The sequence below is a fragment of the Nocardia sp. NRRL WC-3656 genome, assembly GCF_000720265.1.
GTDB classification, from domain to species: Bacteria; Actinomycetota; Actinomycetes; order Mycobacteriales; family Mycobacteriaceae; genus Nocardia; species Nocardia nova.
On record NZ_JOJF01000001.1, the window covers coordinates 1 to 56154 of the forward strand.

The following is a 56154-nucleotide window of genomic DNA, read 5'->3' on the forward strand; positions in this document are numbered from 1 at the left end:
CGGGGGTGTCGTTCGCGGAGCGGAAGCGGTTGTTCGGGTTGGCGCGGTCGTCGTGGGCGGATTACGACACCTCGCTGATCAGCGAGGGCGGCGGCGTCTGGGATCGCACCGTGAAGGCCGTACCGGTGAGCCCGCAGATCCGGCGCGCCCTCGGTCTCGACGAGGATGTCGTATACCTGTCTCCGCCGGACATGATCCGGGCCATTCTGCTGGCACCGGTGCAATTGCTGTGGAACGGCGGAATCGGTACCTACATCAAGGCGAGTACGGAATCGAACGGCGATGTCGGCGACAAGTCCAATGACGCGGTGCGCGTGAATGCGAGTGATCTGCGCGTGCGCGTCATCGGGGAGGGCGGCAATCTCGGCGTGACCGCTCTGGGGCGCATCGAATTCTGCAAACTCGGTGGCAAATGCAATACCGACGCCCTCGACAATTCCGCCGGAGTCGACTGCTCGGACCACGAGGTCAATATCAAGGTGCTGCTGGACGGGGTCGTCTCCGCCGGCGAACTGCCGGTCGGCGACCGCAACCCGCTGCTGGCCTCGATGACCGACGACGTATCGGAAATGGTGTTGCGGGACAACGTCTCCCAGAACTTCCTGATGGGGATGTCGCGCACCGAGGCGCCGCGCATGCTCAACGTGCACATGCGGGTGATCGAGGACCTGGAACAGCGGCGGGGTCTGGACCGGGAATTGGAGGCTCTGCCCTCCACGAAGGAACTCGCTCGCCGTGCCGAGGCGGGGACCGGTCTCACCTCGCCAGAACTGGCGAATCTCCTGGCGCATGTGAAGTTGTCGCTGAAGGCCGATCTGCTCGACAGCGATCTGCCCGACAGCGCGTATTTCGCCGCCCGGTTGCCGAAGTACTTCCCGGCAGCGCTGCGGCAGCGATTCGGCGGTGCCATCAAACGCCACCGGCTGCGCCGCGAGATCGTCACGACCATGGTGGTGAACGAGATGGTCGACCTCGGCGGCATCACCTACGCGCACCGGCTCAACGAGGAAATCGGCGCCAGCGCAAGCGATGTGGTGCGCGCCTTCGCGGCCACCAGCCAGATCTTCGACCTCCATTCGCTGTGGGAGCGCATTCGCGCGGCCGACGTGCCGACGGCGGTGAAGGACGAATTGGAGCTGGAAACCAAGCGGACCCTCGACCGTGCGTCGCGCTGGCTGCTGAGCAACCGCCCGCAGCCGGTCGCGGTCGGTGCGGAAATCCACCGCTACAGCGGTCCGGTGCGCGAACTCGCGCCGAAGGTTCCGGGGTGGTTGCGCGGCCATCATCTCGACACGCTGTCCGAAGCTTCGGCCAAGATCGTCTCGCGTGGCGTACCGGAGGACCTCGCCACCGAGGTCTTCGGTCTGCTCAACCTGTTCCCGCTGCTCGATGTCGTCGATATCGCAGATATCACCGACCGCAGTGGCGAGGAGGTCGGTGCCCTCTACTACGCGCTCAACGAGCACCTCAAGATCGACTGGCTGCTGCAGGCCGTCAGCCATCTCGAGCGCGGTGATCGCTGGCACGCGCTGGCCCGGCTCGCCCTGCGCGACGATATGTACGGGTCGCTGCGGTCGCTCACCCTGGATGTGCTGTCCGCCGGCGATCCCGAGGAGACCGCGGAGGAGAAGATCGCGTACTGGGAGTCGAAGAACCAATCCCGGCTCGGCCGCGCGCGAGCGGCGCTGTCGGAATTGTTCGCCTCCGGAGCGCACGACCTGGCGACCCTCTCGGTGGCGGCGCGGCAGGTCCGCAGCATGGTCAGCGGGGTGGGGGCCCAGTCGGAGGTGCCTCGCTGATCGGCGGTTGCGCCGCGAACTGCATACTTGTTAGCCGAAGCGGTCCCGGCGCGGAGCCGGACGCCGCTTCGGCTTGCTCGACCGCCCGCGCCGGCACCGCCGCACGATGCGCGCGGGGCGGTAATCCGATCGGAGGTGAACAGCGTGACCAGTGTCGGCTCGGTGAACGGAGCCCCCAGAGCGGGAGGCACCGTCGTCCTGCCCAAACGTTTTCACGCGAAGGTCGATGTCCGATGGTCGGATATGGACGTCTTCCAGCACATCAACCATGCCCGCATGGTGACGTTGCTCGAGGAGGCGCGGATTCCGTGGCTGTTCGAGGGGGAGCGGCCCACTGCCGGGCTGCGTACCGGCTGTGTGCTGGCAGATCTGCACGTCCGCTACCGCGGCCAGCTCCGGCACGAGGACACCCCGCTGGATGTGGCGATGTGGATCGAACAGCTGCGCGCGGTGGATTTCACCATCGGCTACGAGGTCCGCGCGAACGGCGTGGCATTGGATTCACCGCCGGCCGTGGTCGCCACCACGCAGATCGCGGCCTTCGATATCGACACCCAGCGGCTGCGCCGGCTCACCGACGACGAACGGGACTATCTGAGCCTGTGGCGGGCCGAATAGCGGCGACGACACTCACGGACGACATCGGTTCGATGCTGCGCATATCCGATCCCGCCGAGCGGGAGAATCTCGCAACCTTTCTCACCCACGCGATCCGCCTGGATCCGGCTGCGGTCGTGCGGCTGCATCGCCGCGGCGATCGCTACGTCACCGCCTGGACGGCCACCGGATTCGAGGTACTGGCCGCGCGCACGGTGGTCGGCGAACTGGACGTCGCGGACGTCACCGTCGCCGGCGACGCAGCGTTGTCGGGACTCGAGCGGCCCGGCGCCGACGGGCGCATCGAGGTGGGGTACTCGATGGATTCGGCCTGGCGCACCGCCCTGCCGCCTGCCGTGGGCTTCGCCCATATCGACGATGTTCCGGCCCGGAGCCTGGTCGAACTCGCCGAACGCGGCGCGCAGGTGGCCGCCGAACACAGTGGCGGGCACGGCCCGCCGGCCTCGCTGCTGGAGCAGACGGTACTGACCGTCACCGGCGGCGACGAGCGGGTCGAGGTGCCGATGCGAGTCGTCTTCGCGCTCACCGCAATGGATTTCATTCCGCACGCCGGAGGCGAAGCAGACTCTCGGCGCATCGCGCCCAGCGAGACCGTGCGGGTGCGTGCCACCCGCACCTGGCTGCGGCTGGACGCCCGGTACGGCTCGGTTGCCCGTCGTCGCAGCGGGCCGCTGCTGGCCGGGTGACCGGCGCCGCATCGTTCACTTTCCTTCCGCCACCGCGGTTTTCCACCACGCGATCGTTCCGGCCGCGACCTCCGGCAGCGGTGTCGGCGCCAGGCCGAGCAGTCGTTCACTGTGCGTGGAATCGAGCCGGAAGGGCCGCTCGAACTGGTAGTTCATTTCCGCCAGCTCCCGCATCATCGAGCTCACGACGCCGGCCGTGCGCAGCGTCCAGCCTGGCAGCGCAACAACTTTCGGCATCGGCATCCGAGCCGCCTCGGCCAGTGCGGCGACCAGTTCGCGCATCGTGACGGCCGGGGCGGTCGGCGCGTGCAGGAAGGTGTTCCACACGGCGCTGTCCGCGGCCGCCCGGATCATGGCGGCGGCGAGATCGGGCATATAGGTGAACGAATGCGGAAGATCGGCCTTGCCGAAGATCTGAACGGTCTTGCCCGCCAAGATATTCGGCACCATGCGGTCACCGGCATGCGAGGTGCGTACATGCGGCCCGATGAAATCGGAGGCCGCCACACTGACCGTCGGCGTCGGCGACGCTTCGCGGGCGCGCAGGAGTTGCACGCGGATCGCCGGCTTGCCGAACTCGGCGGTGCGCGGCATATCTTCGGTCATCGGCCGGTCGACCGGGCCGTAGGAGTACAGGCTCTCCGGGAACACCACGACCGCGCCCGCGCGTCCGGCGACGTCCAGGATCGTCTGTTCAGCGCCGGGCAGCTCCGCCCGCCAGGTCCGTGCGGAGTATCGCGAGGCGTGGATGCAGTGGTAGATCGCGGTGGCACCGTCGACCGCGGCGGCGAGCTGGTGCCGATCGTTGACGTCCACCGGGCGCCGCTCGATGAGCGGATGATCCGGACCGCTGCCCGACCGGGTCAGGATGCGGACCGTCACCCCGGTGGCGGCGAGTTGTTCGGCGATCGTGGTGCCGACGGGTCCGGCTCCGGTGACGACATGCAGATCCGACATTGTGGGCTCCAATCACTTCAGTGAGCACTGCTCTTGCGTTCATGGACGAGTCTGCCCCACGTCCGTAGAGAAATCAAGAGCGGCGCTCACTATTGTGATCGTTGCGCCGCGAAAGGGTCAGGCAGCGCCCTCGCCCAAGTACTGCAACCACACCGGATCCAGATCCGACGTGGTCGACAGCAACCGCCAATGCGGCCCGGTCGGTGAGACCAGGGGGTGCATGAGCGTCCAGCCCAACTCGCTCAGGAGTTTGTCGGCCTTGCGGTGATTACAGGGAGCGCAGGAGGCTACGCAGTTCTCCCAGGAATGCGCGCCCCCACGACTACGTGGAATGACATGGTCGATCGTTTCGGCCTTTCCGCCGCAGTAGGCGCAGCGATAACGATCCCGATGCATGAGTGCCGCCCGGGTCATCGGGACCCGGGCGCGGTAGGGCACGCGCACGTAGCTGCGCAGCCGGATGACCGACGGCAGCGCGACCGAGGCGCCGGCGGAGTGGACGACCGGGCCCTCGGGATTGTGATGAACGGTATCGGCCTTGTCACAGACCAGCAGCACGATGGCCCGCCGGGCGGGCAGTGCGGTCAGTGGCTCGTAGGTGGCATTCAGAAGCAGCACCCGGTTCTTCACCCAGGCGGTAGCTGCGGATTCGGTGTTTCGGTGCGCGATCGCACCCGGGGACGAACGTCCCGGTGACGAGGACGGATGTCCCGGAGAGGAATATGCGGAGAGGATATGCAGCGGAGTAGCCCCCGACCCACGATTGTGGACATCGGCGGGCTGGAGTTGTCGGTGCGTTCTCGCCTCGTGTGACCGGGCGCCGTGCCGCTGCTTCATTGATGGACCCCGAATTCTGCTAGGTCGGTTCGTGTGCTGATCGGCAGACACTGTCACCAAGTTGACCACGGAACGTGCCCGTGTGCACAGTGATTTCGGTGCCGAAATTCGGGCCGGGTGCGCGGATCGCCGGTGGTCGACGCGGTGCGGCTCGGTATCCGGTGCTCGGATACCGGTGTCGGAGGCGATTATCTGCCGTGTTGCCGTCCCTCCGGCGACCGTCGTCTGAACGTCGCGTGATCCGCCGGTGACCGTCGGGCGGCTCCCGCACGGGTGGGCCGTCCGTGGGCGGTGCGGGCACAATGGTGGGCGGATATGGGCAGGCGAGCAGATCGAGAGGGTCGATGACTTCCGGCGAACAGACGGCGACATCGTTCTACGAGGCGGTCGGCGGGGCGGAAACGTTCCGGCGGATCGTCGCGGCGTTCTATCGGGAGGTGGCCGCCGACGAAATCCTGCGGCCGATGTATCCGGAGCAGGACCTCGGCCCGGCCGAGCGCCGGTTGCGCATGTTCCTCGAACAGTACTGGGGCGGCCCGCGCACCTATTCCGACGAACGCGGACATCCGCGGCTGCGCATGCGGCATATGCCGTTCAGTATCGGACCACTTCAGCGTGATGCGTGGTTGCGCTGCATGCATATCGCGATTGCCGAAATCGAGCCGGACGTTCTCGACGACGAACACCGGCGTGCGCTGCTCGACTACCTGGAGATGGCCGCTAATTCGCTGATGAATTCCCCGATGTGAGCCGAGCCGGGGACACGACTGTGACACCGTCATCGGCCGGGGAGCAGGCTGAGCTCGACGCGGCGGCGGTCGCCGCCGAGCACGCGGAGGAATCGACGCCGCCGCCGTGGTGGCGTTCGGCGGTCTTCTATCAGATCTATCCGCGCTCGTTCGCCGATTCCTCCGGCGACGGGATCGGCGATCTCGCCGGCATCCGCGACCGGCTCGGCTATCTGGAACTGCTCGGCGTCGACGCACTGTGGATCTGTCCGGTGATGCGGTCGCCGATGGCCGACGGCGGGTACGACGTGAGCGATCCGCGCGATATCGACCCGCTCTTCGGTGACCTGGCGACGATGGACCGGCTGATCGCCGAGGCCCACGAACGCGGTATCCGGTTGACGATGGATCTGGTGCCCAACCACACCAGCGACCGCCACCCGTGGTTCGCCGCCGCGGTGGCGGCCGCACCCGGCAGTGCCGAGCGAGCCCGCTACATCTTCCGCGACGGTCGCGGGCCCGGCGGTGCGCAACCGCCCAACAACTGGCCCAGCATCTTCGGCGGGCCGGCGTGGACGCGCATCACCGAGCCCGACGGGACGCCGGGACAGTGGTATCTCCATCTGTTCGCATCGGAACAACCTGATCTGAACTGGGACAATCCGGAGGTGGTCGCTGACTTCGAGCAGACCATGCGGTTCTGGCTCGATCGCGGCGTCGACGGCTTCCGCATCGATGTGGCGCACGGCATGGCCAAACCGTCCGGACTGCCCGATATGGATCCGGCCGTGGTGGCCGCGGTCGGCCTCTCCGCCGACCCGTCGGCGGCCCATACGCCGGACGCCGACGCGAAACTGCTGGTGCACGACGACAGCGATCCGCGCTTCAACAATCCGGGGGTCCACGACATCCACCGTCGGCTGCGCAAGGTGGTCGACGAGTATCCGGACGCGGTGTCGATCGGCGAGGTGTGGGTCGAGGACAACGTCCGCTTCGGCGAGTACGTGCGTCCGGACGAACTGCACCTCGCCTTCAATTTCCGGCTTGCCGAGACGCCGTTCGACGCGGTGAAAATTCGTGCGGCAGTGGACAATTCGCTAAAATCGGTGGCGCAGGTCGGTGCCGTCCCGACCTGGACGCTGTCCAATCACGACATCGAGCGGGAGGTGACCCGCTACGGCGGCGGCGCGTCCGGCATCGCTCGCGCCCGGGCGATGATCATGGTCGAACTCGCGCTTCCGGGTGCGGTTTTCGTCTACAACGGCGCCGAACTGGGGCTGCCGAATGTCGACGACTTGCCCGAGGACGTGCTTGCCGACCCGGTCTGGGAACGCTCCGGGCACACCGAACGCGGGCGTGACGGCTGCCGGGTGCCGATCCCGTGGGAGGGCGTGCGTCCGCCCTTCGGATTCACCGAGGGTGCCGGCTCCTGGCTGCCCATTCCGGCGGAGTGGGCCGATCGGACCGTGGCGGCGCAACTCGAGTCGCCCACCTCGACGCTGTCGCTGTATCGGACCGCCCTCGCACTGCGCCGTACCCGAGACGAATTCGACGGCGATACCGTCGACTGGCTCGGCGGGCCGCCCGGCTGTCTCGTCTTCCGCCGGCCGGGCGGACTGATCTGTGTGCTCAACGCCGCCGCGGACCCGATCGCACTGCCTCCGGGCACGGTGCTGCTGACGAGCGTGCCGCTGCACGAGGGCCTGCTCGCACCGGAGTCGGCGGCCTGGTTGGTGTGACACGACGGCTCGGCGCGGAGCGGCAAACCACGATCGTCTACCGTTGATCCGTGAGCATTCTCGAAACAGTGCTGATCTTTCTCGGCATCCCGCTGGTGATCTACGCGGTGATCGCCGGACTGTCGTTCCTCGGCAAACCGCTGCCCGGCGAGAAGCCGGTCCACTACGACCTCGGGAAGAAGTGGACCGCGGAGCCGGTGCTGTGGAGCGCGACCGATGAGGTGACCGCATTCGGTCACGGTGTCGCTGAGTCGTCGCATGGGCACCATGCGGCCATCGAATCCACCGGGGCAGATCTGATCGGAGGCCGGGCAAGTGGCAACTTCTAATTGGCCTGTGGTGGACCCGTCCACCCTGCCGCACGGGTACGCCATCACCCCCAGCGGCCGGGTATCCGGCGTGCACGAAGCCGGTGACGTGTTCAAGGAGGCGCCGTTCAACGATCATGAGCGGCTGCTGATGGACAACACCCTCACCGAGGCGACCCGGACTACCAAGGTCCGGTTCAACATCTACATCGGCGATCTGGGCGCGGATGCCGCCGCCGGCGCCGACGCGGTGTTTCCGTCGACCCCCGAGGCGGCACGTTCGGTGCTCATCGCCGTCTCGCCCAACGACAAGGCGGTCGAGGTTCGTTCCGGTCGCGATGTCGCCGACCGCGTGAACGACCGGGTCTGCCAGCTCGGCGTCACCGCGGCGCTCGCGTCGCTGCGGCAGGGACAGCTCATCGACGGAGTCGTCTCCGCCGTCCGCGTGATGGCGTCCGCGATCGGCCGCCCGAGCTGATTCGTTCGCACTGATCGGCACGCTCGCGCCGGTTCGCATCAGGGCCACGCACCCCTTCCCGGAACAACCGGGGAGGGGTGCGGCTGTATGCGGACGACCCGAAATACGCTGTGAGCGTAAGCGAGCGGTCCCGGCCCGCCGGTGGCCGTAGGCTCACCGCATGGCCGAGTATCCGCAACTGCATTCGATCCCCGGCGGACGTGACCTCGAGTCCCCGTCCTCGACCGGTGCGGACACTGCGGCAGAGTCCGCACCGCCGGCCGAAACCGATCCTCGACCGCAGCGAGACGTGCTGCGTTCGGTGCCGTCGCGCCCCGGCCCGCCTCGGGAGTCCCGCACCGCCCGGGAACCGCTGTGGCGTGAGGTACTCGGCGAACGGTTGCGCGAACTGCGCCGCGACCACGGGGAGACGTTGACCGAAACGGCGGGCCGAGCCGGGATTTCACCGCAGTATCTGTCGGAGATCGAACGCGGTCGCAAGGAACCTTCGAGCGAGATGATCGCCGCGCTCGCCGGTGCGCTCGGCACCACATTGGGCGAACTGACCGCGGAGATCGCCGCCGACCTGCTGCGGGTCACTCGCCTCGCGCCGGTGCGCCCGCTGGCCGCCCGCCCACCGGCCGGCCCCACCATGCTCGCCCGCGCCGCCTGAGTCCGCGCCGCGCCGCACCGGGGACCGGCGAGCGCTCACCGCGATCCGGTCAGGTCCGGGCGTCGAGGATGGTGTCGGCCAACCCGTATTCCACCGCTGCCTGCGCGGTGAACACCCGGTCGCGATCGGTGTCGTGTCGTAGCGTCGCGACGTCCTGGCCCGTGTGGCGGGACAGGATCGTCTCGATTTCGGCGCGCATCCGGACGAGTTCGTCGGCCTGGATGATGAGATCGGGGATCGCTCCCTGTCCGCGGGTCGCCGGCTGATGCAGGACGGCGCGCGCATGCGGCAGCATCGCCCGCCGGCCCGCCGCGCCGCCGGCCAGCAGCACCGCGCCGACCGCGATGGCCTGGCCGACACAGGTGGTCGCCACCGGCGACGAAATGTGCTGCATGGTGTCGTAGATCGCCAGCATCGCCGACAGATCGCCGCCCTCGCAGTTGATGTAGAGGTTGATCTCCTGGCCCGCGCTCTCGGCATCCAGATGCAGCATCTGCGCGATCAGCGCATTCGCCACCCCGGAATCGATCGGCGTGCCGAGGTAGACGATGCGCTCGGTGAGCAGGTGCGAGTAGACGTCCATGATCCGCTCGCCGCGCGGATGCTGCGCGATGACATTGGGAATGGTGTAGCTGGTCATGTGGTGCCCCCTATGCTTTCCCGGCCGAGATTCCGATGCGCTGGCGTTGCGGGATGACCTGGTCGAAAGAGTCGACGATGTGGTCGATGAAGCCGTACTCCCGGGCCTCGGTCGCGGTGAACCAGCGGTCGTGCAGTGAATCCTCGTAGATGCGGTCGAACGGTTGCCCGGTGTCCTCGGCGATCAGTCCGAGCACGGTGTTCACCGTGTGGCGCAGATCGTCGGCCTGCACCTCCACCTCGCCCGCGCTGCCGCCGATACCCGCCGACCCCTGATGCATGAGGATGCGGGCGTGCGGCAGTGCGTAGCGGCGGCCGCGAGTTCCGGCCGAGAGCAGGAATTGCCCTGCGCTGCAGGCCAATCCGAGCGCCAGCGTGGACACCCGGCACGGCACCAGTCGCATCACGTCGCGAATCGCGAGCATCGACGGCACCGACCCGCCCGGCGAGTGAATCCACAGTGAGATGTCGGCGTCGGGGTCTTCGGCCGCGAGGGTGAGCATCTGGGTCGTGAGCAGCGTGCCGTTGTCGTCGTCGAGCCCGCCGTCGAGGACGAGGATGCGGCGGCTGAGCAGCTGCTCGCGCGACCGCCAACTGAACAACGGAATCTTGTTGTCGTCGTGAGCCATACGCCCACGGTGCCGCAGCGGACCCGGCACGCGCCCGTCATGCTGCTGTCAGCAGATCTGCTCACAGCAGCGGCAGTCGATGCGCGGCCGAGGCTGCGCATCCCTCAGGACTCGAGGCGAGCCGGCACGCCCCGATTCCGGGCCCGTGGTGGCGACCGCACCACCACGGGCAACCGGATCTCAGGCGATGTCGGCGGCGCGGGCGCGCAGCGAGCGTTCGATTCCCGCCTTACCCTCGATCACCAAGCGGCGCAGGGCCGGCGGATGCTCATCGGCGAGGAATTTGTCGGCCACGGCCACGGCTTCCTCGCTGATGGCCCAGTGCGGGTAGAGGCCGACCACGACGGTCTGCGCGACCTCGCTGGAGCGGCGTTCCCACACCGAGGCGATCTCGTCGAAGTAGCGCTGCACGTAGGGCGCGAGCAGTTCGCCCTGGCCGATGGGAGCGAAGCCGCCGACGATGGCGCGGGCGGTGATGTTCGGGACGGAGTCGTCGTCCATCACCGTCCGCCACGCCTTCTCCTTGACCTCGGCCTGCGGCCGGGCGGTGGCGGCCGCGGCCGCCTGGCGCCGGCCCGCGGCGGTGGGATCACGCTCGAGTTCGGCGTCGATGACCGGGGTCTCGGTGCTCTCGGCATCGAGCTGACCGGCCGCCGCCAGCGCCTGCACGATCCGCCAGCGCAGATCGGTGTCCACCGCGAGCCCGGGCAGTTCGACCGCGGCCGGATCGGAGTCCAGCAGCAGCGTGCCCAGCACTTCGCTGTGCCACGGTGACAGGCGCGCGGCGGTGAGGGCGTTGACGAAGGCCAGCTGATGATCCGAACCCGGTTCGGCCGCACGGGCCAATTCCAGGAGCCGGTCGGCGAAGGCCGGCCATCCGGTCTGATCGGCCCACTCGGGGTCGGCGTAGCTCGCCAGAGCGGTCTGTGCCTGCATCAGAAGCCGTTGCACCACACCGATTTCGGTTTCCGCGCCGATCCCGCGCTGCACCAGCGCCACGAAATCCCGTGCCCGCATCTCCGCCTGCCGCGTCATCTCCCATGCCGCCGACCAGCACAGCGTGCGCGGCAGGGATTCGGCGATATCGGCGATGCGCGCTACCACGGTGTCGAGCGATTGTGGATCCAGGCGCAGCGAGCAGTAGGTCAGGTCGTCGTCGTTCACCAGCACCAGCTGTCCGCGCTCGACGCCGACCAGCTCGGCGACCTCGGTGCGCTCGGCGGCGTCGAGATCGAGTTCGACCCGCTTGGTGCGCACCAGCTTTCCGTCGCGGTCGTCGTAGACGCCGACGGCCAGGCGGTGCACGCGGTGCTCGCCGGCGCCGGGTTCGGCACCGCCCTGCACGACGGCGAATCGGGTGAATTTCCCGTCGGCGTCGACCTCGAAGTCGGGACGCAGCGTGTTGAGGCCGGTGGTCTTGAGCCACTGCGCGCCCCAGCCGGAAAGATCACGCCCGGAAGACTTTTCGAGCGCGCCGACCAGATCGTCGAAGGTTGCGTTGCCGAAGGCATGTGCGGCGAAGTAGTCCCGCAGCCCGGCCAGGAACGGCTCCAGCCCCACGTAGGCCACCAGCTGCTTGAGTACCGAGGCGCCCTTGGCGTAGGTGATGCCGTCGAAGTTGACCTCCACGGCCGCCAGGTCCGGAATGTCGGCGGCGATGGGATGGGTGGAGGGCAGCTGATCCTGCCGGTACGCCCACGACTTCTCCACATTGGCGAAAGTCGTCCAGGCGCCGGTGTATTCGGTGGCCTCGGCCTGGCACAGGACCGAGGCGAAGGTGGCGAACGATTCGTTCAGCCACAGATCGTCCCACCACTTCATGGTGACGAGGTCGCCGAACCACATATGCGCCATCTCGTGCAGCACGGTCTCGGCGCGACGCTCGTAGGAGGCCCGGGTGACCTTGGACCGGAACACGTAGTCCTCGAGGAACGTCACCGCGCCGGCGTTCTCCATCGCGCCGGCGTTGAACTCGGGAACGAACAGCTGATCGTATTTCCCGAACACGTAGGGGACACCGAAATTGCGGTGATAGAACGCGAAGCCCTGCTTGGTTTCGGTGAAAAGCCTTTCCGCGTCCATGAATTCGGCGAGCGAGGCGCGGCAGTAGATGCCGAGCGGGATCGTGGACTGATCGTCGGTGTACACATCGATCCACTTGGCGTACGGCCCGGCGATGAGCGCGACCAGATAGGTGCTCATCCGCGGCGTCGTGGCGAAGGTGTGCTCGACCACCTCGCCGACGGTGCGGGTGGCGGTCGCGGCGCCGTTGGAGATCACCTCCCAGTCGGCGGGCGCGGTGACCGTCATGTCGTAGGTCGCCTTGAGGTCGGGCTGGTCGAAGCACGCGAACATCCGCTTGGCGTCGGCGGTTTCGAACTGCGAGTACAGATAGACCTTGTCGTCGGTCGGATCGACGAAGCGGTGCAGGCCCTCACCCGTGTGCGAGTACACGCAGTCGGCCTCGACCACCAGGACGTTGTTCTCGGCCAGATCGGTGAGGGTGAGGCCCTCGGACTCGTCGTAGCCGGAAACGTCGAGTTCGGTGCCGTTGAGTACGGCCGAACGCACACCCGCGGCGACGATGTCGATGAAGGTCTGCGCGCCCGGGGTGGCGGTGAACGTGACGGTGGAGCGCGAGAAGAACGTCTCGCCGGCGGTGGCCGCGGGACCGGTCGGTTGCCCGGTGAGGTCGAGTTCGACGCGATAGTTCTCCACACTGATCGTCGCGGCCCGCGCGATGGCTTGGTCGCGGGTGAGGTTCGGTGCAGACAAGGAGACTCCTTCGCTCGGACCGGTCGTGTGAACCACGCTGCGGATGCAGTCGCTGACGGTGCCCAGAATGCCACGTTCGCGACCGCACGGCTGGGCCGACCGTGCATCCGCACCCCGTGCGTGACGAAACGCCGCGCGCCACGCCACCGAGCGTCCGGGCCCGCCGGGGCGCTCGGTAGGCTGGGCGTTCGTGTGCGGCGGACAGCGAAGCGAGGAGGGCCGGTGAAGCACATCCACGCCGGTAAGGTGCGCGATCTCTACGAGGACGGGGAATCGCTGATTCTGGTCGCCTCCGATCGGGTCTCGGTCTACGACGTGGTGCTGCCGACGCCGATTCCGGACAAGGGCGCGCTGCTCACCCAGTTGTCGAACTGGTGGTTCGACTACTTCTCCGATGTGCCCAACCACGTGCTCTCGACCACCGACGTGCCCGATGAATTCGCCGGGCGGGCGGTGCGCGTTCGACCGCTGAAGATGGTGCAGGTGGAGTGCATCGCCCGCGGCTACCTGGTCGGCTCCGGCCTGCAGGAGTACCGCCGCACCGGCGCGGTCTCCGGGGTGGCGCTGCCCGGCGGGCTGCGTGAGGGCGACAAACTTCCCGAGCCGATCTTCACCCCCACCACCAAGGCGTCCGCGGGACACGACGAGCCGATCACCTTCGACGATGTGGTGAATCAGGAGGGTCGCGAGGTCGCCGAGAAACTCCGCGACCTGACCTTGCAGATCTACACCCGCGGCGCCGAGCACGCCGCGGGGCGCGGGGTGATCATCGCCGACACCAAGGTCGAATTCGGCTGGGACGGTGATGTTCTCACTCTCGGTGACGAGGTCCTGACCTCCGATTCGTCGCGATTCTGGCCGGCCGACGAATGGGAGCCAGGCCGGGCGCAGCGCTCGTTCGACAAGCAGTTCGTCCGCGACTGGGCGACCTCCACCGGCTGGGACAAGGAGCCGCCCGGCCCGGAGATTCCCGCCGATGTCGTGGCCGTGACCCGCGAGAAGTACATGGATGCCTATCAGCGCATCACCGGCAACACCTGGTCGTGAGATCGGTCAGCTTCGCATCCGTAACCGGTTGCGTCGCATCGGTTTTCGATGATCGGCGGGCGCCCGCCGGCTATGCTGCGCGCAGCTCGGCCGCGCGCAGCATGAGGTAGTCGCGCTCGGGCGTACTCGTGGTCAGGTGAGCCGCTGCCGTATAGGACTCGATCGCCGCCGCGCGGTCACCCGCCATCTCGTGCAGGTGTCCTCGTACCGCCTCGAGTCGATGGCTGCCTCGCAGGCGATCCGCCAGCGCGTTCGCCGATTCCAGTCCGGCAGCGGGCCCGTGCACCATGGCCACCGCCACGGCGCGGTTCAGGCTCACCATCGGATTGTCCGACAGCCGCTCGAAGACGTTGTACAGCAGCAGAATTCGCTCCCAGTCGGTCTCCTCGGCGCTCGGCGCCCGGGTATGCAGTGCGGCGATCGCGGCCTGGACACGATAGGGACCGCCCAATCCCGCCTCGACCGCCGCCGTCGCCAGCCGCATCCCCTCCCGGGCACGTTCGCGGTCCCAGCGGGTGCGGTCTTGTTCGGCCAGCGGAATCAATTCACCGCTGGGGCCCAGGCGTGCCGCGCGGCGGGCGTCGGTGAGCAACATCAGCGCGAGCAGCCCCGTGACCTCCGGATCGTCCGGGAGCAGCCGGTGGACCTTGCGGGCCAGGCGAATCGCCTCCGCGGCGAGATCGGGGCGGTACAAACGGGAGCCGCCGGTCGCGGTATGCCCCTCGGTGAACATCACGTACAGCACATGCAGGACCGGCCCGAGCCGCGGCCCCCAGTGTTCCAGGGCCCCAGCGGACTCGGCGAACGGGCGCGGCAGTGCGGCGAGCCGCTTCTTGGCGCGTGAAATACGCTGGGCCATTGTGGTTTCCGGCAGCAGGAAGGCCCGGCCTATCTCCTCGGTGGTGAGACCGCCCACCGCGCGCAGCGTCACCGCGATCGCACTGGCGGGCGACAACGCGGGGTGGCAGCACAGCAGCAGCAACGTCAATGTGTCATCGGCGGCCGGATCGGTCTCCGCGGGTGGCACGTCCCGCAGGGCGACCGTCGTCTCGCGAGTGCGGCGTGCGATCTCCGCGCGCACCGAGTCGATCAATCGCCGCTGCGCGACCTGGAGCAGCCATGCCCGCGGATTGTCCGGGTAGCCCTTGTCCGGCCACTGGGTGACCGCGGCGAGCATCGCTTCCTGCACCGCGTCCTCGGCCGCATCGAAATCGCCGTATCGGCGCACCAGAATGCCCAGCACGACCGGTGCGACCTCACGCAGAAGCAGCGCGACCTCCTGTGCGGACTCGCCGCGCTGCGTATCGCGTTCCGACGGCTGCCCGACAGGGACGGCCGGTGCCTGTGATCCGGGCATGGCTCGGCGGCTCAGGCCTCGGTCGCCGGGGCGTCCATCACCGCGCGCACCTCGATGTATTCACCGATGGGCGTGCCGCCCGGGCCCGGTGCGGCCGATGCCTGCGCGGCGATCTCCAACGCCCGATCGGCGCTGTCCACATCGACGATCCAGTAACCCGCCAGGAATTCCTTGGTCTCCGGGAACGGGCCGTCGGTGACCACCGGCGCGGACCGCCCGTCGGCGCTGACGATGCGGGCCTGATCCGGAAACGCCAGGCCCTGGGCGTCGACCAGCTCGCCCGATTCGCGCAGTGCCGCACCGAGCGCACGCTGGAATTCGATATGGGCCGCGATGTCCTCCGGCGGCCATTCGCCGATCGGAGTATCGCAGTGCGCGGCGGGGCGGTAGGTCTTGAGCAGCATGTACTTCACGATGGTCTCCTCGGCTCGCCGGCGCGCCACCGCGGCGCGCTCACGATCGGGTCGGAGCCGGCCGCGACTCCTCGACCTACCTCGGCTGTGACTGTGGTCACAATGTGGTGCTCGTGTCGGCCAGCGCCTCCGGATTCACCGGTTCGCCGCCGAGGATCAGTTCCTTGATCCGATCGGTGACGTCCCAGACGTTGACGTTCATTCCCGCCAGCACGCGATTGCCCTGATCCAGCCAGAAGGCGATGAATTCGCGGCTCGCGGTGTCGCCGCGCACCACGACGGACGTGGTCGCGCCCGGCGCGACGAAACCGGTGTACTCCATGCCGAGGTCGTACTGGTCGGTGAAGAAGTACGGCAGCCGATCGTAGGTCGCGGGCCGGTCGAGCATCGTCAGCGCCGCCACGGCCGGTTGATTGAGGGCGGTGGCCCAGTGTTCGACCCGCACCCGCTGCCCGAGCACCGGATGCTGCTGGTCGGCGATATCGCCCACCGCGACGATATCGGGATCGCTGCTGGCCAGGCTCTCGTCCACCAGCACGCCGCCCTCGACCGCGAGACCCGCGTCGGCGGCCAGTTCGATATTCGGCCGGGCGCCGACCGCGATCAGCACCGCATCGGCATCCACGACCGTGTCGTCGGCGAGCCGGACGCCGGTGGCCTTCCCGTCGGCGGTCACGATCTCGGCGGCCTTCACGCCACAGCGCAGGTCGACGCCGTGCGCGCGGTGCAACTCGCCGAAGATCGCGCCCATCTCCTCGCCGAGCGCGCCCTGCAACGGGACCGCGCCGACCTCCAGGACGGTCACCTCGAGACCTGCGGTGCGCGCGGCCGCGGTGACCTCCAGGCCGATCCAGCCCGCGCCGATGACGACCATCCGCCGCGCCGAGCCGAACAGTGAGATGAGCGCATCGGATTGCCCGATCGTGCGCAACATGTGCACGCCCTCGGCATCGGCGCCGGGAATCGGCAATCGACGCGAGCGCGAGCCGGTGGCGAGGGCGAGTTTGTCGTAGGGCCGGGTCGAACCGTCCGGCAGCGCAACCGTTTTCGACGAGCGGTCGATGGCCGTCACGGTGGTGCCGAGCAGCAGTTCGACCTCGTGATCGCGATACCACTGCTCGGTGTGCACGGTGAAATCGGCGAGCGATTTCTTGCCGAGCAGATGTTCCTTCGACAGTGGCGGCCGCTCGTAGGGTAGCTGCGCCTCCTCGCCGATCAACGTGATGGCGCCGTCGAAATCGTTGTCGCGCAACGACTCCGCCAGCTTCGCGGCGGCCAGACCGCCACCGACGATGACGAACCTGGAATCTGTGGGCATTGGGAAAACCTCCGGGCAGCGGGCAACCAGGGTCACATCCGACCCTACTGTGCGATCCCGCGGCGATCGGGAAATATCGCCAACTTCGCGGCGTTGACCAATGCTGAGGGCGGGTGGCGTGCGGCCTCCCCACTGCTTCTTCGAAGGGACGAAATGTGAGCGATCAGACGACCACCGCCGGTTCCAGGGACCGCGTCGATTTCTGGTTCGATCCGCTGTGCCCGTGGTGCTGGATCACCTCGCGCTGGATTCTGGAGGTCGGGAAGGTCCGCGATATCGACACGCACTTCCACGTCATGAGCCTGGCCGTGCTCAACGAGGGCCGTGAGGACCTTCCCGAGCGCTACGTCGAGATGATGAAATCGGCGTGGGGGCCGGTCCGGGTGGCCATCGCCGCGGCCGAGCAGCACGGCGAGAAGGTGCTCTCACCGCTGTACACCGCGATGGGCACCCGCATCCACAATCGCCGGGAGGAGTACGAGCGCGAGAACCAGGCCGACACCCTGGCCGCGGTCGTCGCCGACGCTCTCGCCGAGGTGGGGCTGCCCGCCGAACTGGCCGAGGCCGCCACGAGCACCGACTACGACGAGGCGCTGCGCAAGAGCCACCACGCCGGCATGGACAAGGTCGGGCCGGATGTCGGCACGCCGACCATCCACATCAACAACACCGCCTTCTTCGGCCCCGTGCTGTCGCGGATCCCGCGCGGCGAGGAGGCGGGGAAGGTGTGGGACGGGGCGGTCGCCCTGGCGTCCTACCCGCACTTCTTCGAGCTCAAGCGGACCCGCACCGAGGACCCGCAGTTCGACTAGTGCATCGACGGCACGGGGCGACGCGCGCCCCGTGCCGGGCGCACGGCTACCGCGGCGGCAGCCCCGGAACTTCGCCGTATCCGGGGTAGCTGCCCATCTGGACGGGCGGTCCGGCCGGTGGCATCGGCGGCGGCGGGGCCGCCGGCGGACCGCTCGGCCGCAGGAACATCCGCCCGTGCCGGCTGCGGTCGCGCAGCGCCCACATCCGCCAGGTCAGCACCGGATGCGAGGACATGGCGTTGACCATCCAGACGAAGAACCCCTTGTCCTGTGGCGCGCGGTCGGCCATCTCGTCGAAATCGACCAGCGAGTTCAGGTATTTGCCGCCCGCAAGGGTTTTCATCGCGCCCGGGGCGCCGAGATGGCGGTTGCAGAAACCGTGATTGTCGGCGGTGTACTCCTGCGCGCGAATCAGCGAGTTGCCGATGATCGGCAGGAACGGCACGAGGAACATGCCCAGCTGGCGCCAGTAGGACACATGGCCGGCCGCGATATGTCCGACCTCGTGGCCGATGATGAAGGCCAGCGCGTCGGGGTCGCGAGCCTGACCGCCGATCTCGAACAGATCGCTGTAGACGACCACGTAGCGGCGGAATCCGTGTCCCGAGGCGAAGGCGTTGATCTGCCCGTTGCCCAGCACCACGTAGGCATCCGGGACGGTCGCCATGCCGAAACGCGCGGCCGCCTCGACCACCATCCGGTATCCCTCCGGGAACTGGGTGGGCGACATCTTCACGGCATTGAGCCGCTGCATCGAATAATTGGTGCCGCGGCCGAACCACAGCAGCAGCGGCGCGAGGATCAGCAGCAGGACATAATAGTTCACCGCACCGACGAGCAGGAACAGCAGCGCGATCAGATATCCGCTGACGGTGGCCAGAATCACGACGATCAGCAGCGGGATCTCCCAGCTGTGCCGGGCCGGCATACCCCACGGGGACAATCCCCGCGTCGGTTGGTACGGAGGGATGTGCGGCGGCGAAAACGCTTGCTGCGGACCCCATCCCGGCGGTCCCAGCCGAGGATCCCACCCCGCCATACCGGTCACCGGATTCCACCCCGGTCCGCGCCCCTGCTGTGGTGACTGATCGGCCCACTGATCTTCGGACTGCATGGGCTGAACTCTATAGAGGATCGGGAAACGACCCCATGTGGAGCGAAACCACCCACCTGACAGAATCTCAGCCATGCGCGTATACCTGGGTGCCGACCATGCCGGCTTCGAATTGAAGAACCAAGTGAAGGATCATCTGACGCAGGCCGGTCACGACGTGGTCGACTGCGGAGCCCACGAGTACGACGCCGTCGACGACTACCCGGCCTTCTGCATCGACGCCGCCCGTCGCGTCGTCGCCGACCCGGGCAGCCTCGGCATCGTGTTCGGTGGCAGCGGTAACGGCGAGCAGATCGCCGCGAACAAGGTTCCCGGCGCGCGTTGTGCGCTGGCCTGGAGCGTGGAGACCGCGAAACTGGCTCGTGAGCACAACAATGCGCAGCTCATGGGCATCGGCGGCCGGATGCACAGCACCGAGGATGCCTTCGCGATCATCGATGCGTTCCTGGCGACGCCGTGGTCGGACGAGGCGCGGCATCAGCGGCGCATCGACATCATCGCCGAATACGAGAAGACCGGTCAGCCGCCGGCGGTGCAGAGCTAGCAGGTACCGAACCGGGCCGGGCGGCGCCGTCCGGCCCGTCCGGCCGCGCGCCGGTGGGAGTGGAACGGAATTCGGTCGATGCCTGAGGGGCATACGCTGCATCGCCTGGCGAAGCTGCATCAGCAGCGCTTCGCGGGCGGTGTCGTGCGGGTATCCAGTCCGCAGGGGCGCTTCGCCGACGGTGCCGCCCTGGTCGACGGAGCCACGCTGACCAAGGCCGAGGCGTGGGGTAAACACCTTCTGCACCATTACGATTCGGGCCTGGTGGTCCATGTGCACCTCGGTCTCTACGGCACCTTCACCGAAGCGCCCGCGCCCCTGAGCGACCCGGTCGGCCAGGTGCGGATGCGGATGATCGGCGCCGGGAAGTCGGCGACCACGCTGTACGGGACCGATCTGCGCGGGCCGACCGCGTGCGAGGTCCTGCACGGACCGGAAGTCGACGTCCTCACCGCCCGGCTCGGGCCGGATCCGCTGCGGCGCGATGCCGATCCCGATCGGGCGGCGCAGCGGATCCGCCGCTCGAACCGGTCGATCGCGGCGCTGCTGATGGATCAGTCGGTGGTGGCGGGCGTGGGCAATGTCTACCGCGCGGAAGTGCTCTTCCGGCACGGCATGTCACCGCAACGCCCCGGCCGCGCGATCACGGCCGGGGAGTGGGAGGCGCTGTGGGCGGACCTGGTCGCGCTGATGAAGGTCGGCGTGCGCCGGGGCGCCATTGTGGTGGTGCGCCCCGAACACGACCGCGGCGCGCCGTCCTATGCGGTCGGCAAACCCCGCACCTACGTCTATCGGCGTGCCGGCGAGCCCTGCCGGATCTGTGGAACCACCGTCGCCCATGCCGTGCTCGAGGGGCGAAACCTGTTCTGGTGCCCCACCTGTCAGCCGGACTGAGCAGCCGGTATCGCCGGGGCGCGGCGCCGGAGCAGACGCGTGAGCGCGAGTCCGAGCAGCGCGACGGCGACGAGAACGTAGGTATTGCCCAGCAGGTGCTGCCACCAATTCCAGTCGAGCTCCCGGTCGCCGCCGCCCGGCACCAGCACCTGTCCGATCAGGAACGGAGCGGTGACGGCGGCGATCGCGCCGGCCACCGCCGCCGCGGATCTGCTCGCGGACCACAGGGCGGCGGTCACCAGTGCGGGCGCCACCCAGACCCAGTGATGGGTCCACGAGACCGGCGAAACCAGTAGCAGCACTGCGGCATTCAGCAGCAGGGCCGCGACCGAGAATTTCGTGATCGCGGGGGCATTCCCGGATGCGAGCGGGCCGGTGTCGGCGGTGCGCTCGGCGCGCAGGAGCAGGTGCATCGCGACCGCGCCGGCGGCGACGACGGCGAGTCCGAGTCCGAGCCAAACCGCCACGGCCGCGGATTCAGGCAGGCCGAGTCGATAGATCATGCCCTTGAGGGACTGGTTACCGGCGTAGTAGGGCGCGCCGATGCGCCCGGTCTCGACGATCGCGTGCAGCCAGTACTGCGTGGACGTCCGCGGGAACAGCACGAATCCGGCGAGCACCACCCCCGCGGCGGTCGCCACCGCCGTTCCCGCCGCCTTCCAGTCCCGGCGGATCAGCAGATACAGCACGAAGGCCGCCGGAGTCAGTTTCGTGACGGCCGCGATGCCGATCAGCACGCCTCGGGGCCAGCGGGGTTTCACGGTCAGGCAGTCCAGCGCCACCGCGGCCATCAGGATGATGTTGATCTGCCCGAACCACAGCGTCGTGTGCACCGGTTCGAGCGCCGCCATCGCGATGACGACGGGGGTGGTCAGGGTTGCTTTCGACCGGGGGCTGAGATCGGGCCGGATCCGGGAGAGCACGAGCCAGACGGTCACCGACAGACAGGCCAGCGAACTGGCCGTCACCGCGATCTCCGCCAGCCAGAGCGGCATCACGGCCAGCGGCGCCATCAGTACCGCCGCCGACGGGGGATAGGTGAACGGCAGGTCGGTGTGGCCGGCCACCGGGAGCGGCGGACCGTACAGTGCGCCGCGGTGCAACCAGGCCAGGGTGTCGACCCGATAGACCTGCAGATCGAGGAAACCGTGCAGCGCCGAGATGAACAGGGCGGCCGACACCGAGAGCAGAATTCCGATCACGATCGGAATGCGGGGGAAATATCTCGTGTCGTTCGAATGCTGGTGGCGGAGCAGCTGGCGCCGCTCCGTCCGCACCGTGATCATGAAGCTGAGACCGACCTTTCGATGTTCGCCGTTCGGCGCTCGGGCGCGGCGAACCACGTCGTGTAGAAGAGGGAGATCACGGCGGCCAGCGCGGCCAGGACGGCGAGTCCGGACGGCAGCGGGTGGGCGGCCATGGTCTCCGCGAGGAAACGATAGGACAGCAGCAGCCCCGCGAAAACCCCGGCGCCGAGCGTCACCATCCGGATCCGGTGGCCGTCCCAGCCGCGTTCGGGTTCCCGCAGTGCGGATTCCACGGTCAGGCACAGGACCGCACCCGCCACGAGATCGCAGCCGTAGTGGTAGCCGAAGCCGAGCGTCGCCAGCAGCGTGCACACCAGCCACACCGCCCCGCCCCAGCGCAGCCACCGCGGCCCGGAGCGGGAATGAACGAACAGCGCTGTGGCCCAAGCGGTGTGCATCGACGGCATGCAGTTGCGAGCGGTGCCGGAATCGAAAAGCATCGGCGCCGGGGTGCCGGATATCACCGGCACCGCATGCGGCCAGTCGCCGATCTGCAGGCCGTGGCCCAGCGGACCGTAGGCGAAGACCGGGCCGACCACGGGAAACAGTACGTAGACGAGCGGCCCGACGATGCCCAGTGCCAGGAATGTGAGCAGCAGGTTGTGCCGCGGCCACGGCCTCGTCGTCACATGGCGCAGCTGCCAGACCGCGACCACCACGGCCGCCGCCGGCAATTGGATGTACACCGCGTGCAACACATTCGACGGAATCGGGCCCGCGGCGTCGAGCATGCTGCCCACCACCCACGCCGGATCTCCCAGTGCCCGATCGGCATATTGCACGTACTGATCCAGTACGCGGGGACCGGCGGAAATGCTCACCAGCAGCCAGGTGTCGGCGAGCTTCGAGGCCATGATCAGCAACACGCCGAAGGCGATGGCGCGCAGGGCGATCCGCCGTGGCCGGCCGTGCCACCGGGCGACGGTCAGCGCCAGCGCGGTCAAGACGAGCGTGGATCCGGTTCCGATCGAAAGGTGCCAGCCGCACAGCGCCTGCACGCCGAGTACCAGCAGGTCCAGCACCGCCGCCGAGGCGAGGCTGACGACCCGGATGCGCGCGGGCACACCGACACAGGCCAGGCCCAGCCCCGCCCAGGAGACGAACGCCGACTGCGGATCGGCCGCGTAATCGGCGAGGAGACTACGAAAGGGCCCGAGGGCGCCGTGGTCGGATGCCCACACCTGGGCGATGGTGAGCAGGGCCACAGCGGCGGCGAATGCGGCAGCGGCCCATAGTCGGGGCTTTTTCCCACCCCCGGATAACGACGACGAGGGAACTACCCTCGCCTCGTGGTCGATCAACACTGAAGATCGATAACACAACGTAAACGGAGGCGCAACTTCCGGTTACCGGAAAGCTAAAAACCTCCGTCGAATCCGCCGAAGTCGCCCCCGTCGAAGCCGCCACCGTCGTAGCCGCCGGCGTCGTACCCGCCGCCCTGGTCGTAGCCGCCGCCGTCGTATCCGGCGGTGTCGTATCCGCCCTGGTCACCGCCGTCGAAGCCTTGCCCGGGATCCTGACCGGCGTCCTGCCCCGCGTCGAATCCGGCGTCATACCCTGCGCCGTAACCGTTTTCGAAGCCGGCCGCGCCGTAACCGACGCCGTGCATACCGCCGAACAGCGCGTCGAACAGCAGCACCGAGCCCACGCCCCAGGCGCCGGCCACCAGTGCGGTCTTCCACCACGGCTCGGAGTACCAGCCGGTCGGCACCGGACGACCGGCGACCCGGCCGCCCGGGTAGTAGTTCGGAGTTTGCGGGGAGGGTGTGGGCGACGCCTCGATGCGGCGGCCGTCGAAGTCGACGGTGCGGTCCTCGGTGACCCGTCCGGCGGACCGCTGGCCGTCCAGTTCGGGGACCGGTGGGCCGGGGTCGAGATTCATCGCGGTCCGCGCCGCGCGCACGTAGTACAGGCCCTCGATCGCGGTTTCCTTGGCCAGCCGCGCCTGGGTGACGGTGGTGGCCTGATCGATCTGCGAGCCGGCGGCGTTGAGCCGTTCACCCGCATCCGCGAGCGCCTGCTTGGAGGCCTGATCGGTGCCCGTGAGGTTGTAGACCTGGCCGCCGAGGCGTTCGATCAACCGGCGGGCGTCGGCCTTCGCGTCGGCGAGTTGGTTGTTCTCCCGGCTGCGTTGGTTCGAACGCCCCGCGACTGCCATCGCGACGAACGCGATCAGCACGACGACCAGAAGAATCAGCAGGAGCCACACATCGACCAGAGTACGCGTCGACGGTTTGCGCGAGGCTTGCTCTCAGCCTGCGACGGCCGCGTCGTAGTGGAGTCGGGCGGCGCCGTAACCGCCCGGCTCGCCGTCGGAATCGCCGAGTTCGGAGAGTGCGAACTGCCGCTTGCCGGCCGTCTTGGCCGAGTACATCGCCCGGTCCGCGCTGCGCAGCAGATCGGAGAAGTCGCACGGACGTCCAGGCGGGGAGAACGCTGTGCCGACGCTCGCCGAGACCGGCACCGGCCCGGCATCGGTCGGCACCGGATCGTGCAGGGCGGTCAGCACGCGCATCGCCACCTCGGCGAGCGTATTGCGGCGGGCGGGCAGGGCGATGACGAATTCGTCGCCGCCGTAGCGGCATACGACCGTTTCGTCCGGGCAGGCCGCCCGCAGCCGCCGCGAGATCTCCACCAGCACCTCGTCGCCGACGGAATGGCCGTAGCCGTCGTTGATCTGCTTGAAGTCGTCCAGATCGATCAGCAGCAGGCCGACACCGCGGGTGTGGTCGGTGGCCATCAGCCGCACCCGCTCCTGCAGCAGGGAGCGGTTGGCGAGGTCGGTGAGCGCGTCGTGCGTCGCCTCGTGCCGCAGCCGGTCCTGCAGCGCGGCGATCTCCTGCACTCGCACCGAAACCGCCGCCGTCAGATTCCGCTCCTGCTGGGCCAGGGCGCGCTGCTGCAGGGCCTCGGCATAGCTGTCGATGGCATGGCTGGCCACGAACGGCCACCGGGTCGCGACCAGGGAGCCGGAATCACCCGGCGCGAAGCCCAGCAGCGCTCTGGTGGCTGGGGCGAGCATGCGGGTGCGGTCGAGGGGCGCCTCGGCCAGCCGTCGCCCGATCGCGCGGGCGGCGGATACCGGAAACGGTTCGGACTGTGCAAGATTCAACAATTCGTCGACGATGGCCGCGAACACCTGCTCGAGGTGTTCCGGACCGACTGTCAGCCCGCTGCCGGGATAGACGGCACGAACCCAGTCCCGTGTCGTCGCCGCGACGATGGCGGCGGTCTGCGTGTCGAGTTCGGCAGGCATCGCCGATCACCTCGCGCAGACGTCGTCGACGCCGGCGCTCCGGCCGGTCACGCCCTCCGGAACGCGCTCACTGCTTCGCGGTCGAGTACACCTTCGGCGCACGCTCACCGCCCCCTTTCCAGATACCCCCGTCCGGCAAAAAGGATCCTAGCAAGCCACTCGGCACCGAAAAACGCTGTTTTACAACCTGTTCCGATACGTCGCGAATGGCGATCGGCAGTGTGATCGACGCCGGGCCTGCGGCGTTACACCTGGCCCCAGCGTGTCGCGCCCGGTGTGTTGGCGCCGACGTTCATCCGCGGGTGGGCGGGTCTTCGCGAATCGTTCTTATCGCAGGCCAGAGGGCTCGACGTCGCCCCGGCGCGAGCGGCGGCGGCGAGTCGCTGGTGACGAGTATCACAAGGAGCTCGCGAGGTTCGGCCGTGGAGTGAACGTTCGATGTTCCGCCTGCGCGAGGGGTCGCTGCGGCACCGCGTTGTGCCCAGGTGTGGGAACATGCGGCGGCGGATGGGTGCGCCCGACCGCCGGTGGTGACCTTGCCTTCGGCCATGACGGCGGTCGTGCCGTGAACCGCGCGGAAGGCGCCACCTCGACCGATCGACGCGGTTGCTGTGCAGTCGCTGTGGGCCGGCTGCGGAGGGAGCCTAGAGCGCCGATGCGCAGTCCGGCGGACGCGCCGTGCGAAAACCGGGTGTGCGATTGGCATTCCGGAAGTGAAGTTCGGTACAGTCCTACACGCAGACGACATCGTGGCGATCCCATTGGTGTCGTATGCCTGCGGGTGTAGTTCAATGGTAGAACCTCAGCCTTCCAAGCTGATGGTGCGGGTTCGATTCCCGTCACCCGCTCCGATGAGGGGATTGTCGGCAATCCCCGGCCACCGGATCCCGTCCATCGGGAGGCGCCAGCGGAGCCGCTGGACGGAAACGGGATGTAGCGCAGCTTGGTAGCGCATCCGCTTTGGGAGCGGAGGGTCGCAGGTTCAAATCCTGTCATCCCGACCACGGACGACCGGGAATTTTCGCCCGGTCGTGGCCGCTGGAACTGTAAGGCCGCGTTCTGCGGCCGACCGGACGATCGCAACCGTACCCGGGTCCCGACAAGACGGTATTTCCGAAGGGAATGCCGGCTATGGCGTGGATCGTATTGGTGCTGTCCGGAGTCTTCGAGGCCGTCTGGGCCACCGCGCTGGGGAAATCACACGGCTTCACCCGCATCGTGCCGTCGGTCGTCTTCGCGGCTGCGCTGGTGGCCTCGATGTCGGGTCTCGCCTATGCGATGCGCACCCTGCCCGTGGGCACCTCCTACGCGGTGTGGGTAGGCATCGGGGCCGCGCTCACCGTGCTGTACGCGATGGTCACCGGGGCCGAACAGGCGTCGCTGGTGAAGATCGCTCTGCTGCTGTCGATCGTTGCGAGCGTGGTGGGATTGAAACTGGCCGGATAGCCGGTCGAGGATCACCGAACACGCCGGCGGCCCGGCCGCGAACGTTCACCCGGATGGGTGAGCGCTCGCCTGCCGGGACCGCCGGTCGGTGGAAGTTCCTTATCGATTGCCGCGCGCCGGCCGCGGTGATCCGGCCGAACGAGCATGCGCCTGAACATGTTTCGTTCCGCCGGTCGAGCGGGCAGACGAGCCGCGCTCGGTCCGGCCGGTGGCCGCCGCCGTGCGTTCACGCGCGGGTTTGCCACCTGTGCGGGCGGGCACGTCGGCGGTGCCCCGGTGTCCGCGACCCGTGCGCGCGCCCGCGCGTCCGTTGTCCGATGCGGCCGGGCGCTCGCCGGCGGTGGTGCGTCGGTTTCGCGCCGCCGTGGTTCGGCCGCCGGCCGCGGTATCCGTGGTGGCCGTCGTCATTCGGTCGCCGTCGTGCCCGGATCGGTGGCGTCCGGCTACCGTGCGGCCCGCGGATACGGTCGCGGCGCTGTGGTTCGCGGATTCGCGGCGTTCGCTCCGCGCCGCCGGGCCGCGGCTCCGCCTCGGCTTGCGAGCCGGGCTGTCGGCGCCCGAGGCGGGACGGCGTGAATTCTGTTCGGCGCGTCCGGGTTTCGAGGCGGTGGGAGCCACCGGCGCGGCGACCGTGCCGACCAGTGCGGTGACCTGGGTGGAATCCGGACGCACCTGTTGCGGGCGGACGTCGAGTCCGGCCTTGCGCAGCAGGACCGCGACGTCCTTGCGCTGTTCCGGCAGCATGATCGTCACCACGTCGCCGGTGCTGCCGGCGCGGGCGGTGCGCCCGGAGCGGTGCAGGTAGGCCTTGTGTTCGGCGGGCGGATCGACGTGCACGACGAGTTCGACGTCGTCGACGTGGACGCCGCGGGCGGCGATATCGGTCGCGACCAGCACGCGTGTGGTGCCTTCGGCGAAGGCCGCGAGATTGCGGTCGCGTGCGACCTGCGACAGATTGCCGTGCAGATCGGCGGCCGGAATTCCGGCGGTGGTGAGCTGCTTGGCCAGCCGTCGCGCGTGATGTTTGGTGCGCATGAACAGAATTCGCCGCCCGGTTCCGGAGGCGAGGGTGTGGACCAGTTCGCGCTTGGCCTCGCTGTCGCCGATCTCGAAGACGTGGTGGGTCATCGCGGGCACCGGGGAGTGGGCCTCGTCGACCGTGTGCGACAACGGGTTTCGCAGGAAGCGCTGCACCAGCTTGTTCACCCCGTTGTCCAGGGTGGCGGAGAACAGCATCCGCTGACCGTCGGCCGGGGTCGCGGCGAGGATTCGGGTGACACCGGGCAGGAAGCCGAGATCGGCCATGTGGTCGGCCTCGTCCAACACGGTGATCCGCACCTCGTCCAGGGCGACCAGGCGCTGTTTGATCAGATCCTCCAGGCGGCCCGGGCAGGCGACGACGATATCCGCGCCCGAACGCAATTCGCGGACCTGCCGGGCCTGCGGCACGCCACCGAACACCGTCACCACCCGCAAGTCGCACGCATCGGTCAGCGGTTCGAGAGTCGCCGCGATCTGAGTGGCGAGCTCGCGGGTGGGCGCCAGCACCAGACCCGCGGGGCGGCCCGGGAGGCGTCGGTGACCGAGACGGTGCAGCCGGTCGACCATGGGAATCGAGAAGGCGAGGGTCTTACCGCTGCCGGTACGCCCGCGAGCGAGCACATCGCGGCCGGCCAGCGTGTCCGGAAGCGTCGCGGCCTGAATCGGCAACGGTGCGCTGAAACCCTGCGCGGCCAGCGCGCGCAACAGGGGCGCGCCGACGCCGAGAGTGTCGAAGGTGGCGGCAGGCGTCGATGAACGAGTCGTCATGAGTAGTCGTGGTGCCTTTCGAGCAGCAGAGGTGAACCGCAGCGGCGCTGGGTTGGCAGCGGAGCTGCGGTTGCAGCGACGCTGAGCTTCGTGGCCCGCACGAAGGCTGACCGCTGGGTGGCCGACGCGAAGAGTAGACATCCACGACGGAGGGAGTACGAGTAGCGATACTCCCCGCTAAGCCTATCCCGTCGGGGTCGTTTCTCCCCCATCACGCGAGGGTGACGGTTCTCTCCTCGACAATCGGTGTGGATGACCGGGCGGCGGGGGACATCACTGGGCGGGTTCACAGGTTTCTCCCAGCGGCGTCCCAGCGCAGCGGGGGCACGGCCGACCATCATGGCAGCCATGACCGAAACTGCTATCGCGCCCGGCCGCCCCGCGGACGGGGTGGCGACGCCCGGCCGGGGCGGCACCCGGAGCCTGCCGTGGGAGTACCTGGGACTCGCCGCGCTGCTGGGCGGCACCGCGATCGCCTATTTGTGGAATCTGAGCGCGAACGGCTGGGCCAATTCCTTCTATGCCGCCGCGGTGCAGTCCGGGGCGAAATCGTGGAAGGCGTTCTTCTTCGGTTCCTCGGACTGGGGCAATTCGATCACCGTCGACAAGACGCCGGCGTCGCTGTGGCCGATGGAGATCTCGGCCCGACTCTTCGGGATGAACAGCTGGAGCATGCTGATCCCGCAGGTGGTGATCGCGGTCGCCGCGGTTGCCCTGCTCTGGTCGACGCTACGCCGGACCTTCGGCCCCGGCGCCGGGTTGCTCGGCGGGCTCGCGCTGGCGGTGACGCCGGTGTCCACGCTGATGTTCCGCTACAACAACCCGGACGCGCTGCTGGTTCTGCTGATGATCGCCGCCGTATGGGCGATGACGCGTGCGCTGGAGGACGGCCGGTGGCGCTGGCTGCTGCTGTGCGGCGGCTTCGTCGGGCTCGGCTTCCTGGCCAAGCAGTTGCAGGTGCTGCTGGTCGTGCCGGCGCTGGCGTTGACCTATCTGTTCGCCGGGCCGCCCCGGCTGGGTAAGCGCCTGCTGCAGCTGTCGGCCGCCGGAGCCGCGGTGGTGGTCGGCGCCGGCTGGTGGGTGCTGGTCGCGCAGTTGTGGCCGGCCGATTCACGGCCGTATTTCGGTGGTTCGAAACACAATTCGATCATCGAGTTGACCCTCGGCTACAACGGACTGCAGCGGCTCGGGGTGGATTCCGGCGGTGGGTTCGGCGGTCCGCCCGGACCCGGCGGCCGCGGCCACGGACCGTCGTTCGGTTCGGAGGCCGGGATCACGCGACTGTTCAGCGAGACGGTCGGCGGTCAGATCGCCTGGTTGATTCCGGCGGCGCTGATCCTGTGCGTCGCGGCTGTCGTGCTGTGCGGCAAGGCGTCCCGCACCGATACCCGGCGCGCCGCACTGCTGCTGTGGGGCGGCTGGGCGCTGGTCACCGCCCTGGTGTTCAGCTTCATGAAGGGAATCTTCCACCAGTACTACACCGTCGCCCTGGCACCCGGTATCGCCGGCGCGGCCGCGATCGGGACGGTGGTGCTTTGGCGGCAGCGCGAACGGCTCGGCGTCCGCGTCGTGCTGGCCGCGGCCACCGCGCTGACCACGGTCACCGCGGTGATCGTGCTCGATCGCACTCCGGATTTCGTGCCGTGGTTGCGGTGGATCGTCGGCGTCGCGGGCGCGGTCGCGACCGTCGCGCTGGTGATACCGCAGCCGCGCCGGACGGCGGCCTGGACGGCCGTTCTCGCGGTGCTCGTCGCGATCGCCGCACCGGTGGTCTATTCGATCCAGACCATCGCCTCGGCCCACAACGGCGGCATCGTCCTCGCCGGACCGAAGACCAGCGGTGGATTCGGATTCGGTTTCGGACCGGGCGGGCCGACGGGCGCGTGCGGTCCCGCCGGGCCGCCCGGATGTGCCCCGGCGGGGCCCAGCGGCGGGCCGGCGGACGACGGCTCGGATTCGGCCGACGCCAACCGATCTCCCGCACAACCGGGCCGGATGTCGCGGCCGGGCGACCCGGCGGCCTCCGGACCCGGCGCCACGGATCGGGGTGCCGCCGACCGTCCGGCCGGTCCCGGCATGGGGCAGCGGACGAATCAGCAGCTGATCGATCTGCTGAAGAACAACGGCGCCGGCTACACGTGGGCGGCCGCGGCCATCAGCTCGATGGGTGCCGCGGACCTGCAGCTCGATTCGGGCTACGCGGTCATGCCGATCGGCGGCTTCAGCGGCGGCGATCCGTCCCCGACCCTCGATCGGTTCCGTGCCGATGTCGCACAGGGACGGATCCACTACTTCATCGGTTCCGAGCGCCGCGGCCCCGGATCGGGTGCGACGTCGGAGGCGAGCCGGATCGCCCAGTGGGTGGAGAGTACCTACGCGGCCACCGATGTCGGCGGCACCAAGGTGTACGACCTGACGGCGCCGACCCGGTAATCAGGGCGGCGGTGGCGACCCTGTGCCGCCACCGCCCCGGTCCGGTACGGCAGACTGCGACCATGGCCACGGCGTCGAAATACAGTGCGGGCGTTCTGCTGTTCCGGCAGGCCCCGCGGTTGCAGGTCCTGCTCGGACATATGGGTGGTCCGTACTGGGCGCGCAAGGATGCCGGCGCCTGGTCGGTGCCGAAGGGGGAGTACGAACCGGAGTCCGAGGATGCCCGGACCGCCGCGGCGCGGGAGTTCACGGAGGAACTGGGCCTGCCCGTGCCCGAGGGCGAGTGGATCGCGCTGGGGGAGTCGCAGTACGGCAGCGGTCGCTCCCACAAGCAGGTCACCGTGTGGGCCGTGGCCGGCGACCTGGATCCGGAGCAGGTGGTCCCCGGCACCTTCGAGATGCAGTGGCCGCCGAGATCCGGTCGGATGCAGACGTTCCCGGAGATCGATCGGGTCGAGTGGCTCGAACCGGAACTCGCCCGCGAGAAGATCGTCGCCGGTCAGCGGCCGTTTCTGGACCGGCTCACCGAGGTACTCGCCGCCGGCTGAGGTTCAGCGGTAGGTGTCCGCGAACCGCTCGCCGCCGGCTTCGATGAGCCGTACGCCCTGGAGCTCGTGGACGGTCAGCCGATGCGCGGGGCGTCCCGTGTCCCAGGCCGGGATGAGATTGCGGCGGCGGGCGGCGTAAGCGGTCATGAGATCGCGTGCCAGCCTGGCCGGCGATACGCGGTCGACCGCGGCCCGCCGCAGAATCACCACCAGCAGATGTTGCGGAATCTCCTCGGCGTCGCCGAGCGGCCGGAAAGTTCTCGCCCGCACCGGAACCGACAGTGGCGCCGCCGTTTCCGTCTCCACGAATTCGGTGATCGCCGCCGATAATTCGGCGGCGGGCACCGGCGTCGGCACCAGTCGCGGTAACACCGCGGTGGTCGCGGACAAAACCCGGGGCGCGGCACTCGAGCCGGGCATCGGATATACCGTCCGCAACTGTTCGTGGCGTGCGATCAGATCGGCGAAGGCGTCGCGCAATCCGACGGCATAGAGATAACCCGTGAAATGCAAGGTGAACGATGCCGTGCCCGCGGGCGTCGGATCGACAGGCGGCACGGCGGGGACCACCGCGGGGGTAGAGCGCAGTTCCATGCGGTATTTCCGTTCCTCGTTCGCACCCCCGTCCCGGCGGGCACATGCGGAGCCTAACTCCGAACGGCCGCCCGCGCTGTTCGACGGGTACGACGAGGGTTATCGGCCGTACGGCCAGCGCCAGTCGGCCACCTCCGGAATATCGGCGCCGTGCTCGCGCGTCCAGATGCGCGCGGCCAACCGGGCGTCGGCCATTTCCTGGCGCAGGCCGGCCGCCTGGGTGCCCAGCCCCGGAACCCGGTCGATCACGTCCATCACCAGGTGATAGCGGTCGAGGTCGTTGAGCATCACCATGTCGAACGGAGTCGTGGTGGTGCCCTTCTCCTTGTATCCGCGCACGTGCAACTCGGAGTGGTTGGTGCGCCGATAGGTGAGCCGGTGGATCAGCCAGGGGTAGCCGTGGAAGGCGAAGATGATCGGCCGATCCCGGGTGAACAGGGTGTCGAATTCGCGATCGGGCAGGCCGTGCGGATGTTCGTCCGCCGGCAGCAGCCGCATCAGATCGACCACGTTCACCACGCGAATGCGCAACTGCGGCAGCCGTTCTCGCAGCATGGCGGCGGCCGCCAGCGTCTCCAGAGTCGGTACGTCACCGGCGCAGGCCAGCACCACGTCGGGTGTCGTGCCCGACTCGTCGTTGTGGCCGGCCCATTCCCAGATGCCGGCGCCGCGGGCACAATGCAGCCTCGCCTCTTCGATCGACAGCCAATCCGCCTGCGGCTGTTTGCCGGCCACCACCACGTTCACGTAATGGCGGGAGCGCAGGCAATGGTCGTAGGTCGACAGCAGCGTATTGGCGTCCGGCGGCAGATAGACGCGCACGATCGACGGCTGCTTGTTCATCACCACATCGAGGAAACCGGGGTCCTGATGGGTGAATCCGTTGTGATCCTGCCGCCACACATGAGAGGTCAGCAGATAATTGAGGCTCGGAATGGGCCGGCGCCACGGCACCGCGCCACTGGCGTCCAGCCATTTCGCGTGCTGGTTGAACATCGCGTCGACGATGTGGATGAACGCCTCGTAACAGGTGAAGACGCCGTGCCGTCCGGTGAGCAGATATCCCTCCAGCAGGCCCTGGCACATATGTTCCGAGAGCACCTCGATCACGCGGCCGCGGCGGTCCAATTTCACGTCGAATTCGCCGATCTCGGCCTGCCAATTGCGGCCGGTGACGGTGAGCACGTCCTGCAGCCGGTTACTGGCCAATTCGTCGGGTGCGAAGATCAGGAAATTGTCGCGATTGGCGTCGGTGATGTCGCGCAGCCAGGTGCCCAGCACCTGGGTGGCCTCGTGCGAGGTGGCGCCCGGCGCGGAAACCTCGACGCCGTAGCGGCGCCAGTCGGGTAGTCGCAGATCCTGCATCGTGGCGCCGCCGTTGGCCACCGGATTGGCGCTCATCCGCCGCGGCCCCGGGGGAACCTGGCGCAGCAACTGTGGATACGGCCGGCCGTCCTCGTCGAAGAGTTCCGCGGGGCGATACGACTGCAGCCATTGCCCGAGCACCCGGCGGTGATCGTCGTCTGTACGCGCGGCCGGGAGCGGGACCTGATGGGCGCGGAAGGTGCCCTCGACGCGGTTGCCGTCGACCACCGGCGGGCACGTCCAGCCCTTCGGCGTGCGCAGCACGATCATCGGCCAGCGGGGACGCGTGCCGTCGGCGCTCTCGCGCGCGGCGCGCTGGAATTCGGCTATGCGGTCCAGGCTGCGATCCAGCGCCTCGGCCATCGCCTGGTGGACGGTCGCCGGGTCGTGCCCGGCGACGATGATCGGGTCGTAGCCGTAACCGTGCAGCAGCGAGAGCAGTTCGGCTTCCGGAATGCGGGCCAGCAGGGTCGGATTCGCGATCTTGTATTCGTTGAGCGCCAGAATCGGCAGTACCGCGCCGTCGCGCGCCGGATTGAGGAATTTGTTCGCGTGCCAGCTGGTCGCCAGCGGCCCGGTTTCGGCCTCGCCGTCGCCGACCACGCAGAACACGGTCAGGTCGGGGTGATCGAGCGCGGCGCCGTAGGCGTGCAACAGGGAGTAGCCGAGTTCGCCGCCCTCGTGGAAGGAGCCCGGCGTCTCCGGCGCGCAGTGGCTGGGTACGCCGCCGGGATAGGAGAACTGCGCGAACAGCGCGCCCATTCCTGTCGCGTCGCGCGAAATATTGCTGTACAGCTCGGAATACGTGCCTTCCAGCCAGGCACACGCGTTGGGTCCGGGGCCGCCGTGGCCGGGTCCGGCGACGAAGACCGCGTCCAGATCGCGGGCCCGGATCGCCCGATTGGCATGTGCCCACACCAGATTCAGTCCCGGCACGGTTCCGAAGTGCCCCAGCAGCCGCGGTTTGATGTGCTCGGCCGTCAGCGGGGTGCGCAGCAGGGGATTGTCCGTCAGATAGATCTGGCCCACCGCGAGATAGTTCGCCGCGCGCCACCACGCGTCCAGATCGGCGAGTTCGTCCGGTGACAGCGGGCCGGGAACCTCGGCCAGCCGATACGGTTCGGGCGCGATCGTGGCGCCACCACTGCCGCCGATATTGTCGGCCGCCGTATCGGCTCCGGTCGGATCGGTGGCCGGGACCCGTCCTTCCGAACTCGCCAAGTCGGTCACGATCGTGCTCCTCACACTGGGGTGTTCGGTAACCGCATCGGATGGAGACTCGAGGCCAGGCTACCGGGCCCACCGCTAGAGCGCCGTGCGCACCGATTAGGGTGCCGCGCATGCAGACTTTGGCCAGGATCATCGGCTCGGCCGCCGTCGCGGTGGCCGCGGTCGCCCTCACCGCCTGCGGGGGCAACGACAACAACTCGGCGAGCCCGTCGACCACCGCGCCCGGCACCCAGGCCCCGGCCGCGACCTCGGCCGCCGCGGCTCCGACGGCGAGCCACGGCCGCGAATGCACCGCCGACGACATCGGCGTCACCGGCGGCTTCGGCCAGGCGCCGACCATCACCATTCCCGACAACTGCGATCCGCCGAAGCAGCTGGTCACCAAGGATCTCGTCGAGGGCACCGGCCCGGCGGCGGCGAGCGGCCAGCCGGTGGAGATGAACTACTCGCTGGTCACCTGGTCGGACAAGAAGAAGCTGGACAGTTCCTTCGATCGCGGCCAGACCTTCCCGCTCACCCTCGGCACCGGCGAGGTCATCCCGGGCTGGGACCAGGGTCTGATCGGCATCAAACAGGGCGGCCGCCGCCTGCTGATCATCCCGCCGGACCTCGGCTACGGCCAGGGCGGGCAGGGCGTCAAGCCCAACGAGACCCTGGTGTTCGTCACCGATGCCGTGAAGGTCGGCTGAGTCCCGCACGCCGGACGTGGGATAGCCGATTGTCGGGTGCGGGCCGGTGTCGACTACCCTGATCGGGATGCGATTTCGGGGGGAAACGACGCCGTCGTCACACGGCACCCGAACATCGTCGCCGGCGGATCACACCTCCGTCCGGCGGCCACACAGACCAGTGAACAACGAACAAGGAGCATGTCCGTGAAGAGCACCGTCGAGCAGCTGAGCCCAACCCGGGTCCGCATCAATGTCGAGGTGCCCTTCGAGGAGCTGAAGCCGGACTTCGACAAGGCGTACCGGGCGCTGGCGCAGCAGGTTCGCATTCCCGGCTTCCGCCCGGGCAAGGCCCCGGCCAAGCTGCTCGAGGCCCGCCTCGGTCGCGGCGCCATCCTGGAGCAGGTCGTCAACGACGCGCTGCCGGCGCGCTACAGCGAGGCCGTCACCGCCTCCGAGGTGAAGGTGCTCGGCCAGCCGGAAATCGAGATCACCAAGATCGAGGACGGCGACGAACTGGCCTTCACCGCCGAGGTCGACGTCCGTCCCGAGATCGCGCTGCCCGACTTCGAGAGCATCGAGGTCACCGTCGATCCGCTGAGCATCGGCGACGAGGGCATCGAGCAGCAGCTGCTGTCGCTGCGCCAGCGCTTCGGCACCCTGAAGAGCGTCGAGCGCGCCGTGCAGGAGGGTGATTTCGTCTCCATCGACCTGTCGGCCACCGTGGACGGCGAAGAGGTCTCCGAGGCGACCACCTCCGGGCTGTCGCACGAGGTCGGCTCCGGCCAGCTGATCGAGGGCCTCGACGACACCCTCGTCGGTCTGAAGGCGGAGGAGTCCAAGGACTTCACCTCCACCCTGGTGGCCGGCGAGCACGCCGGTAAGGAAGCCGTCATCACCGTGAAGGTGAACTCGGTCAAGGAGCGCGAGCTGCCCGAGGCCGACGACGAATTCGCCCAGATGGCAAGCGAATTCGACACCATCGACGAGCTGAAGGAAGACCTGCGCAAGCGGGTCGAGCAGAGCAAGAAGGTGCAGCAGGCCGGCGAGATCCGGGACAAGGTGCTCGAGGCGCTGCTGGGCAAGACCGAGGTGCCGCTGCCCGAGGCCGCGGTGCAGGCCGAGGTCGACGCCGTGCTGCACGACGCGGTGCACGGCTTCGACCACGACGAGGCGAAGTTCGCCGAGGCGCTCGAGGCCCAGGGCAGCACCCGTGAGGAGTTCGACAAGGACTCCAAGGAGGCCGCCGAGAAGTCGGTGAAGACCCAGCTGCTGCTGGACGCGATCGCCGAAGCCGAGAACACCGAGGTCGGCCAGCAGGAGCTGACCGAGCGGATCCTGTTCCAGTCGCAGCGCTACGGCATCGCGCCGGAACAGTTCATCCAGCAGATCCAGCAGGCCGGCCAGCTCGGCGCGATCTTCGCCGACGTGCGCCGCGGTAAGGCGCTGGCCGGCGTGGTGATCAAGGCCAAGGTCACCGACACCGAGGGCAACACGGTGGACACCACCGAGATGTTCGGTGAGCCCGCGGATTCGGTGTCGGATTCCGAGGGCGCCGCGGGGCCCGCCGAGAACGCCGCCGAGTAGCCATCGGCGACATATAAGTCAGCTGTAAGCGAAGCAGGGCGGTACCGGGAGTTCGGTGCCGCCTTGTTTCGTTAGTGTTGTGTCAACCGAATCAGGCCGCGGTCGAGCGTCGGGCACGGAGGCGGTAGCTTGCGTAACCACGAAGGGCCCCGGGAGAACGCATATTGGACAGAGGCTGTGCCGGCAGGCATCGTGCCGGCGAGAGAGGGCAGGTATCCGTGACAATCAATCAGGCTGTGGCACCTTTGAAGTCGGGGCCGGTCATGACATCCGCGACTGCTGGGCTCAACCTCAGTGATTCGGTGTACGAGCGTTTGCTCCGCGACCGCATCATCTTCCTGGGCACCCAGGTCGACGACGACATCGCCAACAAGCTGTGCGCGCAGATCCTGCTGCTCACGGCCGAGGACCCGAACCGCGACATCTCGCTCTACATCAACTCGCCCGGTGGGTCGGTCACCGCGGGTATGGCCATCTACGACACCATGCAGTTCGCCGAGTGCGATATCGCGACCATCTCGTTCGGCCTGGCTGCCTCGATGGGCCAGTTCCTGCTCACCGCGGGCACCAAGGGCAAGCGCTACGCGCTGCCGCACACCCGGATCATGATGCACCAGCCCTCCGCCGGCATCGGCGGCAGCGCGGCCGACATCTCGATCTACGCCGAACAGCTCGCCCACACCAAGCGGGAGCTGAACGAGCTGCAGGCGCTGCACACCGGCCAGTCCGTGGAGCAGGTCACCGCCGACGCCGACCGCGACCGCTGGTTCACCGCGGCCCAGGCCCTGGAGTACGGCTTCATCGACCACGTGATCACCAGTGCCCGCCAGGCGAACGGCGCCGGTAACTGAGCGCGAAACCGCTCATCCCCCATCGACTTTGGAGACGAAGATGACCCTGATCGATCCGCGTGCCGGCCTGTCCGGTAACGCACCGGCGAGCCCGCAGGCCCGCTACATTCTGCCGTCGTTCATCGAGCACTCGAGCTTCGGCGTCAAGGAGTCCAACCCCTACAACAAGCTGTTCGAGGAGCGCATCATCTTCCTCGGCGTGCAGGTGGACGACGCCTCGGCCAACGACGTCATGGCGCAGCTGCTGGTGCTGGAGTCGCTGGATCCCGACCGCGACATCACCATGTACATCAACTCGCCCGGTGGTTCGTTCACCTCGCTGATGGCCATCTACGACACCATGCAGTACGTGCGTGCCGATGTCGCGACGGTCTGCCTGGGCCAGGCGGCCTCGGCGGCGGCGGTGCTGCTGGCGGCCGGTACTCCGGGTAAGCGGGCTTGCCTGCCCAACGCGCGCGTGCTGATCCACCAGCCGTCGCTGGAGGGTGGCATCCAGGGCCAGGTCTCCGATCTGGAGATCCAGGCCGCCGAGATCGAGCGCATGCGCCGGTTGATGGAGACCACGCTGGCCCGCCACACCGGCAAGGACGCCGACACCATCCGCAAGGACACCGATCGCGACAAGATCCTGACCGCCGACGAGGCCAAGGACTACGGGATCATCGACACGGTGTTCGACTACCGCAAGCTGAGCGCCCAGAAGAAGTGATTCCGCCGCGGAGCTCGCGTGCGGGCTCCGCGGACGCTGGTCCGGGCGGCGGAGCGAGGTCGGCACCGCCCGGATCGGCAGCCGGGATGGGTCGTGGTGAGCGTGTCGGGTGAGCTTTCCGACACTCTCTCCGCGAGAAACATCCTCGAGTTGTCGACCTCCGTCGCGTCGACCGGGTACGGTCGGTCTAGGGACCTTGGCTCATGGGGTGTCGGCACAAACGACCGACCCGGACGACATACGCCGAAGTGCGAGAATCCGATCGACGCGCGACACTGATCGGATGCACGGCGGGTAGCGTTGTTCGAAGGCGGCTTGTCGGCATCCGGGACAGACGGTTGCACGCGGACAAGGAAGTAGGGACCCACGAGATGGCGCGCATCGGTGATGGCGGCGATCTGCTGAAATGCTCGTTCTGCGGAAAGAGTCAGAAGCAGGTCAAGAAGCTCATTGCGGGACCAGGGGTGTACATCTGCGACGAGTGCATCGACCTCTGCAACGAGATCATCGAAGAGGAGCTGGCGGAGTCGAGTGAGGTCAAACTCGACGAGCTGCCCAAGCCGGCCGAGATCCGGGAATTCCTCGAGCAGTACGTGATCGGCCAGGATTCGGCCAAGCGCACGCTGGCGGTGGCCGTCTACAACCACTACAAGCGCATCCAGGCCGGTGACAAGGGCCGCGACAGCCGCGGCGAGCCGGTCGAGCTGATGAAGTCGAACATCCTCATGCTCGGCCCCACCGGCTGCGGTAAGACCTACCTCGCCCAGACGCTGGCCAAGATGCTCAACGTCCCCTTCGCCATCGCGGACGCCACCGCGCTGACCGAGGCCGGCTATGTCGGCGAGGACGTCGAGAACATTCTGCTCAAGCTGATCCAGGCCGCCGATTACGACGTCAAGCGGGCCGAGACCGGCATCATCTACATCGACGAGGTCGACAAGATCGCCCGCAAGAGCGAGAACCCGTCGATCACCCGCGACGTCTCCGGTGAGGGCGTACAGCAGGCGCTGCTGAAGATCCTCGAAGGTACCCAGGCGAGCGTGCCGCCGCAGGGTGGGCGCAAGCATCCGCATCAGGAGTTCATCCAGATCGACACGACGAACGTCTTGTTCATCGTGGCCGGTGCGTTCGCCGGTCTGGAGAAGATCGTGCAGGACCGAGTCGGCAAGCGCGGCATCGGTTTCGGCGCCGAGGTCCGGTCCAAGGCCGAGATCGACACCGCCGACCACTTCGCCGAGGTCATGCCGGAGGATCTGATCAAGTTCGGCCTGATCCCCGAATTCATCGGCCGCCTGCCGATGGTCGCCTCGGTGACAAACCTGGACAAGGAGTCGCTGGTCCGCATCCTGTCCGAGCCGAAGAACGCACTGGTGAAGCAGTATGTGCGCCTGTTCGAGATGGACGGTGTGGATCTGGAGTTCACCAAGGACGCGCTGGAGGCCGTGGCCGATCAAGCCATCCTGCGCGGCACCGGCGCTCGCGGTCTGCGCGCCATCATGGAAGAAGTGCTGCTGCCGGTGATGTACGACATCCCCAGCCGCGACGATGTGGCCAAGGTGGTCATCAACGCCGATACGGTCAACGACAACGTGCTGCCGACCATCGTGCCGCGCAAGCGCCAGGCGGCCGAGCGCCGCGAGAAGTCGGCCTGATCGCCGGAGCATTTCCGAAAGCTGCGAAAGGGGCGGGAGGTCTGAACCTTCCGCCCCTTTTTCGTGCCCGCGATCCGGAATCGCTTCTCGCTCAGTCCTGTGCCCAGGGCACTCGACAGGAATCGGTGCTGAAGCCCTGCGCGGTGATGCCGAGCGCCGAATACGTTCGGGCGCGGGAATTCTCCAGCGCGATCTGATAACTCAACTCCACCACGCCGGCGTCGCCGAAGCGGGCCCGCAGGTCCTCGATCTGCTCATCGGTGACCGTGGTGGGAGTGGCGGTCATGGCGTCGGCGTAGGCGATCGCGGCGCGCTCGTCCGCGCTGTAGGCCGCCGAGGTCTGGTAGTCCGCGATCTGCTTGAGCTTGTCGATATCGAGGTGGCTCAGCCGCATGAGCATCGTGCCGAAATCGACGCACCAGGAACAGCCGATCGTCCAGGCCACCCGGTAGACCGCGATCTCGAGAACATCGTCGGGAACGACGGAGGTGGCGCGGCCGACCAGAGACTCGTGGGCCGCGTACGCCGTGAGCATTTTCGGATGATTGGCGAGCACGGCCATCGGCTCGGGCACCTCGCCGAACCTGCGCTTGCTGACGCGGTACATAAACCGGGTCAGTGGGCCCGCCTGCTGCGGCGGCACCGGGGGGATGCGGGTGGCACTCATGATTCTCCCTTCGGAAGACGGTTCACCCCTTGGACGAGACGCCGTCCCGCGATGTGACGGGGCAGAAATGTGATGCCGGTCTCATCCATCCTGAGCGTAGTCGCGGTGAGCCAGGAAGTCATAAGCGTAGACATATGATCAGCATCAGCATACGATAAGTCCATGACTAGTATTTCCGAACTCGATCGCAAGGTGGTCGACTACAGCGTGACGATCGTGTCGAAGGTGGCCCGTGCCGATCTGCACCGGCCCACACCCTGTGGCGAATGGGATCTGACCCAACTGCTCACCCATATGGCCGCGCAGCACCGCGGCTTCGCGGCCGCCGCGCGTGGCCGCGGTGGCGATCCGGCCGTCTGGCAGCTGGATTCGCCGGCGGATCCGGTGGCGGTGTATCGCGAGGCGGCGGCCGATGTGACGGCGGCCTTCTCCGAAACCGGTGTGCTGGAAAGGGATTTCGCACTTCCGGAATTCGGCCCCGGGTTCACCGCTGCGGGTGGTCAGGCCATCGGCTTCCATCTCATCGACTACGTCGTGCACGGGTGGGATGTGGCCCGGGCGATCGATCTTCCCTACGAGCTGGATCCGGAACTGGCGGAGCCCGCCCTGCGGATCGCCGAGGCGGTGCCCGACGGAGACTTTCGCTTGCAGCCGGGTTCGGCGTTCGCGCCCGCGGTGCCGAATACCGACCCCTCCGATCCGCTCGCTCGGATCCTCGGCCTGCTGGGCCGATCGCCGTCGTGGCCGGTAGGGGCAAAATAGGCGTTCGCCCAATGGAATTGCGCATCCCGGCGCCCGAGCTCCCGGCGGCGCCGGCGAAGTCGGCCGGACCGCGGCGGAAGCGGACCGGCGAGCACGTATCTTGTTCGGCATGGCGGATGCGCAGCGACCCGATCTGGCGGCGATGATCGTGCCGCTCGGACGTGCCCTGATGGCGGCCGAGCGGCCGGTACTCGAATCGCATGGGCTGACGATGTGGGCGTATTCGGTGCTGCTGGCGCTGGGCCGGGGGCCGGCGCGAGGGCAGGGCGTGCTCGCGGAGGAGATCGGCGCCGACAAGACCCGCATCATCGCCGTCCTCGACGATCTGCAGGAACGCGGGCTGATCGAGCGCTATCCGGATCCGGCCGACCGGCGGGCCCGCCTGCTGGCCGTGACCGAGGCGGGGCAGGCCCTGGTGCAGGCGGCACAGGCCGCTATCCAGGCCAAGGAAGAAGCGCTGCTCGACCGCCTGGATGCGGCGGACCGGGCTGGATTCCTCAACGCCCTGATGGCGCTTGCGGTGGTCCCCCGCGCCGACATCGTCGATGCCGGCGCGGATTCGCAGTAGAAGTATCGAGTTGTGGCGGTAGCGCGTGGAGCTGGTCGGAGGCGGTGACGACCGGTTGCCCCGTCGCGCCCGTTGCCGAAGATCGCCGTTGACCTTCCGTGGTTCGCCGTTGAACCTTTTCTCCGATGCTTGCTCATCGCCGGCGGGAGCGAGCTCGTTACTGCTGTTCGGAGGGCCTTTCCCGGCGGCGGCTGGGCGGTAGCTTCACCTGCTACGACGGCGCGGGAACCGGATATTCATCGGCGCCGGATCGCGCAGTTGCGCGCGCTCCCGGGGTGCCGCCACGACGACGGCGGCGGCGAGTGCCGGCAGCAGCACGGCGGCGATCAGACTGAGGGCGAAATTGCCGTCGCTCATCTGTTCCGGCTTGTGCGCGGCGTGGTAGATGAGGTGGGGAATTCCGAAGACCAGCCAGCCGATCCCGGCGACCCGGGCCACCACACTGTCGCGGTAGTACAGCGCCGCCAGGCTGACCGCGCCGAAGCCGAGGAAGAATGCCCCGACATCGGTGGCCAGGTGGTGGTTGTAGGGGCCGTCCATGCCCACCCAGTTCAGCCCGAAGCCGGGGAAACTGCGAAACCACGGTTCCGGCAGCAGTAGCGCCCAGAGTCCGACCACGACGCCGTTGATCGCCAACAGCCACAACGAGATTCTGGTGATCAACCAGCGTCGGCGGTTGACGTCCAGGCGCATGCGCACCCGGACCCCCTCACCCGTGCCGTGTACCGAAATCCGCATCGCGCGCCCTCCCGTCCGTCGGTTGTCGCCTTACGGTAAGCCGGGCAAAACGGATGAACAAGAGGTGGAACGCCTACCGCGACAGCGATGCGGTCGCGGGACTCAGATCTGTTCGCTGATCAGGTCGTCGGGGCCCCAGTAGGCCCGCATGCTCGTGATCCGGCCCTGCTCGTCGAATTCCATGGCGTCGATCGCCGAGAGCGTCATCCGGTGGCCGCCGGCCTCGCCGACGAGTGTGAACGAGACGGCGGCGTGATTGCCCACGATCCGGGCGGCGTGCAGCTCGGTCTTGCGCTCCATCGACTCCAGCGCCTGATAGAGCTGGCCGATGGCCTCGTGACCGTGGCGCGGGTCGCTGCCGATCGGATCCTCGACGACGGCGTCGGGCGCGTAGAGCGACAGGATCTCCGAGGTCGGACCGGTGGCTACCAACTGCACGTAGCGTTCGGCCGTTTCGCGGATCTGCTGCGCTGCCATGTGAACTCCCAAGAAATTGAAACGTGTTCTAGTTGGCAGGGTAGCAGGGTTGCGTCGATCCGGTCGCCGGTTCGCGGCTCAGGTGCCGGTGGCCGCCGCGGGCGTGGTCTCGAGCCGGTCGACCCCGCTGTAGATGTTCATCGTGTCGCCGCGCAGGAAGCCGGCCAGCGTGAGCCCGTTGTCGGCGGCCAGGTCGACGGCCAGCGAACTGGGCGCCGAGACCGCGCCGAGGACCGGAATGCCCGCCATGACGGCCTTCTGGACGAGCTCGAACGAGGCCCGGCCGCTGACGATCAGCAGTGTGTCGTGAGCCGGTACGCGCCCTTCGCGCAGCGCCCAGCCGACCACCTTGTCCACCGCGTTGTGCCGGCCGATGTCCTCGCGCACGACCAGTGCGGTGCCGTCGGGGGTGAACAGCCCGGCCGCGTGCAGTCCGCCGGTGGCATCGAAAACCGCCTGACGCGAACGTAACTCACCGGGAAGGGTGGCCAGCAGCGTCGGATCGACGCGCGGCGCGTCGGCCGGCGGCCGGAAGCGGCTGCGCGTGCGCACCTGATCGAGCGCGGTGGTGCCGCACAACCCGCACGAACTGTTGGTCACGAATCCGCGGGGCTGGACGGTGACCGCACGGCGCAATTGGATATCGAGCACGTTGTAGGTGTTGCGGCCGTCGTCGTCGGTGCCCGCGCAGTACCTCGCCGATACGATGTCGTCGGCCGACTCGATGATGTTCTCGCTGAACAGGAATCCGTGCAGCAGGTCGATGTCGTGGCCGGGGGTGCGCATGGTGACGGTCAGCGCCGTCCCGTCGACGCGCAGTTCCAGCGGCTCCTCCACGGCCAGCGTATCGGGCCGGGAGACGATGCCCGCGGGTGTGATGCGCCGGGTGGGTCTGCGCGCGGTTACTCTGCTCACAAGCTGCCTCGCAGTTCTGGTCGGTGCCGCCGTGCGGTCACGCGGTGATGTGGCGGTGCGGCTCCAGCCGGATCACGACCGCCTTGGACACCGGGGTGTTGGAGCGCTCGGCGACGTGGTCGAGCGGGACCAGAGGGTTGGTTTCGGGGTAATAGGCCGCGGCGTTGCCGCGCGGCGTGGCGTAGCCGACGATCCGGAAACCGGTGACCCGGCGCTCGACGCCGTCGCTGAATTCGGAGATCAGATCCACGAGATCGCCGTCGGCGAAACCGAATTCGGCGATATCGTCCGGATGCACCAGCACGACGCGGCGGCCGTTGTGAATGCCCCGATAGCGGTCGTCGAGGCCGTAGATCGTGGTGTTGTACTGGTCGTGGCTGCGCAGCGTCTGCAACAACAGCCGTCCCTGCGGGATCCGCGGCCAGTGCAGGTCGTTGACCGCGAAGTTGGCCTTCCCGGAGGCGGTCCGGAACTCGCGGTTGTCGCGGGGCGGATGTGGCAGCTGGAAACCGTTGCGGCCGCGCACCTTCCGGTTGTAGTCGGCACAGCCGGGCACCACCCGGGCGATGGCGTCGCGAATGTGGTCGTAGTCGCGCCGGAACCGCTCCCACGGCACGGGGTGATCGGGGCCGAACAACTCGGCGGCCAGCTCGCAGACGATCGCGACCTCACTGCGCAGATCGTCGCTCACCGGCTGCAGCCGGCCCGTGGACAGATGCACCATCGACATCGAATCCTCCACCGACACCTGCTGTCTGGTCCCGTCCTGCAGATCGAGATCGGTGCGGCCGAGGGTCGGCAGAATCAGGGCGGTACGGCCGTGCACGACGTGGCTGCGGTTGAGTTTGGTCGAAATCTGCACGGTCAGCTCGCACGCGCGCAGAGCCGCCTCGGTGACCTCGGTATCCGGCGTCGCCGAGACGAAGTTGCCGCCCATGCCGATGAACACCCGGGCGCGCCCGTCGCGCATGGCGCGGATGGAATCGACCGTGTCCCAGCCGTGTTCGCGCGGGACGGTGATACCGAATTCGGAATCCAACGCGTCGAGGAAGCTTTCGGGCATCTTCTCCCAGATGCCCATGGTCCGATCGCCCTGCACGTTGGAATGCCCGCGTACCGGGCAGACGCCCGCGCCCGGTTTGCCGATCATGCCGCGCAGCAACAGCAGATTCGTCGCCTCCTCGATGGTGGCGACACCGTGGCGCTGCTGTGTCAGACCCATCGCCCAGCAGATGATGGTGGACTTCGAGCGGGCCAGCAGCCCGGCCGTGCGGTCGAGCTGTTCGCGGGTCAGCCCCGTCGCCTCGACGACCTCGTCGAGATCGACTGCGCGCATATGCTTTTCGTATTCGGCGAATCCGGCGGTGTGCGCGTCGACGAAGACCCGGTCCACCACCGTGCCGGGTGCGCGATCCTCCGCGTCGAACAGCAGTTTCGCCAGGCCCTGGAACAGGGCCATATCGCCGCCGAGGCGGATCTGCAGGAAATCGTCGGCGATGGTGACGCCGGAGGTGAAACCCTTCACCGTCTGCGGATCCCGGAAGCCGATCAGTCCGGTCTCCGGTAGCGGATTCACCGCGATTACCGTGGCGCCGTGCGCTTTCGCGGTGCTCAGCGCCGACAGCATGCGCGGATGGTTGGTGCCGGGATTCTGTCCCGCCACGATGATCAGATCGGCGGCGGCGAAGTCGTCGATCGACACCGACCCCTTGCCGATGCCGATCGACCGGGTGAGCGCCGCGCCGGAGGATTCGTGACACATGTTCGAACAGTCGGGCAGATTGTTCGTGCCGAAGCTGCGCACCAGCAGCTGATAGAGAAAGGCCGTCTCGTTGGCGGTGCGCCCGGAGGTGTAGAACACGGCCTCGTCCGGGGACGCCAGGCCGCGCAGGGTGTCCGCGATCAGCCGATAGGCCTGCTCCCACGCGATGGGGGAGTAGTGGGTGTCGCCGGGCCGCAACACCATCGGATGGGTCAGGCGTCCCTGCTGCCCCAGCCAGTACCCGGTCTTGCCGGCGAGATCGTCCAGCGAGTGAGTGGCGAAGAATTCCGGCGTGACCGTGCGCAGGGTCGCCTCCTCGGCGACGGCCTTGGCCCCGTTCTCGCAGAATTCGGCCGGGCGGCGGTGGCCGGTGGGTTCGGGCCATGCGCAGCCGGGGCAGTCGAAGCCGTGGCGCTGATTGACCCGGGTGAGGGTGCGAGCCGTGCGAACGATGCCCATCTCCTCGACGGCCCGGTCGAGGGCGACCGCGACGGCCGTGACGCCGGCGGCCTGCTCTTTCGGCGGGGTCACCGCCAGCTTGGCTTCATCGATATCGCGAGTCGGCGGTTTGCGGTGCATAGCCCCATCGTCCTCCTGCGCGTGCGGGCGCCGGCTGCGGCCCGCCGATCGCTCGACATCGACACCGCGAACCGGGCCGCGCGGCCGAGCCTACGGGGTATCGTGCCGACAGACCGTGCGGCGCCGTCGGGGATGTTCGCGCACGACAGACGGTCTCGGTTCGCGCTGCGGCGCCTACGACGAGGACGGCATCATGCACGAGACGACGATCAGCGGGCCGCCCCGGCAGCGGGTGCGCCGTCGGGCCGCCACGGTAGTGGCCGGCGGCATCCTCGGCGCCGCGGCGGTGTTCGCAGTGGCGATCCCGCAGACGGCGAATGCCGCAGTGACCAGACTCGGCGCCACCCCCGACATGAACTTCGGCATCGCCACCAATTACGGCAGCGGATGCAGTTACACGCTGCAGGCGAATGTCACCGATCCGGTCGCGCCGGTCACCTTCTACGACAACGGAGCTCCCATCGGCGTGGCGCCGCCCGGCGGCGCGTATGCGCTCATCACGTGGGTTCCGGCGGTTCCGGGGCAGCACACGCTCAGTGCGGTACAGGCCGGCCAGCCCGCGCAGATGCCGGCGGCGACGCTCGTTCTTCCGGTCGGCACCGGCATCCACCTCGGGTATGCCTGCCTGGTCGCCGGCGGTTAGGGCTCACCCCGGCGAATGAACTCCGCCCGCGCCCGGTAGCCCCGCGTCGGCGGCGAGGACGGCCAGGGCCGACTGCAGTGCGGTGCGCTGTGCGGCCGTCAAGGACTCGGTGAATTCGCGGTCGAGCCGCCGCGCCCGCTCCTCGGTCGCGGCGAGCAATGCGCGCCCGTGGTCGGTGAGGGTGAGGATCTGGCGCCGGCGGTCGTCCGGATCGCGATCGCGACGGACCGCGCCGAGTCGTTCGAGATGGTCGGCCAGTGCGACGACCAGGCTGGGGGCGACGCCCAGCCGGGTCGCCAGATCCTGTTGTGAGGCGGCGACGCCGTGATCGAGAGCGACCAGCACGCCGACGTGTTTCGGCTTGAGATCCAATTCCTCGATCGCCACGGCGAACCGATCGGTCACGATCGCGCCCAGCGTGCCGAGGCGGAAGGCGATCGTCGCGGGAACCGCGGTCTTGACGTGCGTCACGCCCACGAGTATATCTTTGCCTGAATGATTCAGACTGTGAATGATTTATGTGGAGAATGATTATGGTGGTGTTGGCTGTGGTCGCCAATTCGCTGGTGGCCGTGATTTCCGGTGTGTCGTGCCTGATCGGCCTGGCGCGACCGCGTCTGGCCCTGGCGCAGGGGGAGGAGCTCACCTCGGCGGCGACGTTCTTTCTCGGCGCCTATGCCGCGCGGGCCCTGCCGCTGAGTGTGGTGACCGTGGCCGTGCTGGTCGCGGGAGGCGAGGCGGCCGCGCTGCCCGTGCTGGTCGTCGCGGGTCTGGCCCAGGTCGGCGACGCGATCATCGGTCTGCGCCAACGGAATACGCCGATGGCGATCACCTGCGTCGGATTGGCGGCGGTGCACCTGGCCACGGCGGTATGGCTGTTCACGCGGTGAACGGCCATACCGCCGGGCGGATGCGCTCGGTGATCTCAGCCGACCCTGCTGGGAAGCTCGTGCCGCTCGAACGATGCTGCGCCGCCGGCGGTTTCGTTCGCGCCGAGTTCGACCTCGCCGGCCCCGGCGTCGCGGCCTTCCGGTCGCAAGCCGAACAGGGCGGCCAGCACGGTCGCCGCACACGCGGCGGCGCCGACCCAGAACGCGACGGTGAACTGACTCTCCTGCGGCAGCGGCAGATGCGGCAGCAGTTTCGCCGTCAGCAGGGTGGTGATGATGGCGCTGGCCAGTGAACTGCCGACGGTGCGGGAGATCGAATTGATGCCGTTGGCGATTCCGCTCTGGTGGTGCGGGACGCTCGCCGCGATCAGCGCGGGCATCGCCGCGTAGGCGAAGCTGATCGCGACGCCGATCACCACGCTCGCGGCGATCACCGAACCGGTCGCGTCGTGTGCCAGTGCCAGCCCGCCGAATCCGGCCGCACCGATCGCGCCCGACAGGACCAGCACGCGACGCCCGCCCAGCCGGCCGACCAGGATTCCGCCGGCCGGCGCGGCCAGCATCGACGAGAGTGTCGCGGGCAGTAGATATTCGACCGAGGCGCGCAGGATCGAGGCGCCGAATCCGTAGCCGGCCACCCGTGACGGCATCTGGGCCAGATATGACACGCCCATGAACTGCATGAACATCGCGAAGCCGATGAACATGCCGGACAGGTTGGTGAACAGCACCGGCCGGTGGGTGAACATCCGCAGATCGACCAGCGGGGTACGCACACGACGCTCGGTTACCACCCAGGCCACCGCCGTCGCGACCGCGCCGGCGAAGCAGGCGATCGTGCTCGCGGCGGTCCAACCCCATTCGTGCCCTTGGGAAATGGGCAACAGCAGCAGGACCAGGAAGCCGCCGAGCGTGACCGCGCCGGGCAGGTCGACACTGCCCGGATGCCGCTTACCCGTGGCCGGCACCGCCACCGCGGCCGCGGCCAGCGCCACCACCGACAGCACCGCGGTGAACCAGAACACGATGTGGTAGTCCGGGTCGGCTCCCTTGGTCAGCAGACCGGTCGACACCAGGCCGAGGCCGCCGCCGAAACCGAGTGTGCCGCTGACGATCGCCATCGCGTGATGCAGGCGTCGCGCCGGAATCTCCTCCCGGAGGACGGCCAGGGCCAGCGGGAAGATCGCCGTCGCGACACCCTGCAGCACCCGGCCGACCAGCAGCACGCTCAGAGAATTCGCCAGTGCCGAGACCGCGGAACCGGCCATGGCCACCGCGAGCACGCCCAGCAGGGTGGGCTTCTTGCCGTAGAGGTCGCCGATGCGGCCCAGCAGCGGTGTGAAGACCGCGGCCGACAGCAGGGTCGCGGTGGTCACCCAGCTCACCGATGTGGTCGAGACCTGCAACTTCGTCGCGATCAGGCCCAGAATCGGCACGGCCTGGGTCTGCATGACCGTGACGATCATCGCCGCGAAGGCCAATACGCCGGTCAGCAGCGAACCTCTGCGCTCCACAGCCACCTCCAGAAAATTGAAGACCTATATGTTTGAAGACCTCAAGTATTTAAGGAGTCGACGATAGCCGTTGTCAATCGTTTGGGTAGCATCGGAGCTATGTCACCGGACACAGCGCAGAGCCCGCTGGCATTGTTGATCGCGCGCTTCGTCTCGGCCTACCTGCAGGATTTCCTGACCGCGGCCGAGGGGCACGGGCTCACGCTGACGCAGGCCAAACTGCTGCTGGCGCTCAACGAGCCGCCCGCCGAGCTCCCGATGCGGGTGCTGGCCGACCGGATGGCGTGCGACCCGTCGAATCTGACCGGTGTCGCCGATCGCATGGAATCGCGCGGCCTGGTCCAGCGCACGGTGAATCCCGCCGATCGGCGCGTCAAATACCTGGTGTCCACCGATGCCGGCCGCGAGCTGGCCGCGCAGATCCGCGGCTCACAGGTGCGCGCGTACAAGGCGCTGGCCGAATTGGCGCCGGAGGACGAAGAGGTGCTGCGGGAGTTGCTGGAACGTCTGGTTCCGAAACTCGAGAACGCGGATTAGCGCCGCGGCGGCACTGCTCTCAGGAGGCGAATCGTCCGCTGCGCAAGGCGCTTTCGCGGTGCTGCGGCGGAAAGCCCGGACCCAGCCGAGCCGATACTTCGGCGTGCCGCAGCGGTTCTCCGCACTGTGCGCACACCACTTCGGCGTGGGTGTCGTGCCCGCAGGTGTCGTGGTGGACGACCACCGGCGGTCCGGCCTCCGGGGCGAGCCAGCGGTCACCCCAGCGCATCATGGCCGTGAGCACCGGGAAGAAATCGCGTCCCTTGTCGGTGAGGCGGTACTCGTAGCGGACCGGACGATCCTGATAGGGGACCTTCTCCAGCATCCCCTCCTCGACCAGCCGCGTCAGGCGCTGGGTGAGGACATTGCGGCTCAGGCCCAGCGTGCGTTCGAAATCGTCGAAACGCGTTGTGCCGTAGAACGCTTCGCGCAACACCAGCGGCGTCCACCAGTCACCGATCAGATCGACCGTGCGGGCGACCGAACAGGGCCAGGTGGCAAAGGTGGTGCGCTTCATGTACCCACCGTATCGATCCGGGCGGGCACGTACTTGTGCCACGGGGTGCCGACCCATTCGTCGCGATCGTCGAACGCCGTCAACTCGTTGGGTGCGGCCCCGCTGGTGAGGACCTCGCCCGCCTCGACGACAGACAGGCCCAGGCCGTTGGGCAGCGCCAGATGTCCGCTGCGCATGCGGTCGGTCGGCTCGACGGTCACCTGCGCACTGCCGTTGCGGGTGGTGAGCCGCACCTCGTCGCCGGAGGTCAGGCCCAGCCGTAGGGCATCGGCGGTGCTGATGCGCAGCGCGCCGGCGGGATCGCGTTTGCGCCAGGCCGGATCGCGCATGATGGTGTTGGCGGTGAAGGCGCGCCGCTCCCCGGCGGCCAGGACGAACGGCCAATCGTGGTCCTCGTCCGGTACGGGGAGTGCGGCCAGTGCCGACAGCAGTTCCGGAACGGCGAGCCGGACTTTGCCGCCGCGCACCCGGTTCCATGTCTCGTCGACCTCGTCGTCGGTGATGACGACGCCGTGTTCGCCGGTGAGGATCGCCTCGAACAGCCGCTCCCCGGCAGCGAGGCCGGTGCCGTAGCCGGCTCGCTCCACGCCGGCCGGGTTCTTCCGCGCGCAGGTGTAGGCGGCACCCCACAACACCGCGGCGGCAGCGGCGCCGTCGGGCAGTGTCGGGCCGAGGGTGCGGTAGAGCAGGATCGGAGCCAGCTTCGCCTTCGCCGGATCGGCGAGGACGGCGAGAAATGCCATGGCGAAGGCCTCGCGGCCCTGGTCGAGCGCCGCGCGCAGCGGCCGGTAATCGTCCTCGGTCAGCGCCCCGGCGGCCTCGACGAGCCGGGCGTGGATCTCGGGTTCGGCGAGCACGCCGGCCGGAGCCGCAAGCACCGGATGCCGGAGATGGAAGATGTTGCGCGGGAATTCGAAGTTGAAGAAGGTCGCCTCGTACTTCTCGAACTGGGTCGGCGCGGGCAAGACGTAGTCGGCCGCGCGAGCGGTTTCGGTCATCGCCACGTCGATGACGACCGCCAGTTCCAGCGCCGCGAGTGCGTCGCGCATCCGGGCCGAATCCGCCAGTGAGTGAACGGGATTGGCGCTCTCGATGATCATCGCCCGATAGCGGGCGGGATGGTCGGTCAGAATCTCCTCGGTGATCACGTTGCACGGCACCAGTCCGCTGATGATGCGCGCGCCCACGACCGGGCTGCGCGGCCCGGCGTCGGCGGGATGGCCGCGATCGTGCCCGATCGCCGCCATTCCGGAGAAGGCGTACTGCGTCCCGGGCTTGCCGAGGTTTCCGGTGAGCAGCCAGAGCAGTTTCTCGACGTAGCTGACCAGTGTCGAGTGGCGGTTCATCTGGACGCCGAGGTCCTCGAGCGCGGCGACCGAGCCCGCCGCGGCCAGTCGGTGAGTCGCCGCGGTGACCAGGCCGATCTCGACATCGGCCAGGGCGCAGTACTCCTCGATCGGCACGGTGCGCAGCACCGCCGCCACCTCGTCGAAACCTTCGGTGCGCGCGGCCAGCCAGTCGTGGTCGACCAGGTCGTCGCGGATCAGGATCGCCGCCATCGCCGCCAGCAGATAGATGTCGGTGCCGGGGCGCAGTTGCATATGAAAATCGGCCAGTTCGGCGGTCTCGGTGCGGACCGGGTCGAGCACGATGATCGAGCGCTGCGGATCGCGCGCGATCTCCTTCAGTACCGAGCGGGCGCGCGGAAAACCGTGGGATTGATAGGGATTCTTACCGATGAACAGCGCCACCTCGGCATGTTCGACGTCCGAGCGGACCGGATGGCCGGTCATCCGAGCGCCGACCCAGAAGTCGCCGGTCTTCTCCTGGGCCAGCGCGCTGGATCGATAACGCATGCCGTAGGCGGCCATGGTGGCCGGAGCGTAGGCGCCGCCGAGATGATTGCCCTGGCCGCCGCCACCGTAGTAGAAGATCGATTCGCCGCCGTATTCGGCGCCGATCTCGCGCAGACGCGCGGAGATCTCCGAAATAGCGGTGTCCCAATCGATTTCGGTGAACGATCCGTCGGCGTTGCGGCGCAGCGGCGCGGTGAGGCGGCCGGTGCGCCCGTTCTGGTACCGATCCAGTTGCAGGGCCTTGTTGCAGGTGTAGCCCGCCGAGGAAGGATGCAGCTTGTCGCCGCGAATCTTGTCGAAGCTGCGGCCGTCGGCGCCGAGCAGCACCTGGATGCCGCAATTGCACTCGCACAGGATGCATGCCGTCGGATGCCAGTCGGTCATGGGAGCAGCGTAGAAGAGTTAGTTCACAAACGCTACCCACAAATCGGGCCGACTGGCGCTGCGCCGTGCCAGGCTTGGACCGGGGCCGATGAGTTTGTCCGTCCGGCGCCGTCGTACCGGTGAGAGAACGCAATCCCATCCAGAGGAGCGATCATGTCCTACACCTTCGAACCCGGAGATCCGTGCTGGATCGAGCTGTTCACCGCCGACACCGATCGAGCCGTCGATTTCTACGGCGAGCTGTTCGGCTGGACCGCCGAGAGCGATGAGCAGTACGGCGGGTACATCACCTTCCGCAAGGACGGCAATGCCGTCGCCGGCGGCATGCGCAACGACGGCACCGACGGTGCGCCCGATCAATGGACCGTGTATCTGACCAGCGTCGATGTCCATGCCACCGCCGCCTCCGCCGCCGACCACGGCGGCCGGGTCGTGGTGGAGCCGATGGCTATCGGCGACGTGGGCAGTATGGCCGTCCTCGCCGATCCGTCCGGTGCGGGCGTCGGTGCGTGGCAGCCCGGCGTCCACCGCGGTTTCGGTTCCTTCGGCGTCGCCGGTGGCGGCAACTGGAGCGGGCACGTCGGATACCCGTCGTGGTTCGAACTGCACACACCGGCCTATGCCGAGGCGTTGACGTTCTACCGCGAGGTGTTCGGCTGGCGCGATCCCTTCACCGTCGGTGATTCACCCGAGTTCCGTTACACGACAATTCATTCCGCGACGCCGATGCTCGGTGGCGTGATGGACTCGGCGGCGTATCTGCCTGCGGGATCGCCTGGCGGGTGGCGCGTCTACATCGGCGCCGAGGACGTCGATGCGACGGTGAAGCAGGCGGTGAGCCTGGGGGGTTCGGTCGAATCCGAGCCCGAGAACACGCCGTACGGGCGGCTGGCCGCGCTGCGCGATCCGAGCGGTGTCGCGTTCAGCGTGGGTGGTAACGCGTCCTGACATTTCATTACCCGTCCGGTAATCGCGCCGGGGGAATGGTCGTCGCTACCGTCGAGGTTGTCCCGAGCGGTCGGGAACGCGGTACGAGATGTGGGAGCGATGATGTCGGACGAACGGGCGCTGGTGATCGGCGGCGGTGGGGTGGCGGGTATCGCCTGGGCGAACGGCGTGATCGCCGGGTTTGCCGATGCGGGCATCGATCTCACCGCCGCCGATGTGTACATCGGCACCTCGGCGGGCGCCAATGTGGCGGCACAGCTGACCAGCGGGCTGACGCCGGAGGAGCTGTTCCGCCGCCAGATCGACCCGGCGCTGCAGAGCGCCGAGATCGTGCCGGAGGGCAATCCGCTCGAGGGGGTGTGGGAGACGATCAACCAGATCATCACCGAGAGCGACGGGGATATGGCCGTGGCGCGGCGGCGACTCGGCAACCTCGCCCTGGCGACCGAGACCGTGCCGGAATCCGCCCGGCGCGCGGTGATCGAATCGCGGCTGCCGGTGCACGAATGGCCCCGGCAGCGGCTGCTGATCACCGCCGTCGACGCCGGCACGGGTGAACCGCGCGTCTTCGATCGCGACTCCGGGGTCGCGCTGGTCGACGCGGTGACCGCCAGTTCGGCGGTGCCGCTGGTCTGGCCGCCGCACACCGTCGAGGGCGTGCGCTATACCGACGGTGGCGTGCGGACCAGTGTCAATGCCGATCTGGCGGCCGGATTCGACCGGGTGCTGATCATCGCGCCGCTGCCCGATCCGGCGCTGGACGGTGAGATCGCGGAACTGATCGAACGGGGCGCGCGGGTGGAATCGATCGTCCCCGACGAGGCCGCGATCGCCGCCTTCGGGGCGAATCCGCTCGACACCGCCTCCCGCGTCCCGTCGGCGCACGCCGGTCGGGTGCAGGGGAAGTCGGCGGCGGCGCGGATCGCCGAGCTGTGGGGCTAGGCGGCGTTCCGGGTTCTTGACCCGCAGCGCCGACGTCGCGAACCGATTCCGCGGTGAGCGGCTCGGTAAGTGATCCGCCTCGGGATGGGCGCGCAGCCGTCCCGGTACGACGTCATGGCGGGCTGCGGTCGTTCAGGCCCGGCTGGCGGCGAGTGCCTCCTGTGCGGCCGGGAGGGCTGCGGCTCGGTCACTGTCGACGAGGCCGATCCGGGTGCGTCGATCCAGCAGGTCGCTCTCGTCCAGCGCGCCCTCATGAGTTGTCGCATAAGCGAATTCGGCGCGCAGCACGTCGATACCGGGTGCGACCGGTTCGGCGAGGCCCGGATTGTCCCGCAGTGCGGCGAGCACCTGGGTGGCCTGATCTCCGTACCGTTCGACCAGCACCCCGGGCGCCGTGATCCGGTCGCGTGAGCGTCCGGACACCGCTCCTACCAGCGGAATTCGCTTGGTCCGGCAGGGGGCGGCGGACAGGCCGGCGGCGGCTACGGCGGCATCGACCGCATCCTCGGCCATCTGCCGGTAGGTGGTCAGCTTGCCGCCGACGATGGTGATCGGGCCGCCGGGGGAGTGCAGGACCGCGTGCTCCCGGGAGATGTCGGCGGTGGAGTCGTCGGCGGTGCGCAGCAGTGGCCGCAGGCCGGCGAACGAACCGCGGATATCGCTGCGCCGCAACGGTTCCCGCAGCACGGTGTTCACCGTGTCGAGCAGGAAATCGACCTCGGAGTCGGTGGGCTTCGGTTCGTCCGGAACCGGGCCGGGTGCGTCCTCGTCGGTCAGGCCCAGGTAGACGCGACCGTGCGCGGCCGGGAAGGCGAAGACGAAACGGCTGGTGCTGCCCGGAATCGGCACGGTCAGCGAGGCGGTGAGCCCGCCGAAGGCCGCGGCGTCGAAGACCAGGTGGGTGCCGCGGCTGGGCCGCAACTCGATGCTCGTATCGACCTGGTCGGCCCACACTCCGGCCGCGTTGATCACCGAACGTGCTCGTACGGACAGGGTTTCACCGGTCAGCACATCGTGCAGGACCGCGGACTCACCGGTCACCTGCTCGGCTCGTACCCGGGTGAGCACGGTCGCGCCGTGCGCCGCGGCGGTGCGCGCGATCGTCACCACCAGTCGCGCGTCGTCGACGAGCTGGCCGTCCCAGGCCGTCATCCCGCCGCGCAAACCGGCGCGGCGCAGTGTCGGCGCCAGCCGCAGCGCCTCGGCCGCGGCGACCCGGCGCGATCGCGGCAATACCCTCGGCGAGGTTCCGGCGCTGCGCCGCAGCACATCTCCGGCCAGGAAGCCCGCGCGGACCAGCAGTCGCTGCGGCAGGGAACCGCCGGAGAACGACGGAACCAGCTGCGGAATCGAGCGAGTCAGGTGAGGTGCGGTGGTGGTGAGCAGGATGTCGCGTTCCACCGCGCTCTCGTGAGCGATTCCGACCCCGCCGGAGGCCAGATAGCGCAATCCGCCGTGGACGAGTTTCGAACTCCACCGGCTGGTCCCGAAGGCCAGATCGTGGGCCTCCACCAGGACGGTTCGCAAGCCGCGAGCGGCCGCGTCCAACGCCACCCCCGCACCGGTCACACCGCCGCCGACGACCAGGACGTCGATGCGGTCCGCATCGCCGAGCGCCTGGAGTTCACGGCCGCGGCGGGCGGCGTTGAGTGCCGA

Annotated in this window: 53 protein-coding genes, 2 tRNA genes and 1 riboswitch (1 of these 56 only partly in view); of the genes, 29 read left to right on the top strand and 26 right to left on the bottom strand. The window is 68.4% G+C overall.

From position 1 onward, the window contains the following. The 3 genes from IG65_RS0100005 to IG65_RS0100015 all read left to right on the top strand — a co-directional run. Window positions 1-1799, top strand: a 1799-nt coding sequence (locus IG65_RS0100005) for an NAD-glutamate dehydrogenase domain-containing protein (RefSeq protein ID WP_036522771.1), incomplete at its 5' end; no start/stop codon positions are given. Between the two features lie 243 nt (window positions 1800-2042). Next, a complete protein-coding gene (locus IG65_RS0100010) occupies window positions 2043-2417 on the top strand; it encodes a thioesterase family protein (protein ID WP_051755158.1) in 375 nt (124 codons plus the stop codon). A 32-nt stretch (window positions 2418-2449) separates the two neighbouring features. After that, window positions 2450-3103 (top strand): hypothetical protein, encoded by a 654-nt coding sequence (locus tag IG65_RS0100015; RefSeq protein ID WP_030512688.1) that lies wholly within the window; start codon window positions 2450-2452, stop codon window positions 3101-3103. Between the two features lie 15 nt (window positions 3104-3118). On the opposite strand, the gene IG65_RS0100020 is transcribed toward IG65_RS0100015, so the two are convergent. After that, a complete protein-coding gene (locus IG65_RS0100020; RefSeq protein WP_030512689.1) occupies window positions 3119-4060 on the bottom strand; it encodes an NAD-dependent epimerase/dehydratase family protein in 942 nt (313 codons plus the stop codon). A gap of 117 nt (window positions 4061-4177) precedes the next feature. Then, the gene (locus tag IG65_RS0100025; RefSeq protein ID WP_227462928.1) at window positions 4178-4897 is read right to left on the bottom strand and encodes an HNH endonuclease; all 720 of its coding nucleotides are present in this window, start codon (window positions 4895-4897) and stop codon (window positions 4178-4180) included. Window positions 4898-5241: 344 nt separating this feature from the next. On the opposite strand from IG65_RS0100025, the gene IG65_RS0100035 reads away from it, so the two are divergent. The 5 genes from IG65_RS0100035 (at window position 5242) to IG65_RS34195 (ending at window position 8802) form a co-directional block, all read left to right on the top strand. Next, entirely contained in the window at window positions 5242-5646 is a 405-nt protein-coding gene (locus tag IG65_RS0100035) for a globin (protein ID WP_030512691.1), read from the top strand. A 20-nt stretch (window positions 5647-5666) separates the two neighbouring features. Next, the gene (locus IG65_RS0100040; RefSeq protein WP_081879169.1) at window positions 5667-7364 is read left to right on the top strand and encodes a glycoside hydrolase family 13 protein; all 1698 of its coding nucleotides are present in this window, start codon (window positions 5667-5669) and stop codon (window positions 7362-7364) included. Between the two features lie 50 nt (window positions 7365-7414). Beyond that, window positions 7415-7693, top strand: a complete 279-nt coding sequence (locus tag IG65_RS0100045) for a hypothetical protein (protein WP_030512693.1) — start codon at window positions 7415-7417, stop codon at window positions 7691-7693. 10 nt (window positions 7694-7703) lie between these two features. Next, window positions 7704-8150: a DUF5130 family protein gene (locus tag IG65_RS0100050; RefSeq protein WP_030512694.1), complete on the top strand. Its 447-nt coding sequence runs from the start codon at window positions 7704-7706 to the stop codon at window positions 8148-8150. 160 nt (window positions 8151-8310) lie between these two features. Next, complete coding sequence (locus tag IG65_RS34195) at window positions 8311-8802, top strand: helix-turn-helix transcriptional regulator (protein WP_081879170.1); 492 nt, start codon at window positions 8311-8313, stop codon at window positions 8800-8802. 49 nt (window positions 8803-8851) lie between these two features. On the opposite strand, the gene IG65_RS0100060 is transcribed toward IG65_RS34195, so the two are convergent. The 3 genes from IG65_RS0100060 to pepN all read right to left on the bottom strand — a co-directional run bounded on the left by IG65_RS0100060 (window position 8852) and on the right by pepN (window position 12845). Beyond that, a complete protein-coding gene (locus IG65_RS0100060; RefSeq protein ID WP_030512696.1) occupies window positions 8852-9442 on the bottom strand; it encodes a ClpP family protease in 591 nt (196 codons plus the stop codon). A gap of 10 nt (window positions 9443-9452) precedes the next feature. Beyond that, window positions 9453-10070: a ClpP family protease gene (locus tag IG65_RS0100065; protein WP_030512697.1), complete on the bottom strand. Its 618-nt coding sequence runs from the start codon at window positions 10068-10070 to the stop codon at window positions 9453-9455. A 180-nt stretch (window positions 10071-10250) separates the two neighbouring features. Then, complete coding sequence (gene pepN, locus IG65_RS0100070; RefSeq protein WP_030512698.1) at window positions 10251-12845, bottom strand: aminopeptidase N; 2595 nt, start codon at window positions 12843-12845, stop codon at window positions 10251-10253. A gap of 222 nt (window positions 12846-13067) precedes the next feature. Between pepN and IG65_RS0100075 the strand changes: the two genes are divergently transcribed. Further along, window positions 13068-13892, top strand: coding sequence for a phosphoribosylaminoimidazolesuccinocarboxamide synthase (locus tag IG65_RS0100075; protein WP_030512699.1), 825 nt, complete (start codon window positions 13068-13070; stop codon window positions 13890-13892). A 70-nt stretch (window positions 13893-13962) separates the two neighbouring features. On the opposite strand, the gene IG65_RS0100080 is transcribed toward IG65_RS0100075, so the two are convergent. From IG65_RS0100080 to IG65_RS0100090, 3 genes are all read right to left on the bottom strand, one after another. Then, entirely contained in the window at window positions 13963-15249 is a 1287-nt protein-coding gene (locus IG65_RS0100080; protein WP_081879171.1) for an RNA polymerase sigma factor, read from the bottom strand. An 11-nt stretch (window positions 15250-15260) separates the two neighbouring features. Beyond that, window positions 15261-15662: a YciI family protein gene (locus IG65_RS0100085; protein ID WP_030512701.1), complete on the bottom strand. Its 402-nt coding sequence runs from the start codon at window positions 15660-15662 to the stop codon at window positions 15261-15263. Window positions 15663-15759: 97 nt separating this feature from the next. Next, on the bottom strand, window positions 15760-16980 hold the full coding sequence (locus IG65_RS0100090) for an NAD(P)/FAD-dependent oxidoreductase (protein ID WP_030512702.1): 1221 nt from the start codon (window positions 16978-16980) through the stop codon (window positions 15760-15762). Window positions 16981-17135: 155 nt separating this feature from the next. On the opposite strand from IG65_RS0100090, the gene IG65_RS0100095 reads away from it, so the two are divergent. Beyond that, window positions 17136-17792, top strand: a complete 657-nt coding sequence (locus IG65_RS0100095; RefSeq protein ID WP_030512703.1) for a DsbA family protein — start codon at window positions 17136-17138, stop codon at window positions 17790-17792. Window positions 17793-17838: 46 nt separating this feature from the next. On the opposite strand, the gene IG65_RS0100100 is transcribed toward IG65_RS0100095, so the two are convergent. Beyond that, on the bottom strand, window positions 17839-18906 hold the full coding sequence (locus IG65_RS0100100) for a M48 family metallopeptidase (RefSeq protein WP_051755048.1): 1068 nt from the start codon (window positions 18904-18906) through the stop codon (window positions 17839-17841). Window positions 18907-18979: 73 nt separating this feature from the next. Between IG65_RS0100100 and IG65_RS0100105 the strand changes: the two genes are divergently transcribed. Together IG65_RS0100105 and IG65_RS0100110 are read left to right on the top strand one after the other, a co-directional pair. After that, on the top strand, window positions 18980-19450 hold the full coding sequence (locus tag IG65_RS0100105) for a ribose-5-phosphate isomerase (protein WP_030512705.1): 471 nt from the start codon (window positions 18980-18982) through the stop codon (window positions 19448-19450). 78 nt (window positions 19451-19528) lie between these two features. Next, window positions 19529-20344, top strand: a complete 816-nt coding sequence (locus tag IG65_RS0100110; RefSeq protein ID WP_030512706.1) for an Fpg/Nei family DNA glycosylase — start codon at window positions 19529-19531, stop codon at window positions 20342-20344. Here the strand turns inward: IG65_RS0100110 and IG65_RS0100115 are convergent. From IG65_RS0100115 to IG65_RS0100130, 4 genes are read right to left on the bottom strand one after another with little or no spacing between them, the layout of a single operon-like run. Beyond that, entirely contained in the window at window positions 20332-21630 is a 1299-nt protein-coding gene (locus IG65_RS0100115) for a glycosyltransferase family 87 protein (protein ID WP_081879173.1), read from the bottom strand. The genes IG65_RS0100110 and IG65_RS0100115 overlap by 13 nt on opposite strands. After that, window positions 21627-22955, bottom strand: coding sequence for a phosphatase PAP2 family protein (locus tag IG65_RS0100120; RefSeq protein ID WP_255359436.1), 1329 nt, complete (start codon window positions 22953-22955; stop codon window positions 21627-21629). The genes IG65_RS0100115 and IG65_RS0100120 overlap by 4 nt, the downstream gene beginning before the upstream one ends. A gap of 53 nt (window positions 22956-23008) precedes the next feature. Continuing rightward, a complete protein-coding gene (locus tag IG65_RS0100125) occupies window positions 23009-23860 on the bottom strand; it encodes a GA module-containing protein (RefSeq protein WP_030512709.1) in 852 nt (283 codons plus the stop codon). 42 nt (window positions 23861-23902) lie between these two features. Then, window positions 23903-24907 carry a GGDEF domain-containing protein gene (locus IG65_RS0100130; protein ID WP_030512710.1) on the bottom strand — a complete coding sequence of 335 codons (1005 nt, stop codon included), beginning with the start codon at window positions 24905-24907 and terminating at the stop codon, window positions 23903-23905. 777 nt (window positions 24908-25684) lie between these two features. Here IG65_RS0100130 and IG65_RS0100135 point away from each other — a divergent pair. The 3 genes from IG65_RS0100135 to IG65_RS0100145 all read left to right on the top strand — a co-directional run bounded on the left by IG65_RS0100135 (window position 25685) and on the right by IG65_RS0100145 (window position 26353). Further along, a tRNA-Gly gene (locus tag IG65_RS0100135) sits at window positions 25685-25755 on the top strand. Window positions 25756-25834: 79 nt separating this feature from the next. Then, window positions 25835-25911, top strand: a tRNA-Pro gene (locus IG65_RS0100140). Window positions 25912-25953: 42 nt separating this feature from the next. Next, window positions 25954-26021, top strand: a riboswitch (guanidine-III (ykkC-III) riboswitch). Between the two features lie 17 nt (window positions 26022-26038). Then, the gene (locus IG65_RS0100145) at window positions 26039-26353 is read left to right on the top strand and encodes a multidrug efflux SMR transporter (RefSeq protein ID WP_030512711.1); all 315 of its coding nucleotides are present in this window, start codon (window positions 26039-26041) and stop codon (window positions 26351-26353) included. Window positions 26354-26452: 99 nt separating this feature from the next. On the opposite strand, the gene IG65_RS34200 is transcribed toward IG65_RS0100145, so the two are convergent. After that, window positions 26453-28162 (bottom strand): DEAD/DEAH box helicase, encoded by a 1710-nt coding sequence (locus IG65_RS34200; protein WP_081879174.1) that lies wholly within the window; start codon window positions 28160-28162, stop codon window positions 26453-26455. 348 nt (window positions 28163-28510) lie between these two features. Between IG65_RS34200 and IG65_RS0100155 the strand changes: the two genes are divergently transcribed. Together IG65_RS0100155 and IG65_RS0100160 are read left to right on the top strand one after the other, a co-directional pair. Then, window positions 28511-30595, top strand: coding sequence for a glycosyltransferase family 39 protein (locus tag IG65_RS0100155; RefSeq protein WP_030512713.1), 2085 nt, complete (start codon window positions 28511-28513; stop codon window positions 30593-30595). Between the two features lie 62 nt (window positions 30596-30657). Continuing rightward, a complete protein-coding gene (locus IG65_RS0100160; RefSeq protein ID WP_030512714.1) occupies window positions 30658-31143 on the top strand; it encodes an NUDIX domain-containing protein in 486 nt (161 codons plus the stop codon). Window positions 31144-31146: 3 nt separating this feature from the next. Here IG65_RS0100160 and IG65_RS35625 read toward each other — a convergent pair whose 3' ends face one another. Further along, the gene (locus IG65_RS35625; RefSeq protein WP_051755052.1) at window positions 31147-31737 is read right to left on the bottom strand and encodes a hypothetical protein; all 591 of its coding nucleotides are present in this window, start codon (window positions 31735-31737) and stop codon (window positions 31147-31149) included. 99 nt (window positions 31738-31836) lie between these two features. Beyond that, on the bottom strand, window positions 31837-34233 hold the full coding sequence (locus tag IG65_RS0100180) for a phosphoketolase (protein WP_081879209.1): 2397 nt from the start codon (window positions 34231-34233) through the stop codon (window positions 31837-31839). 209 nt (window positions 34234-34442) lie between these two features. Between IG65_RS0100180 and IG65_RS0100185 the strand changes: the two genes are divergently transcribed. The 5 genes from IG65_RS0100185 (at window position 34443) to clpX (ending at window position 39799) form a co-directional block, all read left to right on the top strand. Next, window positions 34443-35021: an FKBP-type peptidyl-prolyl cis-trans isomerase gene (locus tag IG65_RS0100185; RefSeq protein WP_030512717.1), complete on the top strand. Its 579-nt coding sequence runs from the start codon at window positions 34443-34445 to the stop codon at window positions 35019-35021. 186 nt (window positions 35022-35207) lie between these two features. Next, entirely contained in the window at window positions 35208-36587 is a 1380-nt protein-coding gene (gene tig / locus IG65_RS0100190) for a trigger factor (protein WP_030512718.1), read from the top strand. A gap of 263 nt (window positions 36588-36850) precedes the next feature. Beyond that, the gene (locus IG65_RS0100195) at window positions 36851-37438 is read left to right on the top strand and encodes an ATP-dependent Clp protease proteolytic subunit (protein ID WP_030512719.1); all 588 of its coding nucleotides are present in this window, start codon (window positions 36851-36853) and stop codon (window positions 37436-37438) included. A 40-nt stretch (window positions 37439-37478) separates the two neighbouring features. Further along, window positions 37479-38147 carry an ATP-dependent Clp protease proteolytic subunit gene (locus IG65_RS0100200; RefSeq protein ID WP_030512720.1) on the top strand — a complete coding sequence of 223 codons (669 nt, stop codon included), beginning with the start codon at window positions 37479-37481 and terminating at the stop codon, window positions 38145-38147. 371 nt (window positions 38148-38518) lie between these two features. Continuing rightward, window positions 38519-39799 carry an ATP-dependent Clp protease ATP-binding subunit ClpX gene (gene clpX, locus IG65_RS0100205; RefSeq protein ID WP_030512721.1) on the top strand — a complete coding sequence of 427 codons (1281 nt, stop codon included), beginning with the start codon at window positions 38519-38521 and terminating at the stop codon, window positions 39797-39799. 91 nt (window positions 39800-39890) lie between these two features. Here clpX and IG65_RS0100210 read toward each other — a convergent pair whose 3' ends face one another. After that, complete coding sequence (locus tag IG65_RS0100210; RefSeq protein ID WP_030512722.1) at window positions 39891-40466, bottom strand: carboxymuconolactone decarboxylase family protein; 576 nt, start codon at window positions 40464-40466, stop codon at window positions 39891-39893. 162 nt (window positions 40467-40628) lie between these two features. Here IG65_RS0100210 and IG65_RS0100215 point away from each other — a divergent pair, with 162 nt between their 5' ends. Then, on the top strand, window positions 40629-41228 hold the full coding sequence (locus IG65_RS0100215; protein ID WP_030512723.1) for a TIGR03086 family metal-binding protein: 600 nt from the start codon (window positions 40629-40631) through the stop codon (window positions 41226-41228). 109 nt (window positions 41229-41337) lie between these two features. Further along, the gene (locus IG65_RS0100220; protein WP_030512724.1) at window positions 41338-41796 is read left to right on the top strand and encodes a MarR family winged helix-turn-helix transcriptional regulator; all 459 of its coding nucleotides are present in this window, start codon (window positions 41338-41340) and stop codon (window positions 41794-41796) included. A gap of 204 nt (window positions 41797-42000) precedes the next feature. On the opposite strand, the gene IG65_RS0100225 is transcribed toward IG65_RS0100220, so the two are convergent. From IG65_RS0100225 to IG65_RS0100240, 4 genes are all read right to left on the bottom strand, one after another. After that, window positions 42001-42534, bottom strand: a complete 534-nt coding sequence (locus IG65_RS0100225) for a hypothetical protein (RefSeq protein WP_051755054.1) — start codon at window positions 42532-42534, stop codon at window positions 42001-42003. 102 nt (window positions 42535-42636) lie between these two features. After that, window positions 42637-43011, bottom strand: a complete 375-nt coding sequence (locus tag IG65_RS0100230; protein WP_030512726.1) for a nuclear transport factor 2 family protein — start codon at window positions 43009-43011, stop codon at window positions 42637-42639. Between the two features lie 78 nt (window positions 43012-43089). After that, window positions 43090-43926 (bottom strand): formate dehydrogenase accessory sulfurtransferase FdhD, encoded by an 837-nt coding sequence (gene fdhD, locus IG65_RS0100235; protein ID WP_030512727.1) that lies wholly within the window; start codon window positions 43924-43926, stop codon window positions 43090-43092. Window positions 43927-43963: 37 nt separating this feature from the next. Then, complete coding sequence (locus tag IG65_RS0100240; protein ID WP_030512728.1) at window positions 43964-46267, bottom strand: FdhF/YdeP family oxidoreductase; 2304 nt, start codon at window positions 46265-46267, stop codon at window positions 43964-43966. A gap of 193 nt (window positions 46268-46460) precedes the next feature. Between IG65_RS0100240 and IG65_RS34205 the strand changes: the two genes are divergently transcribed. Next, a complete protein-coding gene (locus tag IG65_RS34205; RefSeq protein WP_146098774.1) occupies window positions 46461-46910 on the top strand; it encodes a hypothetical protein in 450 nt (149 codons plus the stop codon). A 3-nt stretch (window positions 46911-46913) separates the two neighbouring features. Here IG65_RS34205 and IG65_RS0100250 read toward each other — a convergent pair whose 3' ends face one another. Beyond that, window positions 46914-47381: a MarR family winged helix-turn-helix transcriptional regulator gene (locus IG65_RS0100250; RefSeq protein ID WP_030512729.1), complete on the bottom strand. Its 468-nt coding sequence runs from the start codon at window positions 47379-47381 to the stop codon at window positions 46914-46916. 62 nt (window positions 47382-47443) lie between these two features. Between IG65_RS0100250 and IG65_RS0100255 the strand changes: the two genes are divergently transcribed. Then, complete coding sequence (locus IG65_RS0100255) at window positions 47444-47800, top strand: hypothetical protein (RefSeq protein ID WP_030512730.1); 357 nt, start codon at window positions 47444-47446, stop codon at window positions 47798-47800. Window positions 47801-47835: 35 nt separating this feature from the next. Here the strand turns inward: IG65_RS0100255 and IG65_RS0100260 are convergent, their stop codons facing one another. Then, window positions 47836-49314 (bottom strand): MFS transporter, encoded by a 1479-nt coding sequence (locus tag IG65_RS0100260; protein ID WP_231508993.1) that lies wholly within the window; start codon window positions 49312-49314, stop codon window positions 47836-47838. Between the two features lie 99 nt (window positions 49315-49413). On the opposite strand from IG65_RS0100260, the gene IG65_RS0100265 reads away from it, so the two are divergent. Beyond that, a complete protein-coding gene (locus IG65_RS0100265; protein WP_030512732.1) occupies window positions 49414-49851 on the top strand; it encodes a MarR family winged helix-turn-helix transcriptional regulator in 438 nt (145 codons plus the stop codon). Window positions 49852-49870: 19 nt separating this feature from the next. Here IG65_RS0100265 and IG65_RS0100270 read toward each other — a convergent pair whose 3' ends face one another. Both IG65_RS0100270 and IG65_RS0100275 read right to left on the bottom strand, forming a co-directional pair. Next, complete coding sequence (locus tag IG65_RS0100270; RefSeq protein WP_030512733.1) at window positions 49871-50368, bottom strand: helix-turn-helix domain-containing protein; 498 nt, start codon at window positions 50366-50368, stop codon at window positions 49871-49873. Continuing rightward, the gene (locus tag IG65_RS0100275) at window positions 50365-52608 is read right to left on the bottom strand and encodes a molybdopterin-dependent oxidoreductase (protein WP_030512734.1); all 2244 of its coding nucleotides are present in this window, start codon (window positions 52606-52608) and stop codon (window positions 50365-50367) included. The genes IG65_RS0100270 and IG65_RS0100275 overlap by 4 nt, the downstream gene beginning before the upstream one ends. A gap of 153 nt (window positions 52609-52761) precedes the next feature. Between IG65_RS0100275 and IG65_RS0100280 the strand changes: the two genes are divergently transcribed. After that, window positions 52762-53556, top strand: a complete 795-nt coding sequence (locus IG65_RS0100280; RefSeq protein WP_030512735.1) for a VOC family protein — start codon at window positions 52762-52764, stop codon at window positions 53554-53556. Window positions 53557-53655: 99 nt separating this feature from the next. Then, window positions 53656-54498: a patatin-like phospholipase family protein gene (locus tag IG65_RS0100285; protein ID WP_030512736.1), complete on the top strand. Its 843-nt coding sequence runs from the start codon at window positions 53656-53658 to the stop codon at window positions 54496-54498. A gap of 132 nt (window positions 54499-54630) precedes the next feature. Here the strand turns inward: IG65_RS0100285 and IG65_RS0100290 are convergent, their stop codons facing one another. Continuing rightward, window positions 54631-56154, bottom strand: partial view of a glycerol-3-phosphate dehydrogenase/oxidase gene (locus IG65_RS0100290; RefSeq protein WP_051755057.1) — the 3' portion only. The gene runs 57 nt beyond the window's last position; only the last 1524 of its 1581 coding nucleotides appear in the window; its start codon lies beyond the right edge, outside the window — the gene reads right to left on this strand; the stop codon is at window positions 54631-54633.

Excerpts from the sequence above, each read along its gene's own strand:
- IG65_RS0100010 (WP_051755158.1), top strand. The coding sequence starts at position 2,043 with ATGGACGTCTTCCAGCACATCAACCATGCCCGCATGGTGACGTTGCTC.
- IG65_RS0100015 (WP_030512688.1), top strand. The coding sequence starts at position 2,450 with ATGCTGCGCATATCCGATCCCGCCGAGCGGGAGAATCTCGCAACCTTT.
- IG65_RS0100020 (WP_030512689.1), bottom strand. The coding sequence starts at position 4,060 with ATGTCGGATCTGCATGTCGTCACCGGAGCCGGACCCGTCGGCACCACG.
- IG65_RS0100025 (WP_227462928.1), bottom strand. The coding sequence starts at position 4,897 with ATGAAGCAGCGGCACGGCGCCCGGTCACACGAGGCGAGAACGCACCGA.
- IG65_RS0100035 (WP_030512691.1), top strand. The coding sequence starts at position 5,242 with ATGACTTCCGGCGAACAGACGGCGACATCGTTCTACGAGGCGGTCGGC.
- IG65_RS34195 (WP_081879170.1), top strand. The coding sequence starts at position 8,311 with ATGGCCGAGTATCCGCAACTGCATTCGATCCCCGGCGGACGTGACCTC.
- IG65_RS0100060 (WP_030512696.1), bottom strand. The coding sequence starts at position 9,442 with ATGACCAGCTACACCATTCCCAATGTCATCGCGCAGCATCCGCGCGGC.
- IG65_RS0100065 (WP_030512697.1), bottom strand. The coding sequence starts at position 10,070 with ATGGCTCACGACGACAACAAGATTCCGTTGTTCAGTTGGCGGTCGCGC.
- IG65_RS0100080 (WP_081879171.1), bottom strand. The coding sequence starts at position 15,249 with ATGCCCGGATCACAGGCACCGGCCGTCCCTGTCGGGCAGCCGTCGGAA.
- IG65_RS0100090 (WP_030512702.1), bottom strand. The coding sequence starts at position 16,980 with ATGCCCACAGATTCCAGGTTCGTCATCGTCGGTGGCGGTCTGGCCGCC.
- IG65_RS0100100 (WP_051755048.1), bottom strand. The coding sequence starts at position 18,906 with ATGCAGTCCGAAGATCAGTGGGCCGATCAGTCACCACAGCAGGGGCGC.
- IG65_RS0100105 (WP_030512705.1), top strand. The coding sequence starts at position 18,980 with ATGCGCGTATACCTGGGTGCCGACCATGCCGGCTTCGAATTGAAGAAC.
- IG65_RS0100110 (WP_030512706.1), top strand. The coding sequence starts at position 19,529 with ATGCCTGAGGGGCATACGCTGCATCGCCTGGCGAAGCTGCATCAGCAG.
- IG65_RS0100115 (WP_081879173.1), bottom strand. The coding sequence starts at position 21,630 with ATGATCACGGTGCGGACGGAGCGGCGCCAGCTGCTCCGCCACCAGCAT.
- IG65_RS0100130 (WP_030512710.1), bottom strand. The coding sequence starts at position 24,907 with ATGCCTGCCGAACTCGACACGCAGACCGCCGCCATCGTCGCGGCGACG.
- IG65_RS0100145 (WP_030512711.1), top strand. The coding sequence starts at position 26,039 with ATGGCGTGGATCGTATTGGTGCTGTCCGGAGTCTTCGAGGCCGTCTGG.
- IG65_RS34200 (WP_081879174.1), bottom strand. The coding sequence starts at position 28,162 with ATGACGACTCGTTCATCGACGCCTGCCGCCACCTTCGACACTCTCGGC.
- IG65_RS0100155 (WP_030512713.1), top strand. The coding sequence starts at position 28,511 with ATGACCGAAACTGCTATCGCGCCCGGCCGCCCCGCGGACGGGGTGGCG.
- IG65_RS0100160 (WP_030512714.1), top strand. The coding sequence starts at position 30,658 with ATGGCCACGGCGTCGAAATACAGTGCGGGCGTTCTGCTGTTCCGGCAG.
- IG65_RS35625 (WP_051755052.1), bottom strand. The coding sequence starts at position 31,737 with ATGGAACTGCGCTCTACCCCCGCGGTGGTCCCCGCCGTGCCGCCTGTC.
- IG65_RS0100185 (WP_030512717.1), top strand. The coding sequence starts at position 34,443 with ATGCAGACTTTGGCCAGGATCATCGGCTCGGCCGCCGTCGCGGTGGCC.
- IG65_RS0100195 (WP_030512719.1), top strand. The coding sequence starts at position 36,851 with ATGACATCCGCGACTGCTGGGCTCAACCTCAGTGATTCGGTGTACGAG.
- IG65_RS0100200 (WP_030512720.1), top strand. The coding sequence starts at position 37,479 with ATGACCCTGATCGATCCGCGTGCCGGCCTGTCCGGTAACGCACCGGCG.
- clpX (WP_030512721.1), top strand. The coding sequence starts at position 38,519 with ATGGCGCGCATCGGTGATGGCGGCGATCTGCTGAAATGCTCGTTCTGC.
- IG65_RS0100210 (WP_030512722.1), bottom strand. The coding sequence starts at position 40,466 with ATGAGTGCCACCCGCATCCCCCCGGTGCCGCCGCAGCAGGCGGGCCCA.
- IG65_RS0100215 (WP_030512723.1), top strand. The coding sequence starts at position 40,629 with ATGACTAGTATTTCCGAACTCGATCGCAAGGTGGTCGACTACAGCGTG.
- IG65_RS0100220 (WP_030512724.1), top strand. The coding sequence starts at position 41,338 with ATGGCGGATGCGCAGCGACCCGATCTGGCGGCGATGATCGTGCCGCTC.
- IG65_RS0100225 (WP_051755054.1), bottom strand. The coding sequence starts at position 42,534 with ATGCGGATTTCGGTACACGGCACGGGTGAGGGGGTCCGGGTGCGCATG.
- IG65_RS0100230 (WP_030512726.1), bottom strand. The coding sequence starts at position 43,011 with ATGGCAGCGCAGCAGATCCGCGAAACGGCCGAACGCTACGTGCAGTTG.
- IG65_RS0100240 (WP_030512728.1), bottom strand. The coding sequence starts at position 46,267 with ATGCACCGCAAACCGCCGACTCGCGATATCGATGAAGCCAAGCTGGCG.
- IG65_RS34205 (WP_146098774.1), top strand. The coding sequence starts at position 46,461 with ATGCACGAGACGACGATCAGCGGGCCGCCCCGGCAGCGGGTGCGCCGT.
- IG65_RS0100255 (WP_030512730.1), top strand. The coding sequence starts at position 47,444 with ATGGTGGTGTTGGCTGTGGTCGCCAATTCGCTGGTGGCCGTGATTTCC.
- IG65_RS0100265 (WP_030512732.1), top strand. The coding sequence starts at position 49,414 with ATGTCACCGGACACAGCGCAGAGCCCGCTGGCATTGTTGATCGCGCGC.
- IG65_RS0100270 (WP_030512733.1), bottom strand. The coding sequence starts at position 50,368 with ATGAAGCGCACCACCTTTGCCACCTGGCCCTGTTCGGTCGCCCGCACG.
- IG65_RS0100275 (WP_030512734.1), bottom strand. The coding sequence starts at position 52,608 with ATGACCGACTGGCATCCGACGGCATGCATCCTGTGCGAGTGCAATTGC.
- IG65_RS0100280 (WP_030512735.1), top strand. The coding sequence starts at position 52,762 with ATGTCCTACACCTTCGAACCCGGAGATCCGTGCTGGATCGAGCTGTTC.
- IG65_RS0100285 (WP_030512736.1), top strand. The coding sequence starts at position 53,656 with ATGATGTCGGACGAACGGGCGCTGGTGATCGGCGGCGGTGGGGTGGCG.